Consider the following 55,300-nt stretch of genomic DNA (forward strand, 5'->3'; position numbering starts at 1 on the left):
TCTGGTGGCAGTTTGAATTTGCCGCAGAAGCGCCGCGCGGCCTGCGTGCGGTGCTCGGCATCTCCATCATTTCCTCTGCCATTGCCGTTTTCAGCCTGTTGCGGCCTGCGGCCTTCAAACCGGAGCCGGCGGACGAGGAAGCGGTTCGCCGAGCCGTCGAGATCGTCGGGAAGCAGGATAGTGCGGATGCCAACCTCGTGCGCATGGGCGACAAGTCCATCATGTTCTCGGAAAAGGGCGACGCCTTCATCATGTATGGCCGGCAGGGGCGTTCATGGATCGCACTGTTTGATCCGATCGGTGACCGTCATGCCGTGCCGGAACTGGTCTGGCGTTTCGTGGAAGCGGCGCGCGCTGCGGGATGCCGCGCTGTGTTCTACCAGATCTCGCCGGCGCTGCTTTCGCATTGCGCCGATGCCGGCTTGCGCGCCTTCAAGCTGGGTGAACTGGCGGTCGCTGATCTGCGCACCTTCGAAATGAAGGGCGGCAAATGGGCGAACCTGCGCCAGACCGCAAGCCGCGCCCAGCGCGACGGGCTGAGTTTCGAAGTCATCTCGGCGGAAGGGGTAACGTCCGTTTTCGACGACTTGTCCGCGGTTTCGAACGCCTGGCTACAAGACCATAATACCCGGGAGAAGGGCTTCTCGCTCGGCGCTTTCAAGCCCGATTACGTCAATTCGCAGCCAATCGGGGTGTTGAGGAAGGACGGCCGAATTGTTGCCTTTGCCAATATCCTTGTCACCGGAACCAAGTCCGAAGCCACGATCGACCTGATGCGCTTCTCGCCCGATGCGCCAAAAGGCGCCATGGACTTCCTCTTCGTGCAGATCATGGAATACCTGAGAGCGGAGGGCTACAAGCACTTCAACCTCGGCATGGCGCCGCTTTCAGGCATGTCGAAACGCGAAACAGCCCCTGTCTGGGACCGCATCGGCCGCACTGTCTTCGAGCACGGCGAGCGCTTCTACAATTTTAAAGGCCTTCGTGCCTTCAAATCGAAGTTCCACCCGCACTGGCAACCGCGCTATCTTGCGGTTTCAGGCGCGGGCAACCCAATGATAGCTTTGATGGATGTGACCTTTCTCATCGGGGGCGGACTGAAGGGAATCGTCAGGAAATAATCGAAGCCGGCGAACTTCGCGTGGGAAGAGCAGCCGGCGGCCGGCTCATCTGCTGGGAGCTGCCGAGCCAGTTCGTTGTTCCGAGAGACGACGGCACACGTCGGACGTCGCTGTAAGATCTGACTTTGCGAGAGGAAAACAGGCAATGGGAAAGGATCACATGAGGTTTTATTTGGCAGCAGCAGGAGTCCTTGCATCGACGGCAACTGCAGCAGCAAGTTACTGGACGGGTCGTGATCTACACGATGCTTGTCAGCGAACGCCAAGCTTTGTGACAGGCTACGTTACCGGATGGGCAGACAAATGGTCGGCTGACAACCCGACCGGTGCAGACGGCCCCAAGGTCCATGACGCGCCAGGGCTCTGCTTAAGCCGGGATCTGACAGCTAGCCAATTATCAACAGCCTATTGCCAATACCTCAATGACCACCAAGACGCGCTTTCGCAAAGCTCCGATGAATTGTTGATCGATGCTTTGAGCAAGGCATTTCCGTGTCGACAATGATGGTGAGATCATTGGTAAGCAGTTTCGGTGTTTACTTTCCACGTCAGCAACAGTTGGTCGGCGCGTTCATTGCTCCGTTACAACTACCTTTATATAGCAGCCGCGCCGAAATGGCCTTTTTGTTCCGTGGATGGACGAGAGATGACCTACTCGGCGGTTCGAGTCTACTCAAGAGCTCTGGCTGGAGCTTGCTGTTACCGTCAGGGTTCAGCTCCGTCCCGATTTTAGTTTATCGAGCTGGCGGCCGAGAGCACATGCATCAGTGTGGCGTAGCGAACCTCGTTGGCTACAGGCTGTCACCTTCTATGACAGTACGTGGAACGTGACCGACCAAGTTTGAGCTGTGGTCGCGGCGAACACTATGGCCGGTCCGATCTTGTTTAAAATATAGATTTTCACTCAAGACGAGCCAGCCAGGCAAACAGTGAAAACCGACCCTGGGATAACTACATGACCGAGAGGAGCGGCGATCTAAGGTAAAGCATGCGGACGGTTAAGCGCAACGACAAGGTCTGGAAAGTCATCCTGGTGCATGGCTCATATTATCTGCAACATGAGGACGATGAACCGATCGGCCCGTTTTTCTCGCAGGGTCAAATCAATGAGTGGGCGGGTGCCTCGAATGTCGAACCAGATGAGGAGCCCGACAGTCAACCGATTCCGGATAAGCCAGTTTAGCGCTCTGCGTCTTATGAATTGAAACCGCTCTCGCGCGGCAAGCGCTTCCGCTTCGGTGCGGATAGAACGTGGCGTAGAGACGAAATGGGATGGCCCACCCCCGTGAGGCCATCCCATTCCGGCCTTTCGGCCCCCTTTTGCTGCCAAGCTACCCAGCAGAGAGGATACTTCAATCCCGAAATCTTATGAGTGGGGGTGTGCGAGAGAGTCGCCGGAGCGGCCGTTGACGTGCCGACGCCAAGTTTGGACGAGCGTGAATACGAGCGTCGTGCGAAACCATCCCTTGGCACGGCCTATACTGGGAGCGAACCAAACGACTAGCTCGCCTGCTTTTCTTTACTTGTCAGTCAGCGCTCGCCACGGAAGGCGGCTTATTATTCATTGGTGACGGGGCTTCGTCACCCTTAACATTGAATTCACGATCGGCGGCCTGGTTTGCATCAGTCAACTCAGCGGCTTCCGTCTCAACGGCCTCACCGTCCTCGTCTGCGCGAACCCAATGATCGAGATGCCGACCTCCCTGGCGGCCTTCTGTTCGCCAAATTTTGTAGGCTCGTTCGCGCTGTGCTTGCTCTCGGTCGTCCTTTAAATGCGCAAGTTCCAGTGAGAATGTCGCAGCCTCGCGGTCAAATTCCGGAACATCAAAGATAGCAGGGTCGAAGGCATAGACGAATGATTGCGGAAAAATGGCGCTCGACGAGAATGCCTCGGAGCGCCGTAAAAGCATCGGGATTTGTTGCAAAGCGCCGACGCCTGCTGGGTATATAGCCGAGATTCGTGGCGCAATTTCAACCGGCAATCTAGCTTATCCCTACCCAGCCTCAGTCCCGCGGTGGGATAGGAAAATAACCTTTTCGCGTTACGGAAAATCAGCATTTACGATGACGATCATCCGTCTTGCTTCGGGAATTATGGGATACCCTCTAAGGGTAGCTACTAGCGAGAGAGACCGCTCGTCTGCTGGTAGGCCAGCCATTGTCGCCTTGATATGCCTCCGTCTTCAACCCTGTGACCAATCTGATCAAATCCGCTAGATTTCGCGCTCTCGTCTTCGCCATCACGTTGGCGCGGTGTACCTCGACTGGTAGCCTCCTCCTCCAGGGAGTCTCACGATGAATATAGCAACCTTTGTAAACCGTCCAATCGTTGGGCGGAATAACCAGAAAGCGGTCGAGCGTACGGCGGCGGGGAAGCCCCAGTTTCACACGGCCGACGACAGAGTTTACAGCGAAGGGCAGACCGCGAACAACGTCTACCGTGTCGAAAGCGGAGCCGTAAGGGTCTTTCGATACCTGCCGGACGGAAAGCGATACATCTTGTCCCTCTGTTCTTGCGGTGACTGGTTCGGGATCGAGGGAGGAAGCAGGAGATCGTGATTCGCCGAGGCAATTTGCGACGCGAACATCATACGGTACTCCACTGCCAACGCGGCCTGCCTGCCAGTCGATCTCCTCGCTTTGGCTTTCAAAGACTTGGCGACAGCCCACAATCGGCAACTCGCGATGCTACAACAGAGCGCTGTGGCGCGGGTTGCGGCGTTCATTGTTGAAATGGCCCAGCGGCTTGGAGCTTCGGAGTTCGAACTGTTCATGTGTCGGAGGGACGTGGCCGACTACCTCGCACTGACAATTGAAGCCGTGGCGAGATCGTTCACCACTCTCACGGCCTCGGGAGCGATCAGCCTCGAAGGGCACACCCATAGAAAGATAAGAATCTTGTCCTCAAGGCGGCTTCAAGAATTCGCCGAGTAAGGTGGAAATCTCGACCCCACCACACAGATAATCTGTAATCGCGAAGATCGGGGTAGGCGACATGAACGAGACGAAGCTATCAGACGGAGAGACGCAACGATCTCCTTACCAAGGGCGTGAAACACCGCGGGCTTTCAGGCGCAGCGGGATATCGTCGTGGTCGGCTCTCGGTCTTGGCGTTCTCCTTTTGCTTGCCGTCCTTCTCGTCGCAAACGGGTTGCGGGGAACGGCGTCGACCGCTCCTTTGAGATCGTCGGGAGGCCTTCAAACCGTGAAGGCCGCGGAGTTCCTGCACGCGGACCACCTCCTTAGGTAGAGAGACTACCGTAATATACTCCTTTTCAGGTCTGGCGGTGCTAACCTCTCTTCGGGGGACAGGCGAAATGGGCGAGGACGAATTCGAAAGTAGTCGGGCGACGGCACATTCGGGTCTGCGTCGCCTGATGCTGAAGCTGCCCGCGAGGCGACATCAGTTGGCAGCGCTCAGCACTGCATGCCCCGAGACGTTGCTCGATCTTTTCCAGGCTTATGATGTGGCCTGTCTTGCACTCGAAGCTTTTCGTCGCGATTTCAATCGCCATCATCTCGTTGAAGAGTACGAGACCGTCTGTGGTGAGATGGAGCAGGAGATCAGCCAGGAACTGGAAAGGCGGCGAGCCGATTGACCCCGCTACGAGGTCTAGTCGATGCTTCTGCGGCGATCCAGCTTTATCTGCACGAGCATGCTGTGGCCCGCTATGATCAGCTCGTACAGAAAAGCGATCAGCGAAAGCATCAATGTGACCGCCGCGCCGCCGTCAGCCTCATTCGAATTCATATCATTTCTGAGCGTCACCTGCGATGGCACGTTTCGAGCAGGTGAAGCCTACAAGTCGACTGAGCGAGATTGTTCTGATCAATGGGGTGACTACAACGGTGAAGTTGGCCCGTGTCCGTCTGCCAACCCATTCCATGTTCGCGAGACCTATGTCGCGAGAGCCTAAAGACAGCGTGTAATGCTCACGACGAGCCGCAATGATCCTCTGCAGGTCATGCGGAGCTAGATGAGCTAAATGCCGCGAACTAGGAATGCGCACGTGTGTAACGACAACGCCTTTACGGACCTTGTAAAGATATTGTCGTTACACTATATAGATGCAAACAGGAGTTTGCCATGCCGACCTCACACACGAGCAAAAGCTCGGACGCAAGCGTGCCGCTGAATATGCGCATCAAGCCTGCGACCCGTAACTTGATCGATCGCGCCGCTGAGTTGCTTGGCAAGACGCGTACGGATTTCATGTTGGAAGCGTCCGAGCGCCGAGCCGAGGAAGTGCTGCTCGACCGCAGTATCTTCGCGGTAAGCCCCGAAATCTATGCTGAATACCTTGCCCGGCTCGATGCACCCACGCAGCCCAATGAACGTTTAGCACGCACCATGTCGACCAAAGCACCGTGGGATGAGGCGTGACCCTCAGCGCACCGGCACCCCTGGCCGAACATCATGAGCTGGCTGAATTCAATTCCGGCGTCGCCGAACTGGACGACTGGTTGAGACGCCGCGCTCGTTCTAATCAAGCAAGCGGTGCATCGCGGACCTTCGTCGTGTGCGACGAGAGCCGCGTCATCGCCTATTACGCACTCGCCTCCGGCGCCGTGAAGCAGCCGGAAGCGCCTGGCCGGTTTCGGCGCAACATGCCTGATCCAATTCCGGTCGCCGTGCTTGGTCGCCTCGCAATTGATGAATCCTACCAGGGGCGTGGTATCGGCAGGGCATTGGTCCGCGACGCGGGCCTGCGCCTGCTCAATGCCGCTGACGTACTCGGCATCCGAGGTATGCTCGTTCATGCGATTTCAGATGACGCACGAGCCTTCTATGAGGCCGTCGGCTTCCTGCCTTCTCCTTCCGACCCCATGATGCTGATGGTCGGATTGCATGACCTCAACAACGCGCTGAACCCTTAGGCGGAACTTATCAAAAGTTTCGGTTGAATGCATTCCATCTCGCCTCTAACTCGATGAATTTTTGGCAGAAGGTCCCGACATTGAATGAGGGCCGCTAATCCTAATCCCTTCAAGACCTCTAAAGCGCATCAATGACCTCTGCGCGCCTTGAGGTCGGTCAGCTGGCGCGGCCGCGGAGGCGAGAGCACGTCGAAGAATTCAGTGGCGATAGACTCTTAGTAGCCCGCCACTTCTCGAAGTAAAGCTGAAGCGGGGCATCACGATGCTACGCATCGAACGACAAGAGAGCTACCGCAATGCCGTCATAATGCCCATCGCGATTAAGGCCGGCCCTGCTATAAGGTGGAGGTGCGTGAGAAGCTGGCTCGGGAGGCGCTGGCGCAAGAGCCACGCTGATCCGCTCATCGTCCAGTACCAGGAGAGCGTGCCGAGGCCCACACCGCAGACGATCAGGATGTGGAAGAGGCCGCCGATCCGATCGGTCAGCGCGAGGGAGCCGGCGAAGGCGAGATAGGGCAGCAGCGTCATAGGGTTCGCCAGTGCCAACCCCGCCCCGGCGAAAAATGGTCTAAGTCCCCCTTTGGTGGGTGTCTTGTTGTCCCGGGTCCTAGGATGTCGGAATAGCGTCCATACACCGAGCAACACAAAAACCATCCCTGAGAAAAAATGAGATTGCGTTTGAAAGCCGGCGAAGGGTGCGGCCGAGACATGAGCGCCGAATACCGCCAAGGTCGCATAGAGGCCATGGGTCGTTGCTGCGCCTGCACCACTTGCCAACCCAGGTCCCACCCCTCGCACGAGACTCTGCTCCAGACACATCATGCTGACCGGTCCAAACGGCATAGCGATCGACAGCCCGAAGACGAAGCTTGAGATAAAATGATCCACGCCCACCCCTCTCGGTGTTCCCTAAAAAAACACCCTCTTTGGCATTCTTGTTTTGACGGTCGACACGTCAACATCGGAAGAAGAACATCCTGACTCCTGTTCCGCATCACCTGAACGAGTAGTGCTTGTTAAAATTTTGGCGCCACGTTATCGTTTCGAGGAAAGATCAGCGTCGGTCACACGTTGGAACGTTTGTATGAAACCCTCAACATCGGAGCTGGACGGGCTGTCGGAGATCATCGGACTGATCTACGATACTATCCTCGATGAGACGATTTGGCCGGAAACGCTACAGAAGATCTGTAACTATACTGGTGGCACCGCTTCTCGCATCTATTGGCGTGATGCGACCAATGGCGTCGGCGAGACTGTCTATTCCTGGGGGATCGCGCCAGAGTTCCTCCGCTTGTATCGAGAGAAATTCGTCACCCTCAATCCCACCTACCCAGCGTCGATCTTTATTAAACCCGGAGACGTGTTTTCGAGCCGCGATCTCGTTCCCTCGGAAGAGTTTCAAGCCAGCCGTTTCTTTCGTGAATGGGCAGCCCCGCAAGGGTTTCTGGACGCCGCTATCTTCAACATTCAACGCTACGAGGCCAGCGCCGCGGCTTTCACGGTCATTACTGGCGATGGCTACGGCCTCGTCGACGAGACCTTGCGGGTGAGGCTGAAGAGGCTGGCGCCGCATCTGCAACGCTCCGCTATAATCCGCCGCGAATTTGGCAGACAGGAAAAGCGTATTCTCTCGCTGGAAGCGGCATTGAACCGGGTGGAGGCCGGTGTGTTCATTCTCGATCCGGGCGGCCGAGTGACCTGGACCAACGAGAATGCGCAATCTCTTCTAACCAGGGGCGACATCGTCCGCGACGACGCGTTCGGCTTAACGCTCTCCGACCCAAACGCCCATCGCCTGCTCCGCGAGGGATTGTCGGGCGACGGCGGCCAGCCGGAGCAACTACTTCAAGATCGTCCTGCACTGATCAAGTTGATCGACAGTCAGGGCGACGAATGGATCGCCTCTTTGATGCAACTGGCGCCGCGTTCGCAAACGCAAGCCACCTTCGAGCGGGTCGGTCGGTCGGCGCGCGCAGCATTGTTCGTGCGCCGCGCGGAGACCGTGCCGAAATCCGGAATTAAGGCCTGTGCGATCCTTTATGGCCTGACGCCCTCCGAGACGCGTGTCCTTCAGGCCGCGCTGGACATTCACACCGTCGCGGAGATGGCGAGCGCGCTGGGAGTTTCTCCGAACACCATCAAGAAGCACCTATCTGCGATCTTCGCGAAGATGGGTGTCAGCCGCCGCGCGGGCCTCATCCGCCTCGTCATGGCCGCTCGCCCTTAGTCCGAACGGCGAACAAAGCGGCTTCACGCTTTTTTGTATCAGAGACGCTACCGGTCAAGCATAGGTGCCGACAGCGTCCTCGCAAGCGAAGCTGCCGACAAACTACAATGGCGATTGTGGTGGCGAACCGAGCTGATAAGCAGCTGCCAGATTCTCTACCGGCGCACCGCCCCCATTAGCGTCTTTCTGGTTCGAATCAAGGCGTTCGGACCTTGCTCCTGGTCTCAATGATTTAAAACAAAGCGGAAAGATTGCGCCGTCCATCCACCACTCGGACGATCTCGGTTGTATGAACAGGCCCGTCCTCGGTGTCGGGCTTTGCTCGTAAACAGTAACGTAGGGCGCCTCCACCAACACCCGGGCAGTGCGGAACACTTCCAGGTGACGCTTCGCCTACAGGATGGCGCAGCCCGGTCGCCGCCGTCCTTGAGCAGTGATCGAAGCGTTGCTGCGATGAACTATCTGCGAAGGAACTCTGGCCTTTACGGGGTCGCGTCCAGAGGTACGGGATCCCCTTCTGGTAAGGGCTGAGGGGCATCGCCAGGCTTACCGTCTTCGTTTTCCAAACCGAGTTGATTAAGAATAAGGTCTTTGATCCGCTGCTCGATTGCCTCTCGATCCTTCAGGCCCATTGCAGCTAGCTTGTCTTCGGTTAGCTCGCGTTCTTTCAGGAAGAAATAGCGGATACGTTCAGCTGGCGTCATGTTGGACACCTTCAGGAATTCATCAGCTGCGTCGGGCTCTTCGTCTTTGCTAAGAGCGGTGCGATTAGGCTTTTGGTCCAGCACAACGCCGTTGCTCTCCATCAACCACAGCGCGTCCGCGAGCTTCGAGCCATATCGAGGATCAAGTGAAACAGACGGGGGATTTCCACCTGCTTTCCCCTGCTGTGCTTCCCGGACCGTGTCCTGCCCAGGCACGCGGGAAGTCGACTGCAAGTGCAGGGGGACTCTAGGGTTGCCCGTAACGATCATCGTGTTGATTCCCTTGGTCTTGCCTCTGAACATCGCATCGACGGCTTGCTCAAGGCTGGTCGTTTTGCCGACGAACGCGTTCGCAGACGAGGTCTCTTCTTACGGCCGTGCTCAGTGTTGGAAGTGCGCCGAGGCCCGGTGGATCCTATCTGGCGCCAGTCGACGCGCGGTGGTGAGCGACGGACATCTTCAAAGGCCGACCTCCGAAAAAGGGCCGTTAGGCTTAAAGCCGGCGTCTACGCTGAGAACTGCGCCGTTTATCAGGACCAGCCAGGAAAGCGACTGCGTTGGCGATTTCCCCGGGGTTTGCCAAAGCGTCCAAGCGAGGTGAGGCTTCTCTGATAGTCAACATCACGCTCCGCCAGGGCCGAGAGAGATGATCCGGACGTCGAACGAGAGATTTGAAATTGCTGCCCGCGCAAAGAGAACAGGAGTGCGAACGTTGACATCATGCATAGCCTGCGGTCGGCGAGTACCAGATCCGCGTTCATGGGTGCGGTCCCAATGACTGCGCCGTTGACCAGAAAATGAAGCTGTGGCGGCTCTTGCAGTGCTTTTTGCACGAGAACTCGACTAAGGCTGGGCTGCCAACGACTTGCTATAGATCGCTGCATGAATCCCGATAAGGCGCCGCATATCCTCAACATCCTGGGCGGCGTAGCGCAAGCCCCGCATGCCATAGGTGAGCGTCAGAGCATAATTCTCGGGCGAAGCGGGTATCGGCCAGCTCTCCACGCTCGCCTGGAGGATCTCTACGACCAGAGCCTGGAAGTTTCGATAGACTTGGCGGACGGCGGGAAATTGCAAATCGAAGAGATCGGCCGCATCTGGAAACGCGGCCGCGAGTTCGACGCCATGCATGCCCCAGCTCGTGCAGGCGTGAAGCAGCTTTTCGTCGAGCGGGCCAATCTTCGCCGTAGCCGTCCTGATCTTAGTCAGCGCCTGCGCGTCCATGTTTTCGATGACGCGGCTGAAGATCGCTTCCTTGTCCCTAAACTGGAGGTAAAGAGACGGGCGGGACATCCCGGCCGCCTTAGCGATATCGCCCATGGTTGTGCGAGCGAAACCGTAACGCACGAAAACATACTCTGCAGCCCCGAGGATATGGTCTTCTTTTTCAGCTCTGGCGTCCATGCCTTACCTTGACATTTAGACAAAAATTGTCAACTGATGACAAAATGACGGAAAATGTCAGGAGGTAAAGTATGCAGGATGTCGAGTTGCCCGAGCATCTTTTGAACGAGGCGGTGGAGCGGCTGGGGGGTGGCCCCGTGGTCATGGTGAACCTCCTGACCTTCAGGAAGAGCCCGCTCTACCCGGACGGCTTTGCGGATAGGAAGTCCTCCGCGCGTGCCGCCTACTACGAAGGTTACGCCGGCGCATTCGGCCAGATCGCGGCGAGGCTTGGGATCGAATATGAGCTGGTTCATGCGGGCAGCCAGCTCCTGACCCTTGTGCCGCTCGAACAGGAAAGCTGGGACGACATCGTCATCGTGCGCTATCGCAGCCTTTCGGATCTGCGCCGGATCACTGAAACCGAGGATTACGCGCGCCAAGCCGCGCCCCATCGTGTGGCAGCCATTGCGGCATGGCGGTTCATCGCGACCCGTTCGTGAATTGCGGGCTGGTCCTAGCGGCGATTTCGGAGCTATTGGTGCGTACGGCTTATCGACGATATGCGATTCCGGACGGGCGCCACGACATGAAAGGCTGCACATGGATTGGAACGACCTTCGTTATTTCTTGACTGTTGCCCGCACCGCGAGCCTCACCCAGGCCGCGTCGGAACTCAAGGTCAGCCAATCCACGGTTAGCCGACGCATTGTCGAACTGGAGGACGATCTCGGCGTGGCGCTGTTTCAGCGCCATCAGACCGGTTATTTCCTGACGGATGAGGGGCGGGAGGTGCTGCGCCATGCCGAGCAGGTCGAAGATAGCATCCTGGCCCTAGAGCGCGGCGCGGTCGGCCTCGACAAGGATCCGCAGGGCGTCGTGCGGCTTGCGACATCGGAAAATCTGGCGACCGATCTGATCATCCCGGCACTCCCTGCCTTCTGCGAGCGCTATCCCGGCATCTGTCTCGAGATCATCACCAGCACGGTTGCCGCCGAACTTGGTCGGCGCGAGGCCGATATCGCGCTACGCGTTGTTCGACCGACCCGCGGCAATCTGACGATCAGGAGTGTCGGACGCATGACCTATTCGGTCTATGGCAGCCGGGCCTATCTCGACCGCCATCCCTATGTCGAGGGAGAACCGCTAGGCGGCCGGCGTTTCATCACCTGGGACGACAGCCATGCCTTTATGCCGGCCGCAGCCTGGCTGAAGCGGGAGCATCCCGGTTGCAAGATCGCCCTCGTCACCAGCAGCCTGCCGTCGCAAATCGTAGCCGTGCGGGCCGGTTTGGGCCTGGCCGTGATTCCCGATTTCCTAGCAGTTGGAGACGATCTCGTTCCCGTCATTCCGTCGGAGCGCTTGTTCAGCAACAAGGTCTGGCTGGTCACCCATGCCGATCTTGTGGCCTCGGCGCGCGTGAGAGCGGTCGGGGATTTTCTGGCCGATCGGGTAATGCGCACCAATCTCGACCTTTCCAGGCGCCCCCCCGACGGCTGAGAGCCGGCCACGACGGCGGCGTGCCCGGATCGTCTGCATCAGTCGGGCTGAAATGCTTTCCAGAGCCCGTAGGAATCCTCGATAAAGTTATAGCTGCTGACCTTCCCATCGCGCACGGAGCAGATCGCCGCAAAGTCGCTCGCGAAGGTCTTGCCCGTGGTGAGAATGCGATGGCGGAAATGGCCCGTGACGACGACCGTATCGCCATTTTCGAAGATCCGCTCGACATAAAAATCGAGAGGCTCGAAATGATCGGGAAAGACCGCCATCCAGGCCCGCACCGCATCCTTCCCATGGCGGATGCCGATCGTGGGAACGTCGGAAGCGCCCTGCACTTTCCAAACCACGTCGTCGGTAAGGCAGTTGAGCGTCTTGTCCACATCCTTGCGGAAGAACGTATCGAGATAATGCTGGACGACCTGTGCGGCCGTCCTCTCCTTTATATCTGTCATCTTGAAATCTCCGGGCCGCGTCGCGGCGCATTATTTTGCTTCAACTTAGCGGTGGCCGCCGGCAAAGACGAAGAATTCGCCGGTCGTCCAGCTGGATTCGTCAGAGGCGAGGAAAATTGCCGCCGGCGTCACGTCGTCGGCCGTGCCCAGCCGTTTGAGCGGCGTTCTGGCCGTCACTGCGGGGCCGAAGTCCGTCTTCAGGAAGCCACCGGCCTGGACGCCTTCTGTATCGACAACGCCGGGCTTGATCGCATTGACGCGGATCTTGCGGGGCGCGAGTTCGTTGGACAGCGCCCGCGTCAATCCGTCGATCGCGCCCTTGCTGGCTGTGTAGACGGAAGCGTTTTCCGGGCCGAAAATCGTTACCGTCGAGGACATGTTCACAATGCTGCCGCCCTCCGGCATGTATTTCACGGCCTCCTTCACAGCGAGCAGATAGCCGAAGACGTTCAACTCCATATGCCGGCGGAAGAGCTTGATGGAGAGGTTTTCGAGCGGCTGGAAGTCATAGACGCCAGCATTGTTGACGAGCACGTCGACGCGGCCATAAGCGCGGTTCGCTTCGGCGAAGAGCGCCTCCACCTGTGCCGGATTGCTCATGTCTGCCTTGACGGCAATGGCTTGGCCGCTCTTCGCCTCGATATCCGCCACCACATGGTCGGCCGCATCCTTGCTGGCCGCATAGTTGACCACCACCGAGGCTCCCTCGACGGCAAGGCCCCTCGCGATTGCTGCGCCGAGGCCCTTGGAAGCGCCGGTAATGACAGCGACCTTCCCTTTCAATCGATCTGTCATGATCCTTATCCTCTTGGTTTGGTTGTCGCTATTCGGACGCTCCCGCGCATCGATCAGGACGTTTGCGACGTCTTGTCGGCCCAAAGATCGACGGCGCCCATGCGGTCCGCACCCTGCGTGGCCAGCATCCAGCCCGGATATTCCGGCGGCAACTCGCTAACGGCGTCGAGCTTGGCGCTTTCGTCCTCGGTGAGGGTGATATCCACTGCGGCGATATTATCCTCGAGTTGGCTCAGCCGCTTCGCGCCGACGATGATGGAGGTGACGACAAGCTTGGAAAGAAGCCAGGCGAGCGCGATTCGGGCTGGGCTGCAGCCATGGGCTTCAGCAATCGGCTTCAGCACGTCGATCACATTCCAGGCGCGCTCCTTGTCGACAATAGGGAAATCGAAAGAGGAGCGGCGCGAACCTTCGGGCGACTGGTTTTCCCGGCTGAACTTGCCAGACAGCAGGCCGCCGGCAAGCGGGCTCCAGACGAGAAGGCCCATTTTCTCGGCTTCGAGAAGCGGCCGCAATTCGCGCTCCAAATCTCGTCCGGCGACCGAGTAATAGGCCTGCAGCGTTGTGAAACGCTCCAGATTGAGGCGGGCGGAAACACCCAGCGCGGTCGCAATGCGCCAGGCTTGCCAGTTGGACACGCCGAGATAGCGGACCTTCCCCTGGCGTACCAGATCGTCCAGTGCCCGCAGCGTTTCCTCGACTGGCGTCAGGATATCGGTGGCGTGGACCTGATAGAGATCGATGTGATCGGTCTGAAGCCGCTTGAGGCTGGCTTCCACGGCATCCATGATGTGCACGCGCGACGCGCCGACATCGTTCCGGCCTGGTCCCATGCGGCTATAGACCTTGGTGGCCAGGACCATCTCGTTTCTGGGTATCCCGAGATTCTTGAAGGACTGGCCGAGCGTGCGCTCGCTGGCACCAGCTGAATAGACGTCGGCAGTATCGAAAAAGTTGATCCCAGCGTCGATGCTGGCCTTGACCAGTTCGTCGGCGTCGCTCTGGCCGACATCGCCGATATGTTCGTAGATGCCGGTGCCGTCGCTAAAAGTCATCGTTCCCAGGCAAAGCTGCGAAACCAGAAGACCGGTATTGCCGAGTGGCTTGTACTTCATTTTACGCTCCTTTAGACGCGTCAATCCGTTCGGACAGGAAGGTCCGCTCCGCGTCAGTTGTGATTGATGGGGTGTAGAGCTGCCTAGCGCTCGGCGCGATCAGGCTGCGTCACTTCTGTCGGGCGCGCCGAATATCTCGTTGATGCGCAGCGAGTCCGTGAATTCCTTGCCGCTTGCGATCTTCCCGTCCCGGAAGCGCAGCAGGAAATGATAATGGTTCCGATAGTGCCGGCCATCCTTCATCGGCAGATCGCCCTCGGCGACGATCGCCAAGCGATCGCTCTCGCCGGTGATTTCGTGATACTCCAGCCTGAGTGGGCCGGAGGCGTTTTCTAAAAGCTTGGGCAGGTTTTTGAGATATGACCCCTTAGCGTGCAAGCCCGAAAACTTGTTGCCGGGCATGATCCACCAGGTCATATCCTCGGTGCTGAGCTTCGACATCGTGTCGGTATCGCATCGTGCAAGCGCATCCAGAAAGTCCTTAGCGACGTCCTCGTGGTGCTTTCTATCCATGGCCTATCTCCTTCCGAGCCATTCGTCATGACATCACACGACCTGACTTAGGCGCTCAAATTTCGAAAAAAACGGCAAAAAATGCTTAACCGTTTTTCAAATTTGGAAAACTGGGAGGGTGCAAGCGCACAGACATCGGAGGCTTGGGAGGAATCGCCAGAAGAGGGAGCCATCCACCTCATCAAGCTCAGTGCCATCGATCGGTTCGCGTGCTTCGCTTTGCAGAAATCGTTTTGGTCTGAGGTATCGCGATGCGGATTTGCTACGCGAGATGATTGGCTTTGCAGCCGAGAAGCTGATGGAGCTGGAGGTCGGCGCGAAGACTGGAGCGGCCTACGGGGAAAAAATGACTTTCGACTTGCACAGCGTAACGGCTATCGCGACCGCAATTGGGAGACCCGAGCTGGTACCGTTGAACTGCGAATTCCAAAGCGGCGCACTGGCAGTTCCTTCCCTAGCTTTCTGGAGCCGCGCCGCATGGCCGAGAAGGCGCTGACCGCGGTGATCCAGGAAGCCTATATCCAGGGTGTTTCGACCCTCTCGGTGGACGATCTGGTCAGGGCGATGGGTATGAGCGGCATCTCCAAAAGCCAGGTCTCCAGGCTGTGCGAGGAAATCCGACAAGGTGAAGGCCTTTCTCTCCCGGCCCATCGAAGGCGAGGGGCCATACCTTTGGATCGATGCCACCTATCTCAAGGTCCCGCGCGGCGGACGCATCGTCTCCGTCGCGGTGATCATCGCCATCGGCGTCAACACGGAAGACGGCAGGGCAATGGCGATCGCACAGATGATGATCGTGGAAATGATCAACGGCGGGCTGGCCCAGCTCTCGATAAACGGCTTTCGAGCGGTGCGGATGACATGAATGATCAGCGTCTGGGTCAGGATTGGTTCCACGAACCACCCGTTTGAAATAGCGACGCATTTGTCCAGGCATCGACGACAAACGGCATGGTGAAATAAGTCGAATAATCGAAGATCGAGCTGATCGGCCCGATGAACAGCATAAAGCGCATGTATTGCCGATTTCCCATTTTCGGGGACGCAGGAAGATCGACGCGCCGAGAACGCTGAACATGTTGCCGAAGTTCGAGCTTGCGCCCATCTTAATGTATTTGACGATGTTGCCGAAAGACGCGTCGGCCCTCGATGACATCGTTCAAGATGGCCAGGTTTTTTTAGAGCAGGATAATATCTGCGGATTCCTTGGCGATATCGACCGCCGTGTCCACGGATATTGCGACATCGGCGGTCTTCAATGCCGGACCACCGTGATTTCATCGCCCATGAAGCCGACAACGTGATCTCTGGCCTGCCGGGCAGCGACGATGCGGGCCTTCTGGCAGGACGACACCTTGGCGAAGGCGTTCGCTTTCTCTACTGCGTCCCCAATTTCCATGTCACTCATTGCTTCCAGATCGTGCCCGAGTAAGAGACCGGAAATATCGAGACCCACATCCCGGCAGGTCTCGCGCGTCACCAGATCGTTATCCCCGGTCAGAATTTTGACAGCCACGCCGGATGCACGGAGCGCAGCGAGTGCGGCGGCGGCCGTTTCTGGCGGGGTCGAGGAAAGCAATAAAGCCTTGCAGCGTCAATCCGGTTTCATGGACGGCTTCATAGGTTGGGGTAGCGCGGCAGTGCCAGGAACAGCGCCATCGCGCCGCCGTTAGTCTTCGCCTATCTGTTGGATATCCAGGTTGGGAGGAGGGCCGGCACTGACAAGTGACAGAGGGATGACATCCGAAGCCGACCGCCTCTGTTGCGACCGCGCCGGGCGTTTCAGTGGGCGCAATCAGCTTTGCCACCGTCAGATCGGGCACGAGATCTGTGTATGTCTTAATAGCCCATTGAAAAGGGCGCCTCCCGGTCAGGGAGAGGCACCCCTTTCGTGCTGGAAGTTGAGGGCGTTCTGCATCGTGGAGATTTAAGGAACGAGCGAAGTTTTTCCAGCACCTTCGGAAGGAAAAGATCTTGGATCGGTTAACGACTAGGCGCACCCCATCGCCTCTTCAACTATTGGCCGGTCGACTGGTGACGACTACCTGACCGAAAATATTCTCATTTATTGGCCCAATGGCACTAATTGAGCGTATGCTAGAAACAAATAACTTTCGACTGCGCGTGAGAGCGTGCGTTTCACTTCAACGGACGGTGACCGGGCCGATGACAGCTGCATTCACGAACGCCCTCCAACTTAGTGAGCCTTCTCCAGAGCAGGTCAGGGATCAACTCACACGCATGTTGAGCAGTCAGAACCTCGAACTGCCGCAGCGTGGACGTAAATTTCTGCAATTCGTCGTCGATGAAACTCTGGATGGCAGGCAGGGATACATCAAAGCGGTGACTATCGCTCAACTTGTGTTCGGTCGGGATGCATCCTTCGATGCACAGGCCGACCCTTGTGTCCGGATCGAAGCAAGTCGCATCCGCCGCGAGTTGGAGCGATACTACCTGCTCCAGGGTTCGGAAGACGACATTGTCATAACCGTTCCCAAAGGGGCATACGTTCCAACCTTTCGGATGAGAACGATGCCGAAGGGACAGGCAATATCTGCACCAACAAAGCCTCTGGCCTTGCCTGAGGATCCGATACGCAAAGCCGGCTTGGAGCCTTGGCAATGGGTCGTGGGTGCCGTGACCATCGGAAGCTTTGTGCTCGTCCACGGTCTGGTTCTGATGGACAGTCCGAGCTCAGCGATCACAACGACCATGCAATCGATCGCCGTCGAACCATTTGAGCCTATGTCCCCGGACTCAGACACGGTAGGCATATCTCTGAGTTTTACATATGAGGTTGTGAGCAAGCTGGTGCCAATCAAGAAGCTTGTCGTAAAGGCCGGTCGTACCTCGAGTTCGAACGATAGCCTCTATCTGCTCCAAGGGGCGGTGCTACTGGAGGGACGGCGACTAAGGTTGGCGACCCGGTTGGTGAGGCGTTCGGATGGCGCTGTCGTTTGGGCTGAAAATTATGACGACGAGCTGGACAGGAAGCCATCGTTTGCAATCCAATCGGACATCGCGGAGAAAATCGCCAAGTCCGTTGCGCGTCCGCTTGGCATTGGTAAGGAGTGAGCGTCAAAAGCGCGTTGTTTTCAGACCGGCAGGATGTTAGCCCACTGCCCCATCATCACGCGGATGGTTGGTAGCGAGCGCGGGAAAGGGCCCATCGCGGGGTGGGCGATGAGCCTCTAGGCCCGTACAGGGAAAACAAGCCCAACCGACAATGGATTGACGTCCCGAATGTTCCACCAGACCAACGAATGAACGCGCGGGAGCCAACGATGCTGGCGTCGAGTGGACGCCAGCACCACGGCCCGCTCCACATTGAGTAGTCGCTGACCCGATTTCACTCCGTGAAGCAGCGCAGGATCTTTTGAAGGCTCAGAAGACCGGACGCTTGCATATTGGCTACCGGCTGGATCTTTGAGCCGTTCCGGAAGCCGCGCTTGCACCTCTAATCCCGGTCGTGTTTCTTACGGGCCCAGGTGAAATAAAGGCTGGCGTCGACGCAAGGAAAGCAGGTGCACAGGACTTCTTGGAAAAGACCAGCTCGGCGGCGGTGCTGATGGAGGCGATCGAGCGAGCGCTAGCGCAATATGAGAGACGACGGGCCGAGCACGACCGTCTGCAGAAAGTGAGTGGCTTGATTGCGAGTCTGAGCGCGCCTGAAGCCGAAGTCTTTGGGCTTATCGTCCGTGGCCACCAGGTCATGGAGAAGATCGCCGCAAAATTGCTTGCGGAGGTCTTATTGATCGCCGCCGACATCGGTCGTACCGCGACCACAGGGTGATCGGACGCTCTTCCCCTAAGGGCAATATCAACCGACCGCCGGCACGCCTAGAGTGACGTAAACCCGCGTATGTAGCGCAATGTCACGCATGAGCGCATGAGGTGGGAAAGCTGCGCCGCACTGTCGCCGTAGTCGATGATGATACGAGCCTACGTCGAAGCGTGGGTCGGCTCCTCAATGCCTACGGATTTGCGGCTGTCGAATATGCATCGGCGGAAGCTTTTCTCCGTCACGACGTGAAAACGCCGATCGACTGTCTCGTGCTGGATATCGATCTCGGAGGCATGTCCGGCATCGAACTGCGCAAGCTGAAAGGGGCTGGAGCGAAGCTGCCGATGATCTTCATCACTCGTGGGATCCGTACTCATCGATGCAGTCAAGAAGGCGCTCGGATCGTGGGTTCGCGACTGGGGCAACCAGTTTCGAGCGAACCAGCAGCGCCGGTCGGGTTTGGAGCCCACTCCCACGGGTAGCATTGAAAGAGAACACAGTACGGGTCGGCCGTCGGTTCACATCGCGTCAAGAGCAAGCAATATTTGCCCAGCCTAACTACCCCGAAATCGTCGTTTCCGTCCCTCCGATGGAAGGCGACCTCCGTCGGGCGATCTTTCGCACTACGGTCTTGAGGCTTACAGCGGCCGAAGAGGTTAGGCCAGAACGAGCAGCCTGCGTTATCGTGATTGCCACGAAGTCTGCATCTATCTCCTTCGGATCGATCTGAGCAAAGTCCTGGCCGTTTGCTGTCGGAATGAGAACACCGACACGAAGCGCAGGCTTCAGGCGCTTGAGGCGGCGGATCATCTGGCGGGCACGGGACTTCGAATTGCCGTTAAGATACGTGACGATCGCCGTGTCGACCCCGTCGACGGGAAGTGCCAGGGATCCACGAGCAGCATGCTCGGCATAAAACGATCGCGTCGCTGCGGCGCCCTGGACTTCTAATATCTGCGAGAGCATGGCAGCGGCAGCGTCGTCCAGACCACCGCGTCCGCCGATGCACAGAAGGGAGTGGCCCTCGCCGTCAGGAAGCTCCAATTCGGCGTCTGCCGGTGACGGTTCCTCCGGCGCAGTTTCATCCTCATTCTCCTCGTCATCCGCTATATCCGACAGGTTCCCAACCAAGGACAGCGAGCTCGACGCGACCATCTCAATCTGCCTCTCCGACATCACGCCGCGCTGACGATCGAGTTCGGCCAGTAGAAGCGCCGGCATACCTACCTTGTCGTAGTACTCGACGAGATATTCCTCTTTGAGGAACTCTTCGGCATTGTCAGAAGCTTCGTTAGGATCCCCGGCCAGGAGTCGTTGATAAAGCTTTTCGTGAGGCTCCAGCACCGGCTCGTTGCCGAGCAGGACGTCAAGGAATTCGAACTGCGGAACATGTCTTCCCAGCACGACGAGGCAGACCGTCAAAGGGGTCGATAGCATAAGGCCAAGCGGACCCCAGAGCCAGGACCAAAAGATCGCCGAGATGATAATTGCCAATGGCGACAATCCCGTATGCGTCCCATAGAGCCATGGCTCCAGCACGTTGTTGCTGACCAACTCGGTAACCAGATAGAGGGTGCCAACCCAGACCACCAGTGACCATCCCGGTGCGATCGCGAGCGCGAGAAACAGCGGCAACATCATCCCGATGATTGCGCCAATGTAGGGCACAAACCGCAAAACCAGGCTCAGCAGTCCCCATAGGATTGCGTTCGGGATGCCGAGGGCCCAGAGACCGATGGTAATAGGCACGGCGTACAGCGTGTTCACCACCAATTGCATCAGCAGATATTTTCCGACCCGCGCGCCGGCATCCTGCAGCGCTGCTGTGGTTCGGTGGAGGTCGCCCAGGCCGACCAACCGGATGAACCGGTCGCGCAGCTCTTCCCGCTCGAGAAGCATGAAGATTACAAGTACCATAACCAGACCAGCGGTTGCGAACGGACTAATAAGGGGCAGCAGAAAGTTGCCCAGCGTCTGGATTGGATCGGAGCGCGTCACGATCTCGACAGGCATCGGCGTTCGGATGGTCGGCGCCTCAACTTTCGGATCCTGGCTTTCGACGGCACGGGTCTGTATTTCGGCGCCCACGCGTTCGACGGCTTTGCTAAGGTGCTCGAACACGCCGTTTCCCGCACCTGCCTGCGCCAGTGAATGCACCTTATCGACAATGTTTCGCTGATATGTCGGAATGTTCTCGGCAAGATTGGTAACCTGCGTTGCCACGACGACGCTGAATACGGTAATCGCGCAGAATGCCGACGCAACGGCCAGCAGAACGGCGGGGATCTTCGGCACAGAACGCTTGCGAAGGAAGGATACGATCGGCGCGAGTGTAAACGTCAGGAGCAGAGACAGCGCGAGCGGTACGAATATCTCTTGGCCCAGCCGAAGAATAACGGCCACGCCGATCAGGATCAGTATCGTGCGTCCGGAGAGCCGGTTGCGAAGCTCGCCATCCGGAAGTCCATGGGGTGCCGCGGACGTCGCCGCCTTTAAAAATTCTGTTCCGCTCATCAGCCACCTCCAAGCATTGCGAAGAACACCCAAGTGCCCGAAATGGACCCAAGCCCAAAGCGGGCACGGGAACAATCAGTTATACCGCAGGCTGGCCTTGAAGTCTCTGCGTTCACCCTCTTGCCTCGCCACCAGCTGCTCCGCGGTCAGCCAGGGCAACGACGATCCGGTCAGCCTTCTTCAGGCGGCCGTTCATCTGCGAGCCGGTCTCGACGACTTCGCCCATCATTTCGTGCCTGATATTATTTCCCGACTTCATCTTTGGGATGAAAATATGGAAGAGATGGGGGTCCCGAGCCGCAAATCGCGCAGCTCGTCACTTTGATGAGCGCATCACGGGGATGCTCGATTTCGGGGTCCGATACCGTGTCGCATCGGATGTCTTCCTTGCCATGCCAGACGCGCGTCGAATGTCTGCTCGATGAAATTGCCGGCCGTCCCGAACACGGCCGGGTCTACATGCCATGCCGGCTCATAGAGCGAGGATCACTCGCCGATCTGTCGGTTCCGGCACCCGTCCGAGTAGCGGCAGGGAGGTAATGCCATGACCGTAAGCACAATATGCCGATGTCACTTTCGACGTCTAAAAGTGGGAGCGTTCCCGCGATTTGTCGAGCCCGTCTCGGCAAGAGCATCCGCCAAGGGTGGCCCTATTATGTGATGATGGCGCTGGGCCTCAGATTACCAGTAATCGGCGAAACGTCACGAGCTGGTGCAACAGATGCAGTCCATCATTCACCGGATGATGGAAGCGATCTCAATGATGGCTAAAATCAGTGGAGGGATAACGCAATTCGAACTCGCTCAAAAGTCTTATGGCTTGGGCGGCAGCCGTTTCGGCCGCTTCCGAGGTTTCCTGAGCAATGACGGCCGCGTTTCGCGTTAATTCTGCGGCCAACACTTCCATTTCGTTCCAACTCGGATAGTGTCGAAGCTTAGCTACTCCCGCAGAGTATTGCAGCATCGACGCGAGCGAACGCAGGACCGACTCCCGCCGTTCAGCACTCATACTCCCCAAGGTCGATCGGGTGGACATTGTACGCTCCTATAAGGGGCTGTCCGAAAGATGACCGAGAAGTGGCGACAACCATTCTCCGGGTGAGCTTGTCATTTAAGTAGGGCGTTCGCTGCTTGTTGCAAGCCTTGGCTTCAATACCTCACCGGAACACAAAGCCCGTTCATCGATTGGCTAGCAACTTTTGTGGAATATTTTCCCGGAATATTCTGATTTAATGGCCGCCATCGGTATTTATTGGGAGTAGGCTGGAGAACAAATCTCTTCGCACGGCGCATAATAACGCGCATTTCACACGCGACCGAGGAACCCCTGACAGCTATACTCCCCCCGATGCCCCACGAAACGGGTGATCCATCTCTAGATCAGATAAGGGGGCAGGTTGAACGAATCCTGACCAGTACAGAGTTAAGACTGCAGCTGCGGGCGAGAAGATTTCTGCAATTCGTCGTCGAGGAAACCCTTGATGGCAGGCAGGGTACCTGAAGGCAGTGACGATCGCTCAACTTGTGTTCGGTCGGGATGCATCCTTCGATGCACAGGCCGACTTCTGTTTCCGAATCGAAGCAAGTCGGATCCGCCGCGAGTTGGAGCGATACTACCTGCTTCAGGGCTCGGAAGATGACATTGTCCTTACCGTTCCCAAAGGGACATACATTCCAAGCTTTCGGGTGCGAAATATGCTTAGGCAGGAAGCTTCTGTGTCGAGAAAGCCTCAGCCCATGCCTGTGCATTCGGTCTCGAAACGCAAGTCGATTTGGAGCCATGGCGTTGGTTCGCTGCATCACTGACTATCTTGGCTGTTGTCATGGCCCAGACGTTGATTTGGCTGGTCGGGCGGGGCTCGGCGACCACAACGACAATTTTTCGATCCTAGTCAAAACGTTTGGGCCAATACGCCAAGGCGGGGTAGTGTCGCTCCTATCCCGAAGTCTTTCCTTTGAGGTTGTGAGCAAGCTGATGCCATTCAAGAAGCTTGTCGTAAAGGCAGATGGGACGCGCTCCAGAAGGGAGGACGTAGGAACATCCAGCCACGCGCCGAAACATCACCGTCGAATTTTCGGACAGACCTTCGATTGCTGAATTTTATATCCTCTCCTTTTCTCAAACTCGCCCCGCCTGGCAAGCAAGCAGACCTTGCGGGTATTCATTCTCGCTCAAATGAGGACGGCCTTCGAGGATCAGCCGAATTGATTCGCTAATACATGTGCTCTGTGAGCCTACTGTCTAGCTTGGCCGTTTGGTACCTGTTCCGGCATCTAAGCTTCTCGGAGCCCCCCACACCCCTGGGAGGGCTCCTTTTGATGAGGTGTGGTGGCAAGATCAATGGGTCGCTCACTTTCGACCAGGCCCAGCTGAAGATCTTGCCTGCAACGTCGGATTGGATTTTCAGTAATGGCTCCACGCCCAAGTCAGCTTCGTAGCTTTCAGCCCAAACAACAGTACCATCCGCAAGCCTCACCAACCGAGCCGACGACCTTACTTTCTTCACTCGGTTAGGACGCTGCCCTGGAGTAGATAATGAACCGCCCCGGATCTACCGGAGACCGTTTGGTTTAAGTTATGCGGCCATGGCTGGTGCGTCCAGCATGGCGTAATATCGTTCTTCGGCCTCGGCAGGTGGAATGTTTCCGATGGGCTCAAGAAGACGCCTGTTGTTGAACCAATCTACCCATTCCAGCGTGGCGAACTCCACGGCTTCGAAGTTTCGCCACGGTCCTCGCCGATGGATGACCTCGGCCTTGTAAAGACCATTGATCGTTTCGGCGAGAGCGTTGTCATAACTGTCGCCGACACTCCCGACAGACGGCTCGATGCCAGCTTCCGCCAGCCGTTCGGAATAGCGAATGGACACATATTGCGATCCGCGGTCGGAATGATGAACCAGCCCGCCACGATGGACGGGCCGCCGATCATGCAGTGCCTGGTCGAGGGCATCGAGAACGAAGCCCGCATGGGCAGTCCGGCTTGCTCGCCAACCGACGATGCGGCGAGCGAAGGCATCGATCACGAACGCGACGTAAACGAAGCCCTGCCAAGTGGCCACATACGTGAAATCAGAAAGCCAGAGCATGTTCGGCGCAGGCGCGAAGAAGTGTCGGTTCACCCGGTCGAGCGGGCATGGGCCGGTCTTGTCACTGATCGTCGTGTCGATCGGCTTGCCACGAATTATGCCCTGCAGCCCCATTGCCCTCATAAGCCGAGCAACAGTGGTGGTGATAGTAGCCCTGGTCTCCTAGTTCTGGACGTGGGGGTGCCAGGGGCTATCCTTGCGGTGGCGATGCTGGCCACTCCCAAAATCGTCTGCGATGGAATATGGCCTGCTCCCATCGGACACTTTCTCAGCGGTGACGAATAAAGGCGCAACAGACCTGGGCCGAACAGAAGAAAAAGGGGATCCCGATGCAATGCGCTCGCTGATCCCGCTGAGGTTAATCCGCAGCGACATTTCCCTGTGAAACGTTGCGGGGGCTGAGAGAAGAACCGCTCCATCTCTCATGCGGCGTTTGTTCTGTGGGGTCGTTCTGAACTTGCCCGGCCGGGCATCGTCGGCGCCCTCAACAAGCTTGTTTCCAACACGAGAAACGCTTGCGTATGGGCTACAAAGGACGGGAAATCCTATCACCTCGATTTGCATCACCTCAACATCTCTAATTACTTTCGAAATTATATCAAAAGTTGGAACAAGCTTTCACGGATCGTGTTAGTGCGTATGGATAAAGACCGATTCGACAAGATCGCCCAACCCATAGCACTCGTCGTGGATGACGAGCCATTGATACGTATGGATACTGCCGACTTCATTTCAGAAGCAGGATATTACGTCGTGGAAGCGGATACGGCCGACGAGGCTTTCGCTTTTCTCGAAAAATACAGCTTCCTCCAGCTGCTGTTCACCGACGTGCAGACCGGTGGAGATCTTGATGGTTTCGAATTGGCCAGGACGGTCGCCGAGCGGTGGCCAGACATAAAGGTGATCGTCGCATCGGGAGCAAGGATGCCCCAAGAGGGTGATCTCCCAAGCAATGCGAGTTTTGTTCAAAAGCCGTTTTCTGCCGCGACCCTTCTCGAAGCACTGCAAGAGCACTTTCCACATGAAGTAAGCAAGACCCGAGATAAGAGCTGATACTTGGTGCAGGGCGCGTTAGCCGTTTGAGAGACCTCCACTGGCTGATTGTAAAGGCATCGTGAATATGAACCGGGTCTCTGAGTCGTCCGACGTAACAGAAAGCTTCCCGCCATGTACCCTGGCGATCTCGCTTGCTATGTACAATCCAAGCCCGAGACCCTGTTGGCTGCCTCTGACATCACCGCGGAAGAACGGCCTAAACAGCGTTGTCTTCACCTGATCTGAAATTGGTTCGCCAGCGTTGGCGACCCAGAGCTCTAGGCGACCTCCAGTTGTCGTCGCACCAATTTGAATTGGCTTTGCGCTGTCGCCATGGGTAACCGCATTCCCGATCAGGTTCGAAAGAAGTTGGGACATACGGGGATGATCGCAACGGACGTCGCGATCTAGTTCGAAATTGCTCCGAATATCCAGATGCGGATGGACCGATCGGATCTCCTCGACAACATTTTCCAGAACGGGACGTAGCGGCGCCTCCGAAACGACGTCTAACTTAAGTCCGTCGCCGAGGCGCGCTCTGGCGAAATCAAGCACATTGTCAACGAGATCGCGCATACGGATGGCACTCGACTGCATAAGACCAAGAACGTTGCGGTCCTCCACGCTCATCTCTTCCGTGCGACCTAAGCGCCTGATTCCCGCCATCATCGAAGCAATTGGATTTCGCAGATCGTGTCCAAGCACGGCGACGAACTGCTCTCGAACCACCGAGAGCTCGCGCTCCTCGGCGAGCTCGACCTGAGCCTGGACAAGATCGGCATTGTTATCCAGATTATTCGCAATCAGCTTGGCGAAGAGCCGGAACATGCCGATCGTCTCGGGATTGTCGACCTTATGAGGTGCCGGATCGATGGCGCAGAGCGTTCCGAAAAAACTTCCGTCACGACGGATGATCGGAACGGAAATGTAGCTTTTCAGGCCGTAGATCGCAGGCGTGTGATGGTTGCGGTATTGCGGGCTTTCATCGACATCGTCGATGACTACGAGATCATGACTTTGGCGGATCTCGTGACAAATCGTCGATTCGACCTTGAGTTCGCCGCCAGCCTTCAGCCCGAAATCGACATCGTCGAGTACCGCGCAGGCAACCCAGCGGCTGTCGGTGACGCGAGCGACGGCCGCAAAGCCCATGTGGGTTGTCTTGCAGATGACTTCGAGGATCGTGGGTACCTCGACCATCTGGCCGATGGCCTGCAGGTCTACCTGGAGATCATCCATGGCATCGCTCCTTCTATAATCTTTCCTCTTAAAGCTTCGGCGGCAGGAAGTCATTGCAATAAGACATAGGCTACATGGAGGATGAGGTGACGATCAAGAAGGACAAAGTGACGTCCGTCGATCCTCCGAATTTGGCGTGAGTGCAACGCCATCTTTTTGGCTCGATCACATCCATCGCGGTGGCCTTGCCGGGCAGCAGCTCCGCCGGCAAGCTCTTGTGATGGGCCGACCGGTGCTGCACCGGCACAGCCGCATGCCGGTATCCGCTAAATGGTGGTAAAGAAGCTTTTGATGGTCCCAAAGCCGCCGCCTGATGCTGACGGTGAGAAGATGTTCCGATCCGCCAGCGCCGGGAACTGTTATTTCATCAGGCTGCACTGCGAAGAGCATTTTCGATTGTCGTTCGGACAAAGTCGCTTGTACCAACGTCATGCGGGGCTATCCGCGCCGCCGCCGAAGGTTTCTGCTTTTCCGCCGCTCAAATGATGGGGTCAAACCCCAATCACGAGCAATCGTCCGCGTCGATGAAATGCCGATGTCGAGCATGTAAGCCCTGCTCTCGCCGTAGCCGCTCGAAACGTCGAGAGGCGTGCCATGACCCATGCCGGAAATCCTGTACAACTCGATCGCGTCACGCCCCGAACTGTCCTTCCAAATGAGATGTTCATGCCCGGCAGCGACATCACAAACGGGTTCTGTGACGCCATGCACGCCTTTCCACTGATCAACAATCGCACGTCCGTTCGCGTCGTCGACCGTACGGTCCGATGTGCCATGCCAGACGGACACAGTTGGCCATGGCCCCTTGTGCGTTGAGGCGGGCAGGAGGATGACTTAAAGAGCCGAAGCCGAAGGAAGGGCATGTCCGCGCATTCGATCGAAGGCTTGCGGGACTGTCGACGCCGTGCCGTATGGAAGCCCCGCGATGATAGCCCCCCTGCAAACATTTCCGGATAAGCGGCAAGCAGCGCGTTCGCCATCGCGCCACCGGCCGACAGTCCCGTGATGTAGACCCGCTTGGGATCGACGCCATGATCGGAAACCATGCTTTCGATCATCTCCCGGATCGAGCGCACTTCACCCTCGTCGCGCGTCATATCGGCTGCGACAAACCAGTTGAAGCAGAGGTTTGCGTTGTTCTCCCGTGATTGCTCCGGGAAGAGAACCGCAAATCCAAAGTCATCGGCCAGCTTCGACCAGCCCGAACCCTGATCATACCCTGATGCAGTTTGTGTGCATCCATGCAAGATGACGACCAGCGCAGGAGCAGGTTGTCCATCGTCTGGCACCTGGTATCAAGCCGAAAGATTGCCCGGATTTTTCCCGTGAGATTTCAGTTTCTTCAAGGCACTACTTGGAGAATTAGGCTGTGGTATCGCGCGGTAGCGCGCCAGGCGTTCGATCGTATCGGAAATGCTGCGCATAAAGCGATGCTCCGGTTGGCGCGGAATGCCTGATGACGCCCCGTCAGCGTAATGTAATGCTGCTTGCACAATTACAAGCGAGCCCGATCGGGTCCGAGGGAGCGTTCGTTGCGGGGGGCGCAAGGTCTACCGGTTTCAGCTGCCATCCACACGAACCCAAACGCTCAGGCTACCGCCATTTGTCGGGAAGGTTGCCTGACCTGCGTCGTCGATGGTGATTGTTTCCCCGTGATGGCCAAGAAAATCCATGAAAGTGACGCCGCGGTGCTCGATACCGACGCCCACCACTTTCTCGGCTGCTCCGCCGTTTGACATGACGACGACGCAGCCGGGCGCTTGCGCGCTGCCATGCCGTACGAAACCGACGCATGAGGCATCATCGAACAGATCGGTCTGAGGCCCGTTGGCAAAGCGTGCACGCGCCTCGATCAGTTGCGAGAGGCAGTCGATGACCGGCATGTCGATCTCGGTCTTGCTGTCGTCGTCCTGTTCAACTGTGTATTGGGCGCCGTAGAGGTCCGGATAGAAAATGCATGGCACGCCTTGTTCACGCAAAAGGATCAGCGCGTAGGCGAGGGGTTTGAACCAGGGTTCCACCGCCGCCTCGAGTGCCTGCCCAAGCTGCGTGTCGTGGTTGTCGACGATGGTGACCGCATGTCCGGGCATTGCAGCAACGAGCGATCCGTCAAAAATCGTGCGCATATCGAAGGCCTCACCAGCAAGCGATGCCTCATGAAAGCGATGATGAAGTGCCACGTCGAAGAGCATCAACTGCTTGTCCACGAGATCGAGATAGTTCTTCAGGACATCCATATCTGGATGCCAGTATTCGGCGACCACGAACAGGTCCGGGTTGATCTGATCGCGCATGTGGCCGACCCAATCCTTGAAAAACCAGGCGGGGATGTGCTTGACCGCGTCGAGTCGAAAGCCGTCGACAGGCACCTGGTCAGGAAGCCATCGGCCCCAGTATTTGAGTTCCTCGCTGACTGCTGCGTTTCGGAACTCGACATTCGCACCCATCAGAAAATCGAAGTTGCCAAGTTCATCATCGACCTGGTCGTTCCACTCGCCGTCGCCATACTCGTTAACGAGGCGGAAAATGCCCTTTTCGTTGGGTTGCTCGATTACATCGACGCCACTGAAACACGTCATGTCCCAGATAAAGTTCGAATACTTGTCCTGGCGCCCAGGGAAGGTAAAGCGAGTGTAGGCAAGCGCATCGAACTGTTCGTCCTCGATCTGAAGCCGGTCCTCTTCGTTCACGCGACGAACTTGGACACGCTCTTTCTCGTCGGCGCCCATCTTATGATTGAGGACGACATCATGGATGACACGCATACCGTTGTTCTTGAGGCTATGGCAGGCCCTTTGCAGCGCGGCGCGATCCCCGTACTTCGTGGCGACCGTCCCTTTCTGGTCGAACTCACCGATATCGAACAGGTCATAGGTGTCATACCCGACCGAATAGCCGCCCGAGGCGCCTTTGTATGCCGGCGGCAGCCAAACGTCGGTGATGCCCATGGCGGCAAGGCTTTCGGCCTTGTCTTCCACTTCTTTCCAGAGACAGCCGCCATCGGGATAGTACCAGTGGAAGAATTGAAGGAGGGTTCGCGGTGTCATGGATTTGGCTTTCGGGAAGGATGTTCAGATGCAAATCATCGATTGGATCGGCGAGGTGGCAGGCACGTTCGCGCGGACGCTATCGGGCGCGGCAGCCATGCCGCGCCCATCGTCGCTCATTTCGGTTGCGGCGATTTCAAGGTAGCCTTCAAATCCTTGAGCTCGGCATCCTGTCGAGCCGCCGCCTGTTCGAGACCATCTCGATAGGAAGAATTGGTCTCGGCGATAATCCTGTTTAACTCCGTGATCTGGCCCTGCAGCTCATAAGGCATGCAGGCCAATGTTATCGTATCCCCGGTAGCTGTCGCCGCCCGTCTCATCACGGACGCGCTCTCTTTCCAACTCTCGTTAAAGGCGTTGGCCCGATCGACCGGCGCAACGCCCGAAAGCTGCAGGACCATCGTCGTCAGCGGCCCTACCGCCGCCCCAGATGCGCCTTCGCTTAACTCGACGATGCTGATATCCCGAAACTCGGTCATTGGAACGGTCCTTCCTTCAGCTGTCCGAATTGCCTTGGCCGGTCACCGCGACGACAGGCAGTGACCGGCCGTAACGCGGCTGCGTCAGATTCAGGCAGCCTTCTCGGTGTTCTGATTGACGACCTTCGTTGCAATGGACGTCAGAGCAAGGTCGGTCGCCTGCTCTTCGTCGAGCGTTGTCTGAAGGAGCTTGGCGGCATCCTTCATGCCCAACTCGAGCGCCCAAGTACGCAACGTCCCATAGCGTGACATCTCGTAGTGTTCGACTGCCTGGGCTACCGCAAGAAGGCCGGCATCGAGGGCTGGCGCGCCGGCATACTCATCCATGATCTCCGCGCCTTCCTTGACGATGCCCATCATCGCGTCGCAGGTCTTCTGCTCCGGCTTCTTGCCGATGAGCTTGAAGACATCTTCGAGACGGGTAACGTGCACCTTGGTTTCGGCGAGATGTTTCGTGAAAGCGTCCTTGAGCTGCTTGCTCTTGGCGGCCTCATGCATCTTCGGAAGGGTCGCAACGATCTTATGTTCGGCGAAATAGACGTCCTTCAAGGTATCGTGAAACAGGACGTTGAGGGTTTTGGATTGCTTGGTCATGATTGGCTCCTTGGGTTTGGAATAACTTATGTGGGATCACATTTCCGGCCGCATTCACTGGTGCCCGGAGACAGCCGTGAGTTGTGATCAAACTGCCGGAGGGCGACGGTAGCGGTCACGTTCCCGTTCGATCTGCTCTGGCCCGTATGGATCGAGCGTGTCGTCGAAACGTGTCCAGCCTTGCGCGTTGTAGGAAGCCCGGCGTTCTGCAGGATCGACCCAGTTCGAACGTTTCAGGATTGCTTGGGCTTCAGGCGCAAGAGCATCATCCACCTTGGCCGTGACCAGGGTGCCGCCGCGACGCACGCCTTCCGCGTAGAGGTTGGCGTCGTCCTCGGATACGCCCGAGCCTGTCAAGGCCCCGATCAGTCCGCCGGCTGCGCCGCCGGTTACTGCACCTGCAACGGCCCCAACTGCGGTTGCCGCAAGCCAGCCGGCGGCAACCACTGGACCAACACCAGGAATGGCCATGATGCCGAGCCCGGTCAAAAGACCGCCGGCGCCACCGACAACGGCACCGAGGCCTGCGCCCGATTCTGCGCCGGTCGCGGCACCCGACTCCCTGTCGGAATGGCGCTCGTCCGCGTTGTTGGAAACGATACTGATATCGTTCGAGGGAACGCCGGTTGCTTCAAGCGCGCTGACGGCGGAGCTTGCATCGGTATAGTCGTCGAAAAGTCCAGTAATGGTTTTCATAAAAGTATCCTTCGGATTCGTGAGTTGAGTTATTTCGCGACAACGTTGCCTTGATAATCGAGGGCGACCATGACGGCCTTGCCGTCCTTCATGCCGGCCGCCATCCAGATGCCGCTGTCGTCTTTCTTGAGGTCCTTGACCTCCGAATAACCGGCCTTCTCGATCCTGTCCTTGGCTTGAGCCTCGGTGAAGCTGTTCGCGCCCGCGACGGGTGCGGTCGGGTTCTTCGTGCCTGGCGTCGCGACCGCCGGATTTCCGGCATCAGTCGACGGGGCGGGAGTCGTTTGCGCAACAGCCGCCAGTGCCGAGGCTCCGACGAGCGCCGCGGCCAGGATCATATTTTTCATTGAGGATCTTCGCTTTCTCTGACCGGGTTCACACGGCCGTGAACAGACAACCGGTTCAGCCGGTTTAAGTTCCGTGTTTGAACTGGGTATCTGTCATAAACGAGAAACAAATAAAGCTCTTGATAATGCTGTCGAAAGAATAGCTTGTAAATATTACTGAGGAGAACGACATGATCGAATTCAAATCGGTCAACGGCAGCGACGAGCGATTAAGGGAATCGCTAAGCAGTTCATAACGCTAGACGCTGAAATGGCATCACCCAACATTAAGGAAACGAAGCACGCCGAACTCAATACGCTTTACCGTAAGTTGAGTGCCAAACGTGAGGCTTTGGCCTTGTCATAGTCACGCGAAGCGCGGGTATCCAGCTGAAAGTCTTGGCGATGAAAATCCGACGTCAGGGTTGATAAGATCATCTCGTTCTCGCGACTGGGATACCAAGCACTTCGACCTGCTTGCGGAACATGTCGAGGGGATTGAACGCTCCCTCCGATCCGCCACGATAGGCGATGCGTTGCTCTGGCCTCGCCTGGCAGCCGCTTTCAGCGACTGCGCGAAGATCTTTGGTCCGCCCACATCAATGATGTGATCGAGCCGTGTCCGTCCGTCATTTCAAGCACCGACGTCGACCATTCCGGCATGCGCCTATGATTGATCCTGGCAGCCGCGCCGAGCACTTTTGCGCGCTTTAGCCTTTCGTCGCTGCTAGATGTGACAATGACACGCGCGCCGCTGAAAGGTCGCCTTCACCTAATTCCGCGACAACCCCGCGGCGGTAAGAACGCCGCGGTGGCTTGAGAGAAGAAAGCCCCATCTCCGGTGGGGCTTTGTATCGCTTGGGGTGATGCGTTCACGTCTTAAAGCGTGTCGATAAGGCCGCCGTCCACCCGCATTGAAGCGCCGGTGGTCGCCGATGCTAATGGTGAGGCCAGATAAGTCACGATGTTCGCGATCTCCTCGACGCTCGCGGCGCGTTGAATGAGAGAGCTGCTCCGGTGTTGCTTGACGAAGTCGGCGGCGACCTCCTCGATCGACTTGCCCGTCTTTTCGCGCTCATCGGCAAGCATTGCCTCGACGCCTTCCGAGAGAGTGGGGCCAGGAAGAACGGAGTTCACGGTCACTCCGGTGCCCGCCATACGCTTGGCGAGCCCGCGGGCGACGGCGATGTCGGCCGTCTTGCTGACGCCGTAGTGGATCATCTCGACTGGAATGTTGAAACCTGATTCTGACGCGATGAAGATGACCCGGCCCCAGTTCGCCTTCTGCATTCCCGGCAGATAAGCTCGCGACAGTCGAACTGCGGACATGACGTTCACCTGCCAGTGCCGGTCCCAGACCTCGTCCGCGGTGTCGAAGAAATCACTTGGTTGGAAAATACCAGCATTGTTGATGAGGATGTCCACATGAGGCAACTTCGCTACAAGCGTTGCGCAGCCTTCGGCGGAGGCGAGATCTGCCGCCGCTGCCGTGACGCCCCCCTTGGCGCCTTCGCTCTTCAGCCGCTCGGCGGCCCTCACGGTCTTTTCCTCGGATCTGCCGTTGACGACGACGTCAGCGCCCGCTCTAGCGAGCTGTCGGGCGATCGCATAGCCAATGCCTTCCGTAGATCCTGTCACCAGGGCGGTCTTTCCTTTGAGATCGATCTGCATAGTTCTGCTCCTGTAAAGTTGGACGCCATTAATGGTTGCACGCACGGCGGGCGATGACGAGGTCGCTGCCGACAATAGAGGACGCGTCGTCAGCTGCGAAGAAGATGGTCGCCCTTCGCCGTCCCCTTGGTTAGAAGGGCGGCTTTGTTTGCAAGTCTGAACATGATGGACTTCTTTGCCTTATTGAGACGGCCTCGATGCGGGGGTCGATGACGTTGATTTACTGCCGGAGATCTGTTCGAATTAGTAGGCCGAAGGCAATTCTGCTGTTCGGCGTCGCCGAACAACCCCAATCGCCCTTTGTCCTTTGCACGCCGGCCTTCCACTGTCGCCGTAATGAAAGAAGGATGGGAAATGGTCTGGCAGCTTACTGATCGATTGCGCGATCGACCAGACTTCTCGTTTGCCGTTTCACGTATGTAGATGAGCCTGAGGTCGAGACTTGGCCAGGTCTCCGGGGACGACCAAACAACCCAGATCTTAGCTTGATCGGCAACGTCATCGTAACGTTACGACTTTCGATCAATTTTTGCTTTGCGTCGAATTTGTCAGCGTCGGAAAACAATTGACAACATGCGCCCGATGCTTCATCCGTAACGTTACGAACGGTCGATGGAGGGAATAACCGCCGCAGCCCGGTCTTGTGAGGTGCAACATTCGCCTTGTGCCGCCTGCCGAAAGTGCCAGGGACGGCGAGGCCGCATGCGTCCGAGTGTGGAGACTCGGCGACGAGTTAGGATCCGATGGATCATGGCGGTCTTACCGCAAAGCATCTTTGTCGACGCGGCTAGAGGAGGAGCATGTGCACAGATCGTTTCGGCATTTCATGGCGCCACGGCACTACTGACTTCGTCGGTGGTCGGTCCTGACGCCGATGGAAAAAAGGTGGACGGACTCGGGCGATCGCGGCTGGAAGCAGGTCGGGAAGGATAAGATGTCGATCCGCATCGATGCCGATGAAGCTGTCCCGCTCAACCGCGAGCAGCCGGTCTTGTTGAAACCTGGCCCGTCATCGCTCCTCGGCGGGAATGGTGGGGATCTGATCAACGATGGCACAATTTTCGATGACTGCTCCACCACTACTGAAACCGTGAGTGGCGTCGCGGATTTTAAACTGACATCTGAAAGTTAATCAACATCCAGGGCCCCCCCCACCTTGGCAGCCTTCAAACGGAGTAACGACCATTTTTTGCGTAGAAATCGTAGGACCGCGCCAAGCGCAGATCACTCAACGGCCAGACCCACAGGCGTCGGGCGATATCGTCAAGGTCGAGGTCCTGGTCGCTCCAATGTGTACGGAGTGGCAGGGGTGGCGCGCGGGAACGCACTCATGCGAACTCGGCCATGAGGCCGTAGGCGTTGTGGTTGATGCTGCGCAGTCGAGGCGCCTGAAGACGGGCGACAGGGTTATCGTCATGCCTCACGCCGGCTGCGGCGTCTGCCCCGCCTGCGCAGCGGGAGAGCACATCCACTGCACCTCGCAGCGAGACTTGTTGGGTGAAACGGGATCGTCTTCCGGGATCGGCTGCTATGCGCAATATCTTCTGAAGCCGGACTATATCTTGCAGCCGGTTCCCGATGATATCGAGACACACCACGCTGCCATGGCGATCTGTGCGCTTGGCCCGAGTTTCACGGCGATGAAGCGAATGCAGCTAACCGACAAGGACACGATCCTGATTTCGGGCTGTGGGGCGGTCGGGCTTGGCGCGGTCGTCAATGCTCGCACGATCGGGGCACGTGTCATCGCCCTCGAATTCAATCCCTACCGCGTTGCATTGGCAAAGGAACTTGGCGCAGAGCAGGTGATAGACCCTCGTGCGCCGGATCTTATCGAGCAGGTGCGCGCAGCGACCGGGGGCTATGGCGTCGACGCAGCGCTCGATACCAGCAACAATGAGGCGGCCCCACCGGTGGTTCTCGAACTAGTGCGAGCCAGGGGCCGGCTGTCCTTTGTCACCTGGAGCGGCTCGCTACCGGTCAACCGCATCACAGGCAAGGGCATTGAAATCTACGGCGCATGGCATTGGAACCATGATGTCTTCGCCGACGAGGTCCTGCAGCGCGTCCGCGATGCAAGACCGCTTCTAGACAAGCTGACGACACATCGTTTTGCGATGTCGCAGGTCGCAGAAGCCTTCGCTCTCCAGGAAACGGGCAATTGCGGCAAAGTGTTGCTCTATCCCCCCGAAGCCCAGCACTAGGGACGAGTGCTTAGCTTGGGCAAATGCGTTGCTCAATCCGAAAGAACGGGAGACCTTCTATGACCTTTAGACTTGGCGGACACGGAATTGACTACGATGGCGATCCGGAGGCTTACGCACAGGCGCATATCGAATTCGGATACAACGCCGCCTATATGCCAAACATCAGCATCGAGAGCCGCGAGGAGATAAAGGCTCTGGTAAAGAGCTTTGCTGCGGCCGATCTGGTAATGGCCGAAGGCGGGGCCTGGAAAAACCTCATTGCCCACGATCAAAGCACACGGAAGGCCAACCTCGACTATGCCGTCCATCAGCTAGCGCTGGCAGACGAATTGGGAGCAGGCGCCATTGTTGCGTTCCACGGAACTGTTGGTCATCCGGGTGATCCCTGGCAGCTTAGCGACAATTATGATTATGGCCCGCATCCCGACAATCAAAGCGAGGCCGGCTTTCAGCGTGCAGTCGAGACAGCCCGATACGTCATCGATATGGTGAGGCCGAAGCGCGCGAAATTTTCGCTGGAAATGGTGCCTTGGCTGGTGACCGACACGCCAGAGAACTATCTCAAATTGCTGAAGGCGATTGATCGCCCGCAATTCGGTGCACATATCGACGCGGCTAACATGGTCATTTCGCCTCGACTTTATTTCAACACTGGAACAATGATCAGAGATTGCTTTGCGCTACTGGGGCCATGGATCGTTTCTTGCCATGCCAAGGATCTTGTTATGCAGGGGGGCCCGGGCACGATCTCGTTCCATCTCGATGAAGTGGTGCCCGGCGAAGGAAACCTTGATTACAGTGCCTATGTGATCGAGATCGCCAAACTCAAGCGGGACGTTCCACTCATGCTGGAGCACTTCGACGTTCCCGGCTATCGTCGCGGTCTCGCTCACATCAAGTCGATTGCGCAAACTGCCGGCGTTATTTGAAACGGATTAACCTGCCATGCTGGTTTCGACGGCGCGAAGCAAAAAAACAGCGTACGTGGGATAGCCGCCGCCAGAAGCGAAGTCACCATGTCCATTAAACTTTTTTCGGGTCAGGCTCTTTGATCTTCATCGGTGAAATTGTGAGGCTGGGGCCGACTTGTTCGAACAAGGCACAAAAAGGTGGTCGTACATGTCTGCTGGGAAGAGGCGCTCCTACACCTGGAACGACGAGGGCTATTCGCTCTACGGCGAGGTGGCGGCCAGATCCTCGCTGAAGGACTTCGGTGACAGCTATGCGGTGAACGGCAAGCACTGCCGGTACGCGCGTAAAGGGGTAGCGGTTTTACTCGTCTGGCAATGACCAAGCTTCCAGCGGCTGCTTTAACTCGGTGTAGCCGAGGGAGGGTGGTTCGATCCCCGTCAAGAGCGACTGTTAGTTGTTGCTCACGATTTCGCCAATCGGCGCCTTTCCAAGTCTAAGGATTGTGATACAAAAACTCGGATAATATATCCTATGCTCCGAGCTTTTGTATCAATGCCGGCTTCCGTCTGTTGCGCCCGGCTGATCGTTGGCGAGCCAGTCATAGAATGACGTCCGGCCTTCACGATGCGCGGGCTTATCGTGATTGGGGCCGGCTTTCACTGTCATGGTCTTCGGCGGTTCGATACGGATATCGATATTCTCCGAGAAGCGGTTGATGATGTGGTATCCTTTCGAGAGCGAAGTACCGCCCTTCAACTCGAACGTCATCTTCAGGTGCTGCAGGCCATACAGGCAGTGCATGATCCGGTAGTCTTTCTCGACCAGCACCAGCGGCACCTTCATCCCGTCAGCGACGATGCGCAGGAGCGCCCCGAAATTCCTGTCGTTATGCAGGAAATCAGCCGGCATTCGTGTCCGCTACGAGACCGTTGAAGAATTTGCGCGTGCGCACCATGCCAAAGCCCTTGGCGACACGGTCAGGGCGGTGCGACTGCCTTGCAGCGCACGTTCCTTCACGCGGGCCAGCACCTGATCGCGGTGTTCAGCCAGCCCCCTGACCGGCTTCGCATCATGCTTCGCGTCGTGGCGAGCATCTGCGGACAGGGATTGCGAGTCGTCGACGCTCTCCTTGACCTTGCTTTCCTTGTCGCGCCGCGGTAGCGGCAGCCTGCTGCCGCCCTGTGCGGACACAATTGGATTTATGTCGGCGCGGTCGGAACGGGCTTCAAGGAAAAGGACGCCGCTTACCTGAAAAACACGCTCGACACGCTGAAGACCAAGACACCTATCGTTCCTCTTAAAGGCAAGAACTGCGTCTTTGCGGAGCCGAAGCTGATCGCCGAGATGGAATTCGCGGCTGGACCGACGACGGTAATCTGCGGCATGAATCTTATAGAGGCCTTCGGGGAATTCAGGATAACGCCGCGGTTATGCGCTGGATTAGGGTTGCGTCGACACACTCCAAGCGGAAAAAATTTTTTCGTCCGGTGCTCTTGAATCGTAAATCCTCAAAAACCAAATCGTTTGCCGCCAGCCGCTAATGATGGGCTGGCCTTGCTGGGAGCGCTGTCTTTCGGCGCTTCCGTACCCATGTTGCTTCAAGGAGGATATGGCTATGGCAACATCTTACGACTACGCACCCTTGTTCCGATCGACCGTCGGCTTCGACCGGGTCTTCAATCTTCTCGAAAACGCCCAGCGTGCCCGCGCGATCAGCGACTGGCCGCCCTATGACATCGTCAAGACTGGCGACGACAGCTACCGGATCTCGATCGCAGTGGCTGGATTTGCCCAGGACGATCTCGACATCACCTTCCAGTCCAACTTGCTGACCGTCACCGGCAAGAAGCAGGAGGCTGCCAATGAAGGCTATCTGCATCGCGGCATTGCCGGCCGGCCGTTCGAGCACCGCTTCGAGCTTGCAGACCATGTCAGGGTGAACGGCGCCGATCTGCAGAACGGTCTCCTTTCGATCGATCTCGTGCGTGAGATCCCCGAGGCCTTGAAGCCGCGGAGGATCGACATCCATACCAACCAGGCTCTTTCACAGAATGTCGCCCCGGCGCAGATCGAAGCGCAGAAGGCTGCTTGATTGAAACCTTGGAAAACGGGCGCCGTCGGGGCGGCGCCCATCGACATCGCGGGTTGGAAAGGAGAGCGTCATGAAACCCGATATGTTCAAACAACCTGTTACAATCCTCGTCGGCCTTGGCTTTCCCGCCGAGGTCAAAACCGTCATGGATGCCTACCGGCATCTTGCAGAATGGCCAGTGTCTTTGCGCGACACGGCGCATTCAGTCGCATTCAAGGCGTGCAGTGCCGCGCTGCGCGGTGATATCGAAGCGGAGACCGCACGCGGCCTGTTTGCTGCCTTTGCCGAGAAACACGATCTGCTAGCGCCCGAAACGGACATGGTCGCCGTCTCCCGTCGCAGGCACGACAAAGATCCGCACGTTCGATAAGGAGCTCGACATGCACGACATCTTGAAGGAGGCGGTTACCAACGCCATAGCGATGGGACCAATGGTCCTGCTTCAGGGCATGCAGATTGAGCGGCCGCTTGACGTTGTGAAAGCGACTGCGCTCTCCGCAGACGACAAGCGGACTATCCTGGCGTCGTGGGCTTCCGACTTCTATGCGATCGATTCAAAGCCGGCGTTCCGTCATATTCCGGGAACACCGGAGCCGGTTTCCATCGATGAGGTTCAGGCTGCCCTCAAAGAGCTCGATCGGCGTTACGGCTATTGATTTACCGGCCCAAACGGGCCGGTTCATTCACGGGTGGGCCATCCATCATCTTGATCATCGTCGATTTCGCAGGCCCCGTTCGGCCCGAGATAGCCAACGGCCTCGCCCGCCGCGACGTGGAAGCTGATGTCGGAAATGTCCAGAACCTCCGTGTACTCGTTGGTCACCAAGGTCTTCAGTGCGCCCATCAGGCCCGGAAGCCGCTTGTGCTGTCGGAACCGCTTGCTGACGGCTCGTGCCTCAATCAAAGCTGTCATGTGTGCTCCAGATGGTTCATCGAACACGCGCATCGGCTCGCGAACATATGCTCGCGGGAGATGTGGTTGTTCAAGCGAAGTCTGTCGGGACCGGTGAGGGGAAGATGACTTATTCCCCTCAAGGAGGTGAAAAGGTGCTTTGAACGTGCGCCGCTTTTTGATCACCCACGCCGTAAGGCGCACTCAGTCGCTGATGACGGCAACGCCACGATCCTTGAGGCCGATCTCGACCTCCGTTTCTGGTTTGAACGTCTTCCCCACTGCGGGATCGACGACAAAGAGCGTTCCAGTTTTGGTTTTCACCTCGTATTCGACATGATCGCCGAGATAAGCGGCGTGGGTGATCGCGCCGCTGAAGCCGCCGCCGTTCTTCGGCGCAAGCGTAATCGCGTTGGGCCGGATAGCAAGCTGTGCCGGGCCGGGGCGAAGGTTGCGACCGGAGAGCTGATGGATGAGGCCCTCGATGGTGATGGTTGCACGATCGCCGTCGACCACGACGATGTCGCAGGGTACGACATTGGCTTCGCCCATGAAGTCGGCGATGAAAGCGGAGGCCGGTTCGTCATAGAGCGCACGCGGTGCTCCTTTTTGGGCGATCTCGCCATCCTTCATGACGATGATCTCATCTGAAACGGCGAGCGCTTCGTCCTGGTCATGGGTGACGTACACGGCGGTAAATCCGAGCCTTTGCTGCAGCTCACGGATCTCGGTACGGACACGGCGTCGGAGCCGCGCATCGAGGTTCGAAAGCGGCTCGTCGAGCAGCAATACCTGCGGTTCGAGCACGAGCGCGCGGGCAACCGCTACGCGCTGCTGCTGGCCGCCGGACAGCTCTGCTGGCAGACGCTGCCCCATGCCACCGAGGCCGACGAGCGTCAGGCCTTCCTCAGCGCGCCCACGCGCCTCCCTGCGTTTGAGCCCGGAGGATTCGAGGCCGTAGGCGACGTTGTCGAGAGCGCTCATATGCGGAAAGAGCGCGTAGGACTGAAACACCATCGAGACGTCACGTTCGTTTGCAGGCAGCATCGTCACGTCCTTGCCGCCGATCAGAATGCGTCCGGCGGTCGGGTGTTCGAGGCCGGCAAGCATGCGCAGCGTCGTCGTCTTGCCGCAGCCGGAGGGGCCGAGAAGCGTGACCAGCGTGCCGGGCTCGATCGTCAGCGACAGGTCGGGAATGGCGGTGAAGGAACCGAAGGTCTTGCGAACGTTCTGGAAGACGACCGAGCCGGCCTTGGCGTTGATCATGCGGTTTTCTCCTGACCGAGGGGGGCAGCTGCGGTAGCGGTCGGCGCTGCGATGGCAATGCGGTTTTCACGCCGCAGCCGCCGCTCTCCTACGAGAAACTGGAAACCCACGATAACAGCGACCATGACAATGATCAGCGTCGAGGAATAGGCAATCGCCACCCCGTATTCGCCGTTCTCGACGAGGCCGACGATATAGGACGTGGCCATGTTGTACTGAGCACTGACGAGAAAGACGACGGCGCTGATCGAGGTGATAGCGCGCACGAAGGAATAGACGAGCGCGGCGGTGATCGCGGGCCGCAATAACGGCAGGATGACCTTGCGGATCGTCCGGAAACTATCAGCGCGCAGTGTCAGTGACGCCTCGTCGAGACTCTTGTCGAGTTGGCTCATCGCCGCGACGCCGCCGCGCACGCCGACCGGCATGTTTCGGAAGACGAAGCAGGCGATGAGGATGACGGCGGTGCCGGTCATTTCCAGCGGCGGCAGGTTGAAGGCCATGATGTAGCTAATCCCGATGACGGTTCCCGGGATTGCAAAACTCATCATCAACGCGAATTCGAAGAGATTGCGACCCGCGAATTTCTGCCGGACGATAAGATAGGCCGTCAGCAGGCCGACAGCAGCCGTCAGCGGGGCAGAGATCAGCGCGATCTCCATCGTCGTCCAGAACGAATTCCAGGCCACCCCTGTCCACGCCAGGCCGCCGTCATCGCGGAACCCGATCGAGAAGGCGCGAATGTAGTGTTCTGTTGTCAGCGTGTTATCGAGACCCCAGGTGCGCACGAAGCCACCGAACAGGATCATCGCATAGACGATGATGGTGAAGATCATCCAGGGAATGACGACGGCATGCACGGCGATCGACAAGCCTCGTGGCAACGCGATATGTTGTCCGGAATCGCCTTTGCCCGTTACCGTCGCGAAATTCTTGCCTGCCAGCCAGAAGCGCTGGGCCAGGAAGGCCGAGAGGGTTAAGCAGAGCAGAATCATCGCGAGCACGGCGGCGCGCGACGGATCATTCTGAGAGCCGACCACGGCAAAGAAGATCTCCGTCGACAGCACGCCGTGGCTCCCGCCGAGGACAAGCGGATTGCCGAAATCGGCCATGCTCTCGATGAAGCCGATCAGGAAGGCATTGGCGAGGCCGGGCTTCATCAGTGGCAGCGACACGCGCCAGAAGGTGCGCCAGCGATCGGCGCGCAGCGTCTGCGAGGCCTCTTCCATCGACGGACTGACGCCTTCCACCACTCCAATCAGCACCAGAAAGGAGATAGGAGTGAACGAGAGCACTTGCGCAATCCAGATGCCGGTCAGGCCATAGAGCCAGCGGCCGGGCTCGACACCAAGCAGTGTGGAGACCAATTGCGTCGCAACGCCGGAGCGGCCAAAGAGCAGCGTCAATGCCAGCCCGACGACGAAGGGCGGCGTGATGATCGGCAGGATCGTCAGGAGTCGCAGGCCCTTCTTGAAGGGAAAGCGGGTACGGGTGGCGACAAGCGCAAAGCACAGACCGAGCGTCGTGGAACCCGCAGCCGTCATGATCGCCAGCCAGAGCGTGCGCCAAGCAACGCCGCACCGTTCGCCGCCCACCACACAGCCGAGGCTCCAGACCGAGGAATCCTGAATGTTGGTGATGAACCCATCAGGATTGAAGGAGCCGTCGAAATCCTGAAACGCACCGACGAACATGCTGCCTATGGGGTAAAAGACGAAAACGGTGACGAGAAGGACGAGCATAGCGATGGCGGAGACGACGAAGGCGTCGCCCTTCATGACGCCACGTTCGGCGAGCCCGAAGGAAAACATCAAGACGAAGACGATGCCGGTGATGACAGCGCCGGCGCCCATAGAGGGTTGGCCGTCGGCAACCATGCCGAACAGCGTTTCGCTGATCGTCCAGCTCCAGCCGGAAAAGCCGATTGCTAGCCCTTGCAGCGCAAGAAAGATAAGACCGAGGCCACCTGCCCAGGAAAGCAATCCTCCCCGCTGCACCGGGTTCGAAACGAAGCGCGCGACGCCGCCAAGCAGCGCGAAAAAGCCGGCGATCGCGAGCCACCATCGTCCATGGGAGACGATCTGCAGGATAGCGGGCGCCGTGGCGGGATTGCTCGGAAAGTCAGACAGCCAGGCAAGGCCGAAGAAGCCGCCCTCGATCCGGTACCACGGGAGCAGGACGATGGCGCCAATGGCAGAGGCGAGGGCGATATCCAGTCGGCGATTGTGGGTCATCGGGTCGTTCCCGCTTAAGCAGCAACATGCATCTGGCCGGCGGCTTGCGCGGCCGGCCGTTGGGATCGGGTCGAGGTCAGTTGGCTTTCGCGCCGATTTCCTTGTCCCAGCGTGACAGCAGTGCCTTGCGCTTGTCGGGATCGCCATAGGTCTTGAAGTCGTAGTCGATCAGCTTGATATCCTCGAATTTCGGTGATTCCTTCGGAACCTCAGCCGAATTGTTGGACGGCAGCTGGAAGGACTTGGCATTCTTCATGTGCGACTGCACTTCGGCTGTCAGGGCCCAGTCGTACCACTTCTTGGCATTGTCGAGGTTCTTGGCGCCCTTGATGATCGACATGGAGCCAATCTCGTATCCGGTTCCCTCGCAGGGGGCGACCGACTTGACCGGGAAGCCTTCCACCGTCTGAGCCACCGCGTCATGCATGAAGACGATGCCGATCGTTGCTTCTCCGCGGGCAGCGGCCTTCACCGGCGCCGACCCTGACTTGGTATATTGCGAGATATTGGCGTTGAGCTTGCCGAGATAGTCGAAAGCCTTGTCCTCGCCCATGATCTGCACGAGCGTCGCAAGCGCCGTATAGGCGGTGCCCGACGAGTTCGGATTGGCGATCTGGATCTCGCCCTTGTAGGATGGATCGAGCAGATCGGCCCAGCACTTAGGCTCCTTCAGGCCCTTCTTGGCCAACAGATCAGTGTTGTAGCCCCAGCCGAGCGCGCCGGCATAAACGCCGACCGTGCGGAAATTGGCACTCTCCGCCTGTTTCCTTGCCCAGTCATTAAGTTGGTCGAGCATCGGTGATTTGTATTCCTGCGTCAGGCCTTCGCTGGCCGCCTGCAGATGCGGGTCGCCGGTTCCGGCCCACCAGATATCAGTCTTCGGATTGCGCGCCTCGGCGCGAACTTTCGCGTAGGTCTCGCCCGATGACAGGCGAACCATGTTCACCTTGATATCCGTCTGCTTCTCGAAACTGTCCTTCATCATCTCGCAGATGACAACATCTGCCGAGCAGATGAGATTGAGATCACCGGCAGCGTGGGCCGAGTAGGCAGCAAGAGAGACACTTGTGACAAGTGCCGCGGCAATAATATGGGCTGAACGCATTCTATCCTCCTCGATTATCTGGCGCCTCCACGCCATCCGCTTTTGCAAGCGTGTGCAAAGCGTGCATTAGCAGAGAGATCCTGTCAATTGGCCTTGTCATAAAAGTGTCATGCTGGACGTCCGGCTGTGCACTTGCACACATTTGCAATTTTGTGCAGAGTCGGCCCAAAGGGAGCTGCTGGTGGTCACGAAGGATTTTGTCAGCGCACAGGAAGTCGCGGAAAAAGCGGGTGTCTCCCGCTCGGCGGTATCGCGTGCCTTCACGCCGGGTGCCAGTGTATCGGCCGAAACGCGCCGGCGCGTAATGGATGCAGCCGAGGCGCTTGGCTACCACGTCAATCACCTGGCCCGCGGGCTCATGACAAACGAAAGCGGGATCGTCTGCCTCATCGTGTCGGAGCTTGGAACACCTTTTCGGTCGTCATTGATCCAGGCCGTCACACAGCAGCTCCAGAACTGCGGAAAGATTGCCATGCTGGTCAACACGGATCGGTCCGATGGCAGCGTGGATCGGGCACTAAGGCAGGCGATCCACTATCGGGCAGATGCGTCGATCATCCTGTCTGGACTGCCCGACAAATCCATCACGCAGCTCTGCCTGAAGAATGGTCAGCGGCTGGTTCTTATCAACCGCGACGACGACCAGCCAGGCCCGCTGCGTATCAATCTCGATGACCAGGAGGCTGCTGGGCGCATTCTTACCGCCTTTCTGCGAGCGGGCTGCCGTCAGCTTGCATTCGCCAATTCCGAGGCCGGCACGCCGAGCCTGATGGCACGAGAGCGCGGTTTCGTCGCTGCTGCCTCAGCCCTTGGCATGGCGGTCGCTGTCGAGCGCTACGGCTCGACGGGATATGAGGCGGGTAAGGTGGTCGCCCAAAGACTGCTGACCCGCAAGGAGCGGCCGGATGCGATCTTTTGCGCCAACGATCTGCTTGCCTGCGGCGTCATGGATGCCGCTCGCCATCAGTTCAAGATGTCCGTTCCCGATCAGCTTTGCGTCGCAGGCTTTGACGATATCGAGCAGGCGTCGTGGTCTTCCTACGATTTGACGACCTTCGCGCAACCGGTTGAGGCAGTGGCGCGTGAGGCGGTCGCCTTCCTGGCTGCGCCCGCCGCTGCGGTCGATATAAACGAGGTTCCTACACTGAAACTCCATGCCGAGTTGGTCTGGCGGAGCTCGATCCGCGGCGGGTAATGCGCGAACCACCAGACCGTGGCGCCGAAGAGCTGAGAGGCTCAGCAATCAGCTTAGGATATAGATGACGAACGACCACAAGCCGAAGAAAGACAAGGCCGCAGGATTGTTGCGCCAGCTGGCGCTCGTTCCCGAAACTTTGTTCAAGGGCGCTTTCATGCAGCAATATGGAGCTGTCTGCTTTCGCTACGTCGGGAACGAGGATCAAATCGAGATTTTGCTGATTACCTCGCGTGAAAGCCACCGTTGGGTCATCCCAAAGGGTTGGCCGATCAAGAAAAAGAAACCCTTTGAAACGGCTGCAATCGAAGCCTTTGAAGAGGCTGGCGTCGAGGGGCGCGTGCGCAAGAAACCGATTGGACGTTATACCTATCTGAAGGAGCTGCAGCCAGAGGCCGTCTCTCCCTGCATCGTCGAACTGTTCCAGATCGAAGTCGAAGGCGTGGCAGACGATTTCAAGGAGTGCGGCCAGCGGGTTCTCGCCTGGGTTTCCCCTGAGGAGGCTGCCCGTCGTGTGCGCGAGCTTGAGCTCAAATCGCTGCTCGTATCCTTTCGACCAAAGCGCTCGAAAACAGTGATAAAAATCGGCAGCTAGGAGGCAGATGTGTCCGCGCTGCAAGATACAACTTGCCTGTATGAGGCGCAGGCCGACGCCCGGCAAGCTTTTGGGGTCACGCAAAGCTTGGGTTCATCCATCTGCTCCGGTAAACCAGCCTTGCCATCAACAGGGAGCGCACGCTTTTGCACCCATCTTTTATCGACGAAACCCCCAAGCACGACCCGCAACCGGATATCGTTACTGTCGATTCAACCGAGGTTTATTCCAATCGATGGATGACCGTGCGCGAAGATAAGATCCGGCGCCGTGACGGAACCGCCGGCCTCTACGGTTATGTCGACAAGCCCGACTTCGTGATGATCCTGCCGTATGACGGAGGTCTCGTTCACCTCGTGCAACAGTTTCGTTATCCGATCAGGTCGCGCCAATGGGAATTTCCGCAGGGGAGTTGGGATAACAGGCCGGATGCGGATACCGAAGAGCTTGCCCGCGGCGAATTAAAGGAGGAGACGGGATTGACTGCAGCATCACTGGTCAGGATCGGCACCATCTATCCGCTCTATGGAACAGTGACACAGAGATGCCACGTCTATTTTGCGACGGATCTGACCGCAGGGGACAGCAGGCTCGAACATGAAGAGCAGGATCTTATCGGCCAAGCTGTTTCAGTCGACGAACTTCAACGGATGATACTCGATGGCGATCTCCAGGATTCCGGCACCATTGCCGCTTTTGCACTTGCGCGACTGCGCAAGCTTCTATGACAGGCTTCCACAGCTATGCGACCAGAGGGAAGTTTTCGCAGGCCGTCCCTCGGCCCGCGCAGATCAGGAGCAGCTATGAAACGAATTGTGCTATTCTCGGGTGGCAGCGCGTGTCGATCGATCAATGTTGCGCTGTGCCAAAACGGAGCCGACGTCACCCGCGTTGTGCCCGCCTGGGATAGCGGCGGCAGCTCGAAAGTCATTCGTGAGCGGCTTGCCATCCTTTCGGTCGGAGATATCCGCCAGGCTCTGATGACCATGGCGCATGGAGAGGGCTGTGCCGGTGACGTGGTCAAAATCTGCAACGCCCGGCTTTCGGCCAATCTTGGCCGTGAGGAAGCCCGCAATGAATTTCTCTTCTATGCAGAAGGCCGTCATCCGTTGCTGGAGAGGATGGAGCCAGGTCTTCATGGTGCGATCTTGAACTATCTGAACACGTTCGCCTCTTCTGTCGGCCGTGAATTCGACTTCAGGCACGGCAGCATCGGCAATTTCATTCTGACGGGGGCATGCCTTGCGCATAACGGGGACGTCAACACGGCGATCTTCGTGTTCAGAAAGCTCTGCGGCATCAGGGGAAACGTATGGCCATCATCCTGCGACAACGATCTGGTTCTGTCCGCAAGGCTGAACGACGGTCGCAGCCTGATGCCACAGGACGTTATCACGTCGATGGTGCCGGAGGATGCAAGGATTGGAATAGCCGAGGTCGAGCTGGCTCGCGCCGATCGGAGTCCGGCGGTTGCAAACCCCGCGGTGCTCGACGCAATTGCCAATGCGGACCTTATCGCCTTCGGTCCAGGCAGCCTTTATACGAGTATCCTGCCGCATTTGCTGGTAAATGGCCTCGTGCCGGCGATTGAAAATGCCAGCTGTCCGGTTGTTTTCATCGGCAATATCCTGCAATGCCGGGAGACAATGGGCCTGACGCTCGAAGACGTCTTGTCCGCTGCAAATCTGCATGGGCGAAAAGGTGGCGGAAACGCCGATCTATTCGTTTCCGTCCTCGCAAACAGAATGCTCTTTCCCTTTGAAAAGACGATTGGAAAGTTTCCTTATCTGAGAGAAAACCTTCAAGAAGATGCCGGAACCGCTATCTTCAGAGGCGAATTCGAGGATGCTTGGAGCCGCGGCCAGCATGACGGCGATGCAACAGTCGCAGTCCTGCTAAAAATCGCGGCCGGAGGCGCTTCAGATGCGTGAGATACCAGAAAGAATTGATGAGGTCAGGCGCCTGAAAGGTTTCCTGACGATTGAGGAGACGCTTCGGCTTGCAGATCTGGATGTCACCATCGTCGATCCATTTTCGACCCTGATTTCCCGCCGCGTCAGCCTGGCGCCTGGTATCTTCATCTGGCCCAATGTGACGTTGGAGGTAGGCCCCGAGGCGGCGGTCAGCATCGGTGCGTCAACCGTCCTTCACGGCGGCGTGCGGATAGCGGCTGGCGCCGGCTCAATTGCCATCGGTGCAAACGGCGATGTCGGTCAGGAGGGGGGCTTCACGTTTGTCACCAGTGCGCCAAATGACCGGATCCACATCGGAAACGACGTCCGGTTGAACGGCGGCGGCTCCATTGCCGGGAGCGCCAGGCTCGGCGATGGCGCACAGGTGCTTGGCCCGATCCGCATTCAGAATTGCCAGCTCGGCGCCGGCGGCTCTTTTCGAGAGCCTGATCCGGACAAACGCGGAGGGGTCCTCAAAGGCAGCGGCGTTGCCAGAAACATCGATGTCCCAAGCGGTATGGTCGTTCAGGCGTTTGGGCTGTTTTCAGAAGCGCCGATCCGGTGGCAGTCCCATTTCCATCCGAGAATAGACGAGTGCCCCCAGAAGACGGACTAGTGTGCAGGCGGGTGCGAGCGCGCTTGCAATTCTGGTAAAATCATAACTCGTCAACACAATTCATATCCAACGATTGCAGCACTTGACCGCTTTGCACGCGAGTGCAATGGTGATCGCGTGTGCAAAGCGCCTAAGGGGATTTCGATGCATCCAGGATCCGATGTTGTCTTGGCCGAAACGCGTGCGGACTATTGCCGCACGATCATCCGCGCTGCCGGCGAGCTGGTTCTCAAGGGCTTTCATGCGGGAGCCGGAACAGGCGTGTCGATGAAGGGCCCGCAGGACTATCTGACGGAGACTGACGCCGCGTCGGAGGCTCTGATCCGCGACGGTATCCTGGCATGCTTCCCTGGCGACAGCTTCTTTGGCGAAGAAGGCGGTGGCGCTATCGGTGAGCGCGTCTGGGTCGTCGATCCTGTCGATGGTACGGCCAATTTCGCGCGCGGAATTCCCCATTTCTGCATTTCGATCGCCTATGTGGAAAAGGGGGTGACGGAGTTCGGTGCCATCTACACTCCAGCGCTTGATGAGCTTTATTTTGCTGAACGTGGTCGTGGTGCGAGCTTGAACGGCAAGCCGATCCAGGTTGCTGCGACAAATCGCTACGATGCCACGACGATCGAAATGGGATGGTCGACGCGCATAGCGAACGAGACCTATCTCGATGTGGTTAAGGGGCTGCTCGATCTCGGGACCAATGTGCGCCGGGCGGGCTCGGGTGCCCTGGCCTTGGCCTATGTGGCCGATGGCCGCTCCGACGGCTACGTCGAACTGCATATGAATTCCTGGGACTGCCTTGCCGGCCTTCTCCTTGTCAGCGAGGCGGGTGGCGATGTCTGCCCCTTCCTGGAGATTGGCAGCCTGGAAAAGGGTGGCCCTGTCCTTGCGGCCGCTCCGGCGATTGCGGCCGGGATCAGCAAGATTTCAAAAATCCCGCTCTCTCTGGCGGGCAAGCGGCCTGAGACAACAGATCCGGCCAGGTCTGTAGTGTCGGTAGAAACGTGAGCATAGACCGTTTTCACGACAATGCCGAGATGGTCGAGAAGGCGGTCCGTATTGTCCAGGATCTCGGCGGCCTCATCGCAAGCCCTAAAGAGGCACGCGAAATACTCGGTTTACCCCCGAGATAACGCGATACTTTTTCTTCGCTCACAGCGACCGTTGTAATGTCGTGGCTTCATCGCGTCAGTTTTCAGCAGTCAATAGTGGTATCCGTATATGGGCGTGAGACGGAGGCACTATTAAGATAGCCGGGGATAGTAATAGATCGGAACGGTTCATGAGAGACACGACGTCGGGGAACCGATGATTTGCGCTGAGAGTTGGCCCGGGATTTGCACTGAGAAGTGATCCGCTTTCCAGGTCTCGTTTGTCGCCTCACCACATTGCTTCGAAGCACATGGCGACGCCCATGCCGCCGCCGATGCACAATGTGGCAAGGCCTTTCTTGGCGCCTCGGCGCCTCATCTCGAAGAGCAGTGTGTTGAGAACGCGGGCACCCTGGTCAGCGACGAAGCCAGCCGCTCCGACCAGATCGTTACCCAGGCAATTGATGCGATGGGTGGTATCGAGCATTCGTCGGAAGAAATCTCCAAGATTATCGGGTCATTGATGATATCGCCTTCCAGACCAACCTTCTAGCTCTGAACGCCGGGGTCGAGGCCGCCCGTGCTGGCGAAAGCGGTAAGGGTTTTGCCGTCGTCGCTCAGGAAGTGCGCGAATTGGCGCAGCGTTCTCCGGCCGCTGCCAAGGAGATCAAGGACCAAATCTCGCGTTCCTCCGGCCAGGTGCAAAACGGCGTGCGCCTAGTCGGCGAGGCAGGCGAAGCTTTGAAACGTATCTCCGATCAGGTGAAAACCGCTAGCGGGATCGTTGGCAAGATCGCCCACTCGGCCTCCGAGCAAGACACAACGCTTCGCTCGATCTCGTCATCGCTCAATCAGCTTGATGCGGCTACTCAGCACAATGCCGCCATGGCCGAGGAAACCACGGCGTTAGCCCAAGCACTTGCCGCAGATACTGACGAACTGCTGAGCCTGATTGCCAAATTCCGCGTCGGCAGTAACGTTCCTCAAGCGTCCGGCCTACGCCTAGTGGCGCAGCGGATGCGTGAAGCAAGCTGAGCCTTCGTTCGGAAGAAACCTGCAAACATACACTGGTCCGGTCGCTGACGCGCCCGTCCGCACTTCGTTCCCTCACAAAAATCGACTTGAACTCTAGTGCATCTGTCGGGTTGCCGGCAGGCTTCCGGCTGAAACCGATGGCTAACCTCAACGGTGGCCAACTCGCAATCGAATTCCTAAAGCTGCCACTTCACTTCAGCGGCTCTTGAACGGCGCGCAACTCTCGCCCACGACGAGCGAGGGTTGGAAGACGACATTGCGCGCGTCGGCGCCGGCCCCGCGACTGATACGATCCACCAACAGACGCAACGCCTCGTTGGTCATATCGATAACCGGATGCTCTGTACGCGTCAGGCGAGGCCGCAGCCCTCCAATGCCGGGAATGGTGTCCGTCGACGCGATCGAAATATCATCAGGGCATTTGAGGCCGAGATCGGCGAGCGCTCTCATGACACCGAGCGCCATGACACCGTTGGCGACATATATCGCAGTCGGGGGCTCGGGCTGCTTCAGCAGTTCTCGAGCGACGGAATAGGCGGTATCCTCCCGAAATTCGCCGGCACGGATATGGTTTGGCGCCGGCGTCAGCCCGCGTGCGCGCATAGCCTCCAGCATGCCATCAAGACGGCCACGGCCTGTTGTCAGATGCAGGGGACCGGTAATGGTGCCTATGCGTGTATGCCCGAGATCCATCAGGTAATTGGTGACCTGTCGGGCGGCAGAGACGTTATCGATGGTGATCGTGTCAGTATTCTGCCCCTCGACGGTGCGGCCAAACAGGACAGTCGGGATCGCTTCACCTTCGCTATCGCGCTGCGGCTGTGTCGAGACGACGTCGACCGGCACGAGGATGATCCCGTCGCAGGAGAGCGCACGGATCCGCGCGAGGATTCGCCGCTCGTTTTCCGGTTTCTCGTCGCTGTTGAATAGGACAAGCGAGTAACCCCAGGCGGCCACCGCAGCTTCTGCAGCCCAAACAAGCCTCGCAAAAAACGGATTGGCGAGATCGGCAACGACCAGCGCGAGCAACTGACTACGGCCGCGCTTGAGACTGCGGGCCGCCTGTAACGGAGCATAATTGAGCTCGTTGATCGCCGCGTTGACCCGCGCGCGCAGTTCAGGGCTGACATAGGCGGATTCATTGACGACTGCCGATACGGTCGCCGTCGATACCTGTGCACGGTTTGCCACATCTCTTATGGTTGCCATTCGCTGTCGGGACCAATCCAGCTAATCGTTTCGCTGGAATGCTTGCGGCAAATCCGCAAATTTGTCCAGATATACAGCAAAAATACTTGCGGATTCACGAGAAATCAAGAATGCTAGCGAAACGGTTAGCTGACGTTTGCTGAACATCGGCGGTCGGATTGGGAGGAAAGCTATGAAGTTCGTTTCTTTGGGTATTGTGCTCGCGGCTGCAACGCTCGCGGCTGTGCCAGTGCATGCGGCCGACAAGCCGCTGGTTGGTCTCGTTTCGATCGCGGCAACCGAAGCCAACAATGTCCGCTATATCAATGGCGCCAAGAAGGCCGCCGGAGAGTTCGGGTATGAAGTCTCCGTCGTCGATGCTGCGGGCAGCGCCGACCAGGCAAATGCGGCCATCCAGAATTTTGTGCAGCGTGGTGCCTTTGCGATCGCCGATCTCGTCTTTCCTGCATCCTCGATCGGAGCCGGCCTGGATGCGGCCAAGCAGGCTAGTATCCCGGTCGTCACATGGGGCGGCGGGCTCGGGTTGAGCGTGGCGGCGACCAACGGTTCCGGCGCGCCGATTGCCGAGCCGGTCATCCAGAAGATGATCGACGATATGGGCGGCAAGGGCGAACTTCTAGCACTCACCTACCGCACCGGCGAGGTCTGCCGAAACCGTGAAACGCTGATGGATAAGATGCTGGAAAGCCACCCGGACATCAAGGTGACGAAGAACGAGGTGCGCATCCCCGGCTATTTCGAGGATGGCGCCCAATATGCCAATGCGTGGCTTGCTTCTCATCCTCCGGGAGAAGGAAAGCTGGCGATCTGGGGTTGCTGGGACGATCCGGCAATCGGCGCAATCGGCTCGCTTCGCTCTCAGGGGCGCGATGACGTGATGGTCTATGGCGTTAACGGCAACGCGCAGGCGATCGAAAATATCAAGAACGGTCACATGGCCGCGACCGCATGGGAAGACAGCTACACCGAAGGCTACAATATGATTAAGCTGCTGGCGGACATCAAAAAGGCCGGCGCGGACTGGAAGCCGCAGGCTGTCGAGGTGCCTGCAGTGCTGATCACCAAGGATACTGTGGCGGACTTCCTCAAACAACATCCCGATGCGGTCCAGTAAGCCGGCTTCGGACAGGATCGGAAGAGAAGCAATGCTTGCGTCCAACCCGGAAAAGGAGGCGTCTGTAACGCCTCCGTTTCTTGTTGCCCGTGATGTCCGGAAAACCTATGGCGGCGTCCAGGCGTTAAGGGGCGTGTCGCTGACGCTCCGTGCCGGGGAAATCCACGGCCTCGTCGGTGCAAATGGCGCCGGAAAATCGACGCTGATTAAGGTTCTTGCCGGTCTCACCCATGCCGATGCTGGGGAGGTGTTGATCGACGGCAACCCGGTCGCCGTCGCCAGCCCGGCGGTCGCGACTGATCTCGGCATGAATTTCATCCATCAGGAACTCGCTTTCATTCCCGGAATGACCGTCCTGGAAAACATCATGCTGGGCCTGCCGAAAAAGACCAGGTTCGGGATTGTCGACTGGACGGCGATTGCGCGCGATGTCGAGCCGGTCGCCCGCCGTGTCGGCATAGTTGCTCCACTGAACGCCAAGGTGAAGGACCTCTCGACGGCGGAAAACTGGCTGATCAATATCTGCCGGGCGCTGATGCGCAAAGCGCGGCTGATCGTCATGGATGAGCCAACCGCATCGCTTTCGGCGGCAGAAAGCGAAAAGCTCTTCAAGATCATTGAGGACTTGCGGGATACGGGTGTTTCGATCCTTTATGTCTCACACAGGCTCGACGAGATCCTCAGGCTGTGTGCCGCTGTCACCGTCTTCCGCGACGGCAATTTCGTGACTGTCATCGACAGACCGAACCTCACGCGCGCCGCTCTTGTCGAAGCGATTGTCGGCGGCGTGGTCGAAAATCTCAGCCACGAAAAACATCATGTGCGGAAGGAAGCGATGCTTTCGGTATCGGGGCTGAGCCGGCTGCCGAAGGTGAAGGATGTTTCCTTTGAACTGCATCGCGGCGAAGTGCTTGGCATAGGCGGCCTTGTCGGCGCCGGGCGCACGGAGTTGATCCGGCTGATTTATGGCGCCGATCGCGCCGATGCGGGGCAGATGACGCTGGACGGCCAGGCCTTTCTGCCGAAGACACCTGCACAGGCGGTTAAGGCGGGGCTGGGGCTGGTGCCGGAAGAGCGTCGCGCCGATGGGCTGCTCCTGACAAAGAGCGTCGCCTTCAATCTGCAGCTCTCCAATCTCACCAATATCATCCGCAATCCAGCGCTGCCGTTGATCGATTATCGTCGCCGCGCAGATCTTTCGTCGCAAACCGCCCGCGACCTCTCGATCAAGGCGCAGTCGATCGAGACGCCGGTCGGCCTGCTCTCCGGCGGCAACCAGCAGAAGGTGGTGATTGGCCGGTGGCTTTTGCGCTTGCCGAAAATCCTCATTCTCGACGAGCCGACGAGGGGCGTCGATATTGGTGCCCGGGCAGATATACACCGGCTGATCCGGGAATTGGCCGCGCGCGGCATGGCGGTCATCGTCGTGTCCTCAGAGCCCGATGAATTACCCGACCTCTGCGACCGCGTTCTCGTCATGGCGGAAGGCCGCATTGTGCGGGAACTGACCGGCGCCGGCATCACCCGCAATGCACTCGTCGAAGCCAGCTATGCTTTCGACGGCACTGAAAGGAACTGACATGAGCGATCTGGCCGTTTCGACCCGCAGTCTTTCTCCAGGCGCAAAACGCGCGCTCGGCGCTTTTGCCCGTTATGCCACGATTATCGGCCTGCTGGCGATGATCGTTGCCTTTTCGATCCTGTCGCCGCGCGCCTTTCCGACGATCTATAATTTCACCAATGTGCTGAACCAGACATCGCTGGCGATGATTATCGCCGGTGGCCTGACGCTTGCGGTAATCGTTGGCGAACTCGATCTCTCCATCGGTTTTGCCGCTTCACTGCACGGCGTGTTGGTAACAGGGTTGATCGTCTCCAGCAAACTGCCGATCGGCGTGGCAATCTTGATCGTCATCCTGCTCGGCGGCCTGATCGGCCTCGTCAACGGGCTTATCGTCACCAAGGTCAAGGTCAACTCGGTTATCGCAACGCTCGGTGTCGGCACCATCCTGACAGGCCTGTCCTTCGCCTACTCGGCAGGTGTTCCCATCACCGCCGGCGTGCCTGAGGCATTTCTGCAAGTATCACTCGGACGTTTTCTGTTCGGCATCCCGAACAATATCGTCATCATGGTCGTCGTGCTCGGCGCACTCTGGATTCTCGTGGAGCGAACGGCACTCGGCCAGGAAATCCAGGCCGTCGGCGGCAACCCGTCCGCGGCCAGGCTCGCCGGCATCAATGTCGACCGCGTCAAGATTTTAGGCTTCATCATTTCCGGCATGTGCGCGGCCTTGACCGGCATTCTCTTGGCCTCGCGCCTCGGGAGCGGCACGACGAGTGCAGCAGATCCCTATCTGCTGACGGCCTTTGCGGCAGTCTTCCTTGGCTCGGCGACGTTACGTGACGGAGAATTTCATGTGTTCGGAACGTTCATCGGGGCATTGATCATAGCCTTCGGTTTCAACGGGCTGAACATCTTCGGCGCGCCGACCTATTCGCAATACATCTTTCAGGGCGCCATCCTGATCATTGCGGTCGGTCTATCAAGCCTCGGCCGCATTCTTTCGCAACGTTAGGAGTTTACGATGTCCGATCTCTGGGACGTCCACGTCATCGAATTCGC

General features: G+C 58.0%; 55 protein-coding genes and 10 pseudogenes (1 of these 65 cut by a window edge). 36 read left to right on the forward strand and 29 right to left on the reverse strand.

Features of this window, described 5'->3' with window-relative positions; translation table 11 throughout:
• The 3 genes from FHX06_RS33415 to FHX06_RS33425 all read left to right on the forward strand — a co-directional run.
• Window positions 1-1,121: phosphatidylglycerol lysyltransferase domain-containing protein (locus FHX06_RS33415; RefSeq protein ID WP_183882475.1), on the forward strand; the 1,121-nt coding region annotated here is incomplete at its 5' end.
• Between the two features lie 145 nt (window positions 1,122-1,266).
• A complete protein-coding gene (locus FHX06_RS33420) occupies window positions 1,267-1,626 on the forward strand; it encodes a Rap1a/Tai family immunity protein (protein ID WP_162728590.1) in 360 nt (119 codons plus the stop codon).
• 483 nt (window positions 1,627-2,109) lie between these two features.
• Window positions 2,110-2,304 carry a hypothetical protein gene (locus tag FHX06_RS33425; protein ID WP_018114734.1) on the forward strand — a complete coding sequence of 65 codons (195 nt, stop codon included), beginning with the start codon at window positions 2,110-2,112 and terminating at the stop codon, window positions 2,302-2,304.
• Window positions 2,305-2,647: 343 nt separating this feature from the next.
• Here the strand turns inward: FHX06_RS33425 and FHX06_RS33430 are convergent, their stop codons facing one another.
• Window positions 2,648-3,103 carry a DUF2934 domain-containing protein gene (locus FHX06_RS33430; RefSeq protein WP_246715764.1) on the reverse strand — a complete coding sequence of 152 codons (456 nt, stop codon included), beginning with the start codon at window positions 3,101-3,103 and terminating at the stop codon, window positions 2,648-2,650.
• Window positions 3,104-3,416: 313 nt separating this feature from the next.
• On the opposite strand from FHX06_RS33430, the gene FHX06_RS35840 reads away from it, so the two are divergent.
• From FHX06_RS35840 to FHX06_RS33450, 5 genes are all read left to right on the forward strand, one after another.
• A complete protein-coding gene (locus FHX06_RS35840) occupies window positions 3,417-3,680 on the forward strand; it encodes a cyclic nucleotide-binding domain-containing protein (RefSeq protein ID WP_018114732.1) in 264 nt (87 codons plus the stop codon).
• A gap of 126 nt (window positions 3,681-3,806) precedes the next feature.
• Entirely contained in the window at window positions 3,807-4,055 is a 249-nt protein-coding gene (locus FHX06_RS35845) for a helix-turn-helix domain-containing protein (RefSeq protein ID WP_018114731.1), read from the forward strand.
• Between the two features lie 383 nt (window positions 4,056-4,438).
• Complete coding sequence (locus FHX06_RS33440) at window positions 4,439-4,720, forward strand: hypothetical protein (protein ID WP_018114730.1); 282 nt, start codon at window positions 4,439-4,441, stop codon at window positions 4,718-4,720.
• A 488-nt stretch (window positions 4,721-5,208) separates the two neighbouring features.
• On the forward strand, window positions 5,209-5,505 hold the full coding sequence (locus FHX06_RS33445) for a DUF1778 domain-containing protein (protein ID WP_018114728.1): 297 nt from the start codon (window positions 5,209-5,211) through the stop codon (window positions 5,503-5,505).
• Window positions 5,502-5,999: a GNAT family N-acetyltransferase gene (locus FHX06_RS33450; protein WP_018114727.1), complete on the forward strand. Its 498-nt coding sequence runs from the start codon at window positions 5,502-5,504 to the stop codon at window positions 5,997-5,999. The genes FHX06_RS33445 and FHX06_RS33450 overlap by 4 nt, the downstream gene beginning before the upstream one ends.
• 288 nt (window positions 6,000-6,287) lie before the next feature.
• Here FHX06_RS33450 and FHX06_RS33455 read toward each other — a convergent pair whose 3' ends face one another.
• A complete protein-coding gene (locus tag FHX06_RS33455; protein ID WP_162710216.1) occupies window positions 6,288-6,887 on the reverse strand; it encodes a LysE family translocator in 600 nt (199 codons plus the stop codon).
• Between the two features lie 196 nt (window positions 6,888-7,083).
• Here FHX06_RS33455 and FHX06_RS33460 point away from each other — a divergent pair, with 196 nt between their 5' ends.
• The gene (locus tag FHX06_RS33460; RefSeq protein ID WP_112547237.1) at window positions 7,084-8,229 is read left to right on the forward strand and encodes a helix-turn-helix transcriptional regulator; all 1,146 of its coding nucleotides are present in this window, start codon (window positions 7,084-7,086) and stop codon (window positions 8,227-8,229) included.
• Between the two features lie 482 nt (window positions 8,230-8,711).
• On the opposite strand, the gene FHX06_RS33465 is transcribed toward FHX06_RS33460, so the two are convergent.
• Both FHX06_RS33465 and FHX06_RS33470 read right to left on the reverse strand, forming a co-directional pair.
• Window positions 8,712-9,203, reverse strand: a complete 492-nt coding sequence (locus FHX06_RS33465) for a hypothetical protein (protein WP_162710217.1) — start codon at window positions 9,201-9,203, stop codon at window positions 8,712-8,714.
• A 573-nt stretch (window positions 9,204-9,776) separates the two neighbouring features.
• Window positions 9,777-10,337, reverse strand: a complete 561-nt coding sequence (locus FHX06_RS33470; protein WP_112547239.1) for a TetR/AcrR family transcriptional regulator — start codon at window positions 10,335-10,337, stop codon at window positions 9,777-9,779.
• 71 nt (window positions 10,338-10,408) lie between these two features.
• Between FHX06_RS33470 and FHX06_RS33475 the strand changes: the two genes are divergently transcribed.
• Window positions 10,409-10,819 carry a hypothetical protein gene (locus tag FHX06_RS33475; protein ID WP_112547240.1) on the forward strand — a complete coding sequence of 137 codons (411 nt, stop codon included), beginning with the start codon at window positions 10,409-10,411 and terminating at the stop codon, window positions 10,817-10,819.
• Between the two features lie 100 nt (window positions 10,820-10,919).
• Window positions 10,920-11,816: a LysR family transcriptional regulator gene (locus FHX06_RS33480; RefSeq protein WP_112547241.1), complete on the forward strand. Its 897-nt coding sequence runs from the start codon at window positions 10,920-10,922 to the stop codon at window positions 11,814-11,816.
• A gap of 38 nt (window positions 11,817-11,854) precedes the next feature.
• On the opposite strand, the gene FHX06_RS33485 is transcribed toward FHX06_RS33480, so the two are convergent.
• The 4 genes from FHX06_RS33485 to FHX06_RS33500 all read right to left on the reverse strand — a co-directional run bounded on the left by FHX06_RS33485 (window position 11,855) and on the right by FHX06_RS33500 (window position 14,691).
• Entirely contained in the window at window positions 11,855-12,268 is a 414-nt protein-coding gene (locus FHX06_RS33485; RefSeq protein ID WP_112547242.1) for a nuclear transport factor 2 family protein, read from the reverse strand.
• A gap of 45 nt (window positions 12,269-12,313) precedes the next feature.
• Window positions 12,314-13,063, reverse strand: a complete 750-nt coding sequence (locus FHX06_RS33490) for an SDR family NAD(P)-dependent oxidoreductase (protein WP_112971211.1) — start codon at window positions 13,061-13,063, stop codon at window positions 12,314-12,316.
• A gap of 53 nt (window positions 13,064-13,116) precedes the next feature.
• Window positions 13,117-14,178, reverse strand: a complete 1,062-nt coding sequence (locus FHX06_RS33495; RefSeq protein ID WP_183882477.1) for an aldo/keto reductase — start codon at window positions 14,176-14,178, stop codon at window positions 13,117-13,119.
• 99 nt (window positions 14,179-14,277) lie between these two features.
• A complete protein-coding gene (locus FHX06_RS33500; protein WP_112547245.1) occupies window positions 14,278-14,691 on the reverse strand; it encodes a nuclear transport factor 2 family protein in 414 nt (137 codons plus the stop codon).
• Between the two features lie 81 nt (window positions 14,692-14,772).
• Between FHX06_RS33500 and FHX06_RS33505 the strand changes: the two are divergent.
• Window positions 14,773-15,556, forward strand: a pseudogene (locus tag FHX06_RS33505) (transposase).
• 390 nt (window positions 15,557-15,946) lie between these two features.
• Here FHX06_RS33505 and FHX06_RS36255 read toward each other — a convergent pair.
• Window positions 15,947-16,270, reverse strand: coding sequence for a hypothetical protein (locus FHX06_RS36255; RefSeq protein WP_112547246.1), 324 nt, complete (start codon window positions 16,268-16,270; stop codon window positions 15,947-15,949).
• A 587-nt stretch (window positions 16,271-16,857) separates the two neighbouring features.
• Here FHX06_RS36255 and FHX06_RS33515 point away from each other — a divergent pair.
• From FHX06_RS33515 to FHX06_RS33525, 3 genes and pseudogenes are all read left to right on the forward strand, one after another.
• Complete coding sequence (locus FHX06_RS33515) at window positions 16,858-17,766, forward strand: hypothetical protein (RefSeq protein ID WP_113115854.1); 909 nt, start codon at window positions 16,858-16,860, stop codon at window positions 17,764-17,766.
• Between the two features lie 373 nt (window positions 17,767-18,139).
• Window positions 18,140-18,484: pseudogene (locus tag FHX06_RS33520) on the forward strand (response regulator transcription factor); the annotation flags it as partial.
• A 101-nt stretch (window positions 18,485-18,585) separates the two neighbouring features.
• A pseudogene (locus FHX06_RS33525) lies at window positions 18,586-18,834 on the forward strand (response regulator transcription factor); the annotation flags it as partial.
• 199 nt (window positions 18,835-19,033) lie between these two features.
• Here the strand turns inward: FHX06_RS33525 and FHX06_RS33530 are convergent.
• The 4 genes and pseudogenes from FHX06_RS33530 to FHX06_RS33545 all read right to left on the reverse strand — a co-directional run.
• Window positions 19,034-20,989: an AI-2E family transporter gene (locus FHX06_RS33530; protein WP_183851292.1), complete on the reverse strand. Its 1,956-nt coding sequence runs from the start codon at window positions 20,987-20,989 to the stop codon at window positions 19,034-19,036.
• Between the two features lie 157 nt (window positions 20,990-21,146).
• Window positions 21,147-21,417 (reverse strand): annotated as a pseudogene (locus tag FHX06_RS33535) (alcohol dehydrogenase catalytic domain-containing protein); the annotation flags it as partial.
• Between the two features lie 329 nt (window positions 21,418-21,746).
• Window positions 21,747-22,025 (reverse strand): hypothetical protein, encoded by a 279-nt coding sequence (locus FHX06_RS33540; RefSeq protein WP_162710218.1) that lies wholly within the window; start codon window positions 22,023-22,025, stop codon window positions 21,747-21,749.
• A gap of 1,540 nt (window positions 22,026-23,565) precedes the next feature.
• Window positions 23,566-24,216 (reverse strand): annotated as a pseudogene (locus FHX06_RS33545) (IS3 family transposase); the annotation flags it as partial.
• A 501-nt stretch (window positions 24,217-24,717) separates the two neighbouring features.
• Between FHX06_RS33545 and FHX06_RS33550 the strand changes: the two are divergent.
• Complete coding sequence (locus FHX06_RS33550) at window positions 24,718-25,131, forward strand: response regulator (protein WP_183882503.1); 414 nt, start codon at window positions 24,718-24,720, stop codon at window positions 25,129-25,131.
• Window positions 25,132-25,149: 18 nt separating this feature from the next.
• Here the strand turns inward: FHX06_RS33550 and FHX06_RS33555 are convergent, their stop codons facing one another.
• The 9 genes and pseudogenes from FHX06_RS33555 to FHX06_RS33590 form a co-directional block, all read right to left on the reverse strand.
• Window positions 25,150-26,406, reverse strand: a complete 1,257-nt coding sequence (locus FHX06_RS33555; protein ID WP_246715765.1) for a GAF domain-containing sensor histidine kinase — start codon at window positions 26,404-26,406, stop codon at window positions 25,150-25,152.
• A gap of 313 nt (window positions 26,407-26,719) precedes the next feature.
• A pseudogene (locus tag FHX06_RS33560) lies at window positions 26,720-27,776 on the reverse strand (alpha/beta hydrolase family esterase).
• Window positions 27,777-27,911: 135 nt separating this feature from the next.
• Entirely contained in the window at window positions 27,912-29,399 is a 1,488-nt protein-coding gene (amyA, locus tag FHX06_RS33565; RefSeq protein ID WP_112547252.1) for an alpha-amylase, read from the reverse strand.
• A 116-nt stretch (window positions 29,400-29,515) separates the two neighbouring features.
• Complete coding sequence (locus FHX06_RS33570) at window positions 29,516-29,878, reverse strand: hypothetical protein (RefSeq protein ID WP_112547253.1); 363 nt, start codon at window positions 29,876-29,878, stop codon at window positions 29,516-29,518.
• Between the two features lie 90 nt (window positions 29,879-29,968).
• Complete coding sequence (locus FHX06_RS33575) at window positions 29,969-30,472, reverse strand: ferritin-like domain-containing protein (RefSeq protein ID WP_112547254.1); 504 nt, start codon at window positions 30,470-30,472, stop codon at window positions 29,969-29,971.
• 87 nt (window positions 30,473-30,559) lie between these two features.
• Entirely contained in the window at window positions 30,560-31,168 is a 609-nt protein-coding gene (locus FHX06_RS33580; protein WP_112547255.1) for a general stress protein, read from the reverse strand.
• Between the two features lie 29 nt (window positions 31,169-31,197).
• Window positions 31,198-31,515, reverse strand: coding sequence for a PepSY domain-containing protein (locus FHX06_RS33585; protein ID WP_112547256.1), 318 nt, complete (start codon window positions 31,513-31,515; stop codon window positions 31,198-31,200).
• A gap of 543 nt (window positions 31,516-32,058) precedes the next feature.
• Entirely contained in the window at window positions 32,059-32,235 is a 177-nt protein-coding gene (locus FHX06_RS36365; RefSeq protein ID WP_409564449.1) for a hypothetical protein, read from the reverse strand.
• 138 nt (window positions 32,236-32,373) lie between these two features.
• Window positions 32,374-33,165, reverse strand: a complete 792-nt coding sequence (locus FHX06_RS33590) for an SDR family NAD(P)-dependent oxidoreductase (RefSeq protein ID WP_112547257.1) — start codon at window positions 33,163-33,165, stop codon at window positions 32,374-32,376.
• A 934-nt stretch (window positions 33,166-34,099) separates the two neighbouring features.
• Here FHX06_RS33590 and FHX06_RS33595 point away from each other — a divergent pair.
• The 4 genes from FHX06_RS33595 to FHX06_RS33610 all read left to right on the forward strand — a co-directional run bounded on the left by FHX06_RS33595 (window position 34,100) and on the right by FHX06_RS33610 (window position 36,662).
• Entirely contained in the window at window positions 34,100-34,297 is a 198-nt protein-coding gene (locus FHX06_RS33595) for a hypothetical protein (protein ID WP_112547258.1), read from the forward strand.
• Window positions 34,298-34,454: 157 nt separating this feature from the next.
• Window positions 34,455-35,369, forward strand: coding sequence for a zinc-dependent alcohol dehydrogenase (locus FHX06_RS33600; RefSeq protein WP_112547259.1), 915 nt, complete (start codon window positions 34,455-34,457; stop codon window positions 35,367-35,369).
• Between the two features lie 59 nt (window positions 35,370-35,428).
• The gene (locus FHX06_RS33605; RefSeq protein WP_113115849.1) at window positions 35,429-36,301 is read left to right on the forward strand and encodes a sugar phosphate isomerase/epimerase family protein; all 873 of its coding nucleotides are present in this window, start codon (window positions 35,429-35,431) and stop codon (window positions 36,299-36,301) included.
• A 190-nt stretch (window positions 36,302-36,491) separates the two neighbouring features.
• Entirely contained in the window at window positions 36,492-36,662 is a 171-nt protein-coding gene (locus FHX06_RS33610) for a hypothetical protein (protein WP_162710219.1), read from the forward strand.
• A 171-nt stretch (window positions 36,663-36,833) separates the two neighbouring features.
• Here FHX06_RS33610 and FHX06_RS33615 read toward each other — a convergent pair whose 3' ends face one another.
• Window positions 36,834-37,193, reverse strand: a complete 360-nt coding sequence (locus FHX06_RS33615; RefSeq protein WP_183851293.1) for a nucleotidyl transferase AbiEii/AbiGii toxin family protein — start codon at window positions 37,191-37,193, stop codon at window positions 36,834-36,836.
• A 276-nt stretch (window positions 37,194-37,469) separates the two neighbouring features.
• On the opposite strand from FHX06_RS33615, the pseudogene FHX06_RS33620 reads away from it, so the two are divergent.
• The 4 genes and pseudogenes from FHX06_RS33620 to FHX06_RS33635 all read left to right on the forward strand — a co-directional run.
• Window positions 37,470-37,714: pseudogene (locus FHX06_RS33620) on the forward strand (ATP-dependent DNA ligase); the annotation flags it as partial.
• Between the two features lie 185 nt (window positions 37,715-37,899).
• Window positions 37,900-38,376 carry an Hsp20 family protein gene (locus FHX06_RS33625; protein WP_112547263.1) on the forward strand — a complete coding sequence of 159 codons (477 nt, stop codon included), beginning with the start codon at window positions 37,900-37,902 and terminating at the stop codon, window positions 38,374-38,376.
• Window positions 38,377-38,446: 70 nt separating this feature from the next.
• Window positions 38,447-38,746, forward strand: a complete 300-nt coding sequence (locus tag FHX06_RS33630; RefSeq protein ID WP_112971208.1) for a DUF982 domain-containing protein — start codon at window positions 38,447-38,449, stop codon at window positions 38,744-38,746.
• A 10-nt stretch (window positions 38,747-38,756) separates the two neighbouring features.
• A complete protein-coding gene (locus tag FHX06_RS33635; RefSeq protein ID WP_112547265.1) occupies window positions 38,757-39,032 on the forward strand; it encodes a hypothetical protein in 276 nt (91 codons plus the stop codon).
• A gap of 37 nt (window positions 39,033-39,069) precedes the next feature.
• Here the strand turns inward: FHX06_RS33635 and FHX06_RS33640 are convergent.
• The 4 genes and pseudogenes from FHX06_RS33640 to FHX06_RS33655 form a co-directional block, all read right to left on the reverse strand.
• A pseudogene (locus FHX06_RS33640) lies at window positions 39,070-39,289 on the reverse strand (ATP-binding cassette domain-containing protein); the annotation flags it as partial.
• Between the two features lie 183 nt (window positions 39,290-39,472).
• Window positions 39,473-40,534 (reverse strand): ABC transporter ATP-binding protein, encoded by a 1,062-nt coding sequence (locus FHX06_RS33645; protein ID WP_112547266.1) that lies wholly within the window; start codon window positions 40,532-40,534, stop codon window positions 39,473-39,475.
• Window positions 40,531-42,768, reverse strand: a complete 2,238-nt coding sequence (locus FHX06_RS33650; protein ID WP_112547267.1) for an ABC transporter permease — start codon at window positions 42,766-42,768, stop codon at window positions 40,531-40,533. The genes FHX06_RS33645 and FHX06_RS33650 overlap by 4 nt, the downstream gene beginning before the upstream one ends.
• Window positions 42,769-42,844: 76 nt before the next feature.
• The gene (locus tag FHX06_RS33655; RefSeq protein WP_018114178.1) at window positions 42,845-43,873 is read right to left on the reverse strand and encodes an ABC transporter substrate-binding protein; all 1,029 of its coding nucleotides are present in this window, start codon (window positions 43,871-43,873) and stop codon (window positions 42,845-42,847) included.
• Window positions 43,874-44,054: 181 nt separating this feature from the next.
• On the opposite strand from FHX06_RS33655, the gene FHX06_RS33660 reads away from it, so the two are divergent.
• The 7 genes from FHX06_RS33660 to FHX06_RS33690 all read left to right on the forward strand — a co-directional run bounded on the left by FHX06_RS33660 (window position 44,055) and on the right by FHX06_RS33690 (window position 49,361).
• Window positions 44,055-45,068: a substrate-binding domain-containing protein gene (locus FHX06_RS33660; protein WP_112547268.1), complete on the forward strand. Its 1,014-nt coding sequence runs from the start codon at window positions 44,055-44,057 to the stop codon at window positions 45,066-45,068.
• 64 nt (window positions 45,069-45,132) lie between these two features.
• Window positions 45,133-45,663: an NUDIX hydrolase gene (locus FHX06_RS33665; protein WP_018114190.1), complete on the forward strand. Its 531-nt coding sequence runs from the start codon at window positions 45,133-45,135 to the stop codon at window positions 45,661-45,663.
• Between the two features lie 146 nt (window positions 45,664-45,809).
• Window positions 45,810-46,391: an NUDIX domain-containing protein gene (locus FHX06_RS33670; protein WP_246715766.1), complete on the forward strand. Its 582-nt coding sequence runs from the start codon at window positions 45,810-45,812 to the stop codon at window positions 46,389-46,391.
• Between the two features lie 75 nt (window positions 46,392-46,466).
• Window positions 46,467-47,594 carry a gluconeogenesis factor YvcK family protein gene (locus FHX06_RS33675; protein WP_018115307.1) on the forward strand — a complete coding sequence of 376 codons (1,128 nt, stop codon included), beginning with the start codon at window positions 46,467-46,469 and terminating at the stop codon, window positions 47,592-47,594.
• On the forward strand, window positions 47,587-48,231 hold the full coding sequence (locus FHX06_RS33680; protein ID WP_018115306.1) for a hypothetical protein: 645 nt from the start codon (window positions 47,587-47,589) through the stop codon (window positions 48,229-48,231). Before FHX06_RS33675 ends, FHX06_RS33680 begins: the two co-directional genes overlap by 8 nt.
• A gap of 144 nt (window positions 48,232-48,375) precedes the next feature.
• Window positions 48,376-49,236, forward strand: coding sequence for an inositol monophosphatase family protein (locus FHX06_RS33685; RefSeq protein ID WP_018115305.1), 861 nt, complete (start codon window positions 48,376-48,378; stop codon window positions 49,234-49,236).
• Window positions 49,233-49,361: a 3-keto-5-aminohexanoate cleavage protein gene (locus tag FHX06_RS33690; RefSeq protein WP_312866626.1), complete on the forward strand. Its 129-nt coding sequence runs from the start codon at window positions 49,233-49,235 to the stop codon at window positions 49,359-49,361. Before FHX06_RS33685 ends, FHX06_RS33690 begins: the two co-directional genes overlap by 4 nt.
• Before the next feature lie 247 nt (window positions 49,362-49,608).
• Here FHX06_RS33690 and FHX06_RS33695 read toward each other — a convergent pair.
• Window positions 49,609-49,743: pseudogene (locus FHX06_RS33695) on the reverse strand (acetyl-CoA C-acetyltransferase); the annotation flags it as partial.
• On the opposite strand from FHX06_RS33695, the pseudogene FHX06_RS33700 reads away from it, so the two are divergent.
• Window positions 49,735-50,354, forward strand: a pseudogene (locus FHX06_RS33700) (methyl-accepting chemotaxis protein); the annotation flags it as partial. The pseudogenes FHX06_RS33695 and FHX06_RS33700 sit on opposite strands and share 9 nt — an antisense overlap.
• Window positions 50,355-50,549: 195 nt before the next feature.
• Here the strand turns inward: FHX06_RS33700 and FHX06_RS33705 are convergent.
• Window positions 50,550-51,563 (reverse strand): LacI family DNA-binding transcriptional regulator, encoded by a 1,014-nt coding sequence (locus tag FHX06_RS33705; RefSeq protein ID WP_049800914.1) that lies wholly within the window; start codon window positions 51,561-51,563, stop codon window positions 50,550-50,552.
• A 172-nt stretch (window positions 51,564-51,735) separates the two neighbouring features.
• Here FHX06_RS33705 and FHX06_RS33710 point away from each other — a divergent pair, with 172 nt between their 5' ends.
• The 4 genes in view from FHX06_RS33710 to FHX06_RS33725 are tightly spaced (at most 31 nt apart) and all read left to right on the forward strand, a layout consistent with a single transcriptional unit that may run on beyond the window.
• Complete coding sequence (locus FHX06_RS33710) at window positions 51,736-52,677, forward strand: sugar ABC transporter substrate-binding protein (RefSeq protein WP_018115301.1); 942 nt, start codon at window positions 51,736-51,738, stop codon at window positions 52,675-52,677.
• A gap of 31 nt (window positions 52,678-52,708) precedes the next feature.
• A complete protein-coding gene (locus FHX06_RS33715; protein WP_029868749.1) occupies window positions 52,709-54,256 on the forward strand; it encodes a sugar ABC transporter ATP-binding protein in 1,548 nt (515 codons plus the stop codon).
• Between the two features lies 1 nt (window position 54,257).
• Window positions 54,258-55,253 (forward strand): ABC transporter permease, encoded by a 996-nt coding sequence (locus tag FHX06_RS33720; RefSeq protein ID WP_018115299.1) that lies wholly within the window; start codon window positions 54,258-54,260, stop codon window positions 55,251-55,253.
• Between the two features lie 9 nt (window positions 55,254-55,262).
• Window positions 55,263-55,300, forward strand: partial view of an N-acyl homoserine lactonase family protein gene (locus FHX06_RS33725; RefSeq protein WP_183882478.1) — the beginning only. The gene runs 793 nt beyond the window's last position; only the first 38 of its 831 coding nucleotides appear in the window; the start codon lies at window positions 55,263-55,265; its stop codon lies off the right edge, out of view.

This window comes from Rhizobium sp. BK512 (assembly GCF_014194915.1).
Classification (GTDB): Bacteria; Pseudomonadota; Alphaproteobacteria; order Rhizobiales; family Rhizobiaceae; genus Rhizobium.

What these genes read in the sequence shown, in the direction of transcription:
- FHX06_RS33425 (WP_018114734.1), top strand. Translation starts at nt 2,110, where the DNA reads ATGCGGACGGTTAAGCGCAACGACAAGGTCTGGAAAGTCATCCTGGTG.
- FHX06_RS33615 (WP_183851293.1), bottom strand. Translation starts at nt 37,193, where the DNA reads ATGCCGGCTGATTTCCTGCATAACGACAGGAATTTCGGGGCGCTCCTG.
- FHX06_RS33585 (WP_112547256.1), bottom strand. Translation starts at nt 31,515, where the DNA reads ATGAAAAATATGATCCTGGCCGCGGCGCTCGTCGGAGCCTCGGCACTG.
- FHX06_RS33665 (WP_018114190.1), top strand. Translation starts at nt 45,133, where the DNA reads ATGACGAACGACCACAAGCCGAAGAAAGACAAGGCCGCAGGATTGTTG.
- FHX06_RS33685 (WP_018115305.1), top strand. Translation starts at nt 48,376, where the DNA reads ATGCATCCAGGATCCGATGTTGTCTTGGCCGAAACGCGTGCGGACTAT.
- FHX06_RS33705 (WP_049800914.1), bottom strand. Translation starts at nt 51,563, where the DNA reads ATGGCAACCATAAGAGATGTGGCAAACCGTGCACAGGTATCGACGGCG.
- FHX06_RS33625 (WP_112547263.1), top strand. Translation starts at nt 37,900, where the DNA reads ATGGCAACATCTTACGACTACGCACCCTTGTTCCGATCGACCGTCGGC.
- FHX06_RS33610 (WP_162710219.1), top strand. Translation starts at nt 36,492, where the DNA reads ATGTCTGCTGGGAAGAGGCGCTCCTACACCTGGAACGACGAGGGCTAT.
- FHX06_RS33720 (WP_018115299.1), top strand. Translation starts at nt 54,258, where the DNA reads ATGAGCGATCTGGCCGTTTCGACCCGCAGTCTTTCTCCAGGCGCAAAA.
- FHX06_RS33490 (WP_112971211.1), bottom strand. Translation starts at nt 13,063, where the DNA reads ATGACAGATCGATTGAAAGGGAAGGTCGCTGTCATTACCGGCGCTTCC.
- FHX06_RS33650 (WP_112547267.1), bottom strand. Translation starts at nt 42,768, where the DNA reads ATGACCCACAATCGCCGACTGGATATCGCCCTCGCCTCTGCCATTGGC.
- FHX06_RS33540 (WP_162710218.1), bottom strand. Translation starts at nt 22,025, where the DNA reads ATGTCCACCCGATCGACCTTGGGGAGTATGAGTGCTGAACGGCGGGAG.
- FHX06_RS33630 (WP_112971208.1), top strand. Translation starts at nt 38,447, where the DNA reads ATGAAACCCGATATGTTCAAACAACCTGTTACAATCCTCGTCGGCCTT.
- FHX06_RS33465 (WP_162710217.1), bottom strand. Translation starts at nt 9,203, where the DNA reads ATGATCGTTACGGGCAACCCTAGAGTCCCCCTGCACTTGCAGTCGACT.
- FHX06_RS33580 (WP_112547255.1), bottom strand. Translation starts at nt 31,168, where the DNA reads ATGAAAACCATTACTGGACTTTTCGACGACTATACCGATGCAAGCTCC.
- FHX06_RS33475 (WP_112547240.1), top strand. Translation starts at nt 10,409, where the DNA reads ATGCAGGATGTCGAGTTGCCCGAGCATCTTTTGAACGAGGCGGTGGAG.
- FHX06_RS33605 (WP_113115849.1), top strand. Translation starts at nt 35,429, where the DNA reads ATGACCTTTAGACTTGGCGGACACGGAATTGACTACGATGGCGATCCG.
- FHX06_RS33600 (WP_112547259.1), top strand. Translation starts at nt 34,455, where the DNA reads ATGTGTACGGAGTGGCAGGGGTGGCGCGCGGGAACGCACTCATGCGAA.
- FHX06_RS33680 (WP_018115306.1), top strand. Translation starts at nt 47,587, where the DNA reads ATGCGTGAGATACCAGAAAGAATTGATGAGGTCAGGCGCCTGAAAGGT.
- FHX06_RS33445 (WP_018114728.1), top strand. Translation starts at nt 5,209, where the DNA reads ATGCCGACCTCACACACGAGCAAAAGCTCGGACGCAAGCGTGCCGCTG.
- FHX06_RS33710 (WP_018115301.1), top strand. Translation starts at nt 51,736, where the DNA reads ATGAAGTTCGTTTCTTTGGGTATTGTGCTCGCGGCTGCAACGCTCGCG.
- FHX06_RS33530 (WP_183851292.1), bottom strand. Translation starts at nt 20,989, where the DNA reads ATGAGCGGAACAGAATTTTTAAAGGCGGCGACGTCCGCGGCACCCCAT.
- FHX06_RS33500 (WP_112547245.1), bottom strand. Translation starts at nt 14,691, where the DNA reads ATGGATAGAAAGCACCACGAGGACGTCGCTAAGGACTTTCTGGATGCG.
- FHX06_RS33550 (WP_183882503.1), top strand. Translation starts at nt 24,718, where the DNA reads ATGGATAAAGACCGATTCGACAAGATCGCCCAACCCATAGCACTCGTC.
- FHX06_RS33495 (WP_183882477.1), bottom strand. Translation starts at nt 14,178, where the DNA reads ATGAAGTACAAGCCACTCGGCAATACCGGTCTTCTGGTTTCGCAGCTT.
- FHX06_RS35845 (WP_018114731.1), top strand. Translation starts at nt 3,807, where the DNA reads ATGCTACAACAGAGCGCTGTGGCGCGGGTTGCGGCGTTCATTGTTGAA.
- FHX06_RS33470 (WP_112547239.1), bottom strand. Translation starts at nt 10,337, where the DNA reads ATGGACGCCAGAGCTGAAAAAGAAGACCATATCCTCGGGGCTGCAGAG.
- FHX06_RS33575 (WP_112547254.1), bottom strand. Translation starts at nt 30,472, where the DNA reads ATGACCAAGCAATCCAAAACCCTCAACGTCCTGTTTCACGATACCTTG.
- FHX06_RS33570 (WP_112547253.1), bottom strand. Translation starts at nt 29,878, where the DNA reads ATGACCGAGTTTCGGGATATCAGCATCGTCGAGTTAAGCGAAGGCGCA.
- FHX06_RS33480 (WP_112547241.1), top strand. Translation starts at nt 10,920, where the DNA reads ATGGATTGGAACGACCTTCGTTATTTCTTGACTGTTGCCCGCACCGCG.
- FHX06_RS33675 (WP_018115307.1), top strand. Translation starts at nt 46,467, where the DNA reads ATGAAACGAATTGTGCTATTCTCGGGTGGCAGCGCGTGTCGATCGATC.
- FHX06_RS33515 (WP_113115854.1), top strand. Translation starts at nt 16,858, where the DNA reads ATGACAGCTGCATTCACGAACGCCCTCCAACTTAGTGAGCCTTCTCCA.
- FHX06_RS33595 (WP_112547258.1), top strand. Translation starts at nt 34,100, where the DNA reads ATGTCGATCCGCATCGATGCCGATGAAGCTGTCCCGCTCAACCGCGAG.
- FHX06_RS33420 (WP_162728590.1), top strand. Translation starts at nt 1,267, where the DNA reads ATGGGAAAGGATCACATGAGGTTTTATTTGGCAGCAGCAGGAGTCCTT.
- FHX06_RS33485 (WP_112547242.1), bottom strand. Translation starts at nt 12,268, where the DNA reads ATGACAGATATAAAGGAGAGGACGGCCGCACAGGTCGTCCAGCATTAT.
- FHX06_RS33655 (WP_018114178.1), bottom strand. Translation starts at nt 43,873, where the DNA reads ATGCGTTCAGCCCATATTATTGCCGCGGCACTTGTCACAAGTGTCTCT.
- amyA (WP_112547252.1), bottom strand. Translation starts at nt 29,399, where the DNA reads ATGACACCGCGAACCCTCCTTCAATTCTTCCACTGGTACTATCCCGAT.
- FHX06_RS33715 (WP_029868749.1), top strand. Translation starts at nt 52,709, where the DNA reads ATGCTTGCGTCCAACCCGGAAAAGGAGGCGTCTGTAACGCCTCCGTTT.
- FHX06_RS33645 (WP_112547266.1), bottom strand. Translation starts at nt 40,534, where the DNA reads ATGATCAACGCCAAGGCCGGCTCGGTCGTCTTCCAGAACGTTCGCAAG.
- FHX06_RS33555 (WP_246715765.1), bottom strand. Translation starts at nt 26,406, where the DNA reads ATGACTTCCTGCCGCCGAAGCTTTAAGAGGAAAGATTATAGAAGGAGC.
- FHX06_RS33460 (WP_112547237.1), top strand. Translation starts at nt 7,084, where the DNA reads ATGAAACCCTCAACATCGGAGCTGGACGGGCTGTCGGAGATCATCGGA.
- FHX06_RS33440 (WP_018114730.1), top strand. Translation starts at nt 4,439, where the DNA reads ATGGGCGAGGACGAATTCGAAAGTAGTCGGGCGACGGCACATTCGGGT.
- FHX06_RS33590 (WP_112547257.1), bottom strand. Translation starts at nt 33,165, where the DNA reads ATGCAGATCGATCTCAAAGGAAAGACCGCCCTGGTGACAGGATCTACG.
- FHX06_RS33635 (WP_112547265.1), top strand. Translation starts at nt 38,757, where the DNA reads ATGCACGACATCTTGAAGGAGGCGGTTACCAACGCCATAGCGATGGGA.
- FHX06_RS35840 (WP_018114732.1), top strand. Translation starts at nt 3,417, where the DNA reads ATGAATATAGCAACCTTTGTAAACCGTCCAATCGTTGGGCGGAATAAC.